General features: G+C 63.2%; 48 protein-coding genes and 1 tRNA gene (2 of these 49 running past the window's edge). 18 read left to right on the forward strand and 31 right to left on the reverse strand.

Annotation, left to right across the window (positions count from 1 at the left end):
• Window positions 1-38, reverse strand: the beginning of a protein-coding gene (locus ACQR1D_RS02575) for a hypothetical protein (protein WP_434839938.1). It extends 1,579 nt beyond the left edge of the window; only the first 38 of its 1,617 coding nucleotides appear in the window; the start codon lies at window positions 36-38; its stop codon lies beyond the left edge, outside the window.
• A gap of 429 nt (window positions 39-467) precedes the next feature.
• On the opposite strand from ACQR1D_RS02575, the gene ACQR1D_RS02580 reads away from it, so the two are divergent.
• Entirely contained in the window at window positions 468-1,175 is a 708-nt protein-coding gene (locus ACQR1D_RS02580; RefSeq protein ID WP_434839937.1) for a L,D-transpeptidase, read from the forward strand.
• Window positions 1,176-1,286: 111 nt separating this feature from the next.
• Here the strand turns inward: ACQR1D_RS02580 and avs3b are convergent, their stop codons facing one another.
• Together avs3b and avs3a are read right to left on the reverse strand one after the other, a co-directional pair.
• Window positions 1,287-2,090 carry an AVAST type 3 anti-phage proein Avs3b gene (gene avs3b / locus ACQR1D_RS02585; protein ID WP_434893644.1) on the reverse strand — a complete coding sequence of 268 codons (804 nt, stop codon included), beginning with the start codon at window positions 2,088-2,090 and terminating at the stop codon, window positions 1,287-1,289.
• Window positions 2,068-8,364 (reverse strand): AVAST type 3 anti-phage nuclease/ATPase Avs3a, encoded by a 6,297-nt coding sequence (gene avs3a, locus ACQR1D_RS02590; protein ID WP_434893643.1) that lies wholly within the window; start codon window positions 8,362-8,364, stop codon window positions 2,068-2,070. Before avs3a ends, avs3b begins: the two co-directional genes overlap by 23 nt.
• Here avs3a and ACQR1D_RS02595 point away from each other — a divergent pair.
• A complete protein-coding gene (locus tag ACQR1D_RS02595; protein ID WP_434839935.1) occupies window positions 8,330-9,709 on the forward strand; it encodes a hypothetical protein in 1,380 nt (459 codons plus the stop codon). The genes avs3a and ACQR1D_RS02595 overlap by 35 nt on opposite strands.
• Before the next feature lie 25 nt (window positions 9,710-9,734).
• Here the strand turns inward: ACQR1D_RS02595 and ACQR1D_RS02600 are convergent, their stop codons facing one another.
• From ACQR1D_RS02600 to traA, 4 genes are all read right to left on the reverse strand, one after another.
• Window positions 9,735-11,300, reverse strand: coding sequence for an LA2681 family HEPN domain-containing protein (locus ACQR1D_RS02600; RefSeq protein WP_434893642.1), 1,566 nt, complete (start codon window positions 11,298-11,300; stop codon window positions 9,735-9,737).
• Window positions 11,297-11,881: a hypothetical protein gene (locus ACQR1D_RS02605; protein ID WP_434839933.1), complete on the reverse strand. Its 585-nt coding sequence runs from the start codon at window positions 11,879-11,881 to the stop codon at window positions 11,297-11,299. Before ACQR1D_RS02605 ends, ACQR1D_RS02600 begins: the two co-directional genes overlap by 4 nt.
• Window positions 11,882-12,296: 415 nt before the next feature.
• Window positions 12,297-12,509 (reverse strand): helix-turn-helix transcriptional regulator, encoded by a 213-nt coding sequence (locus tag ACQR1D_RS02610; RefSeq protein WP_434893641.1) that lies wholly within the window; start codon window positions 12,507-12,509, stop codon window positions 12,297-12,299.
• A gap of 129 nt (window positions 12,510-12,638) precedes the next feature.
• Window positions 12,639-15,650: a Ti-type conjugative transfer relaxase TraA gene (gene traA / locus ACQR1D_RS02615; RefSeq protein WP_434893640.1), complete on the reverse strand. Its 3,012-nt coding sequence runs from the start codon at window positions 15,648-15,650 to the stop codon at window positions 12,639-12,641.
• 171 nt (window positions 15,651-15,821) lie between these two features.
• On the opposite strand from traA, the gene ACQR1D_RS02620 reads away from it, so the two are divergent.
• From ACQR1D_RS02620 to ACQR1D_RS02630, 3 genes are all read left to right on the forward strand, one after another.
• Entirely contained in the window at window positions 15,822-16,148 is a 327-nt protein-coding gene (locus ACQR1D_RS02620) for a conjugal transfer protein TraD (RefSeq protein WP_434839930.1), read from the forward strand.
• A 1-nt stretch (window position 16,149) separates the two neighbouring features.
• Entirely contained in the window at window positions 16,150-16,416 is a 267-nt protein-coding gene (locus ACQR1D_RS02625) for a conjugal transfer protein TraD (protein ID WP_434839929.1), read from the forward strand.
• 226 nt (window positions 16,417-16,642) lie between these two features.
• Window positions 16,643-18,310, forward strand: a complete 1,668-nt coding sequence (locus ACQR1D_RS02630; protein ID WP_434839928.1) for a hypothetical protein — start codon at window positions 16,643-16,645, stop codon at window positions 18,308-18,310.
• 35 nt (window positions 18,311-18,345) lie between these two features.
• On the opposite strand, the gene ACQR1D_RS02635 is transcribed toward ACQR1D_RS02630, so the two are convergent.
• From ACQR1D_RS02635 to ACQR1D_RS02690, 12 genes are all read right to left on the reverse strand, one after another.
• The gene (locus tag ACQR1D_RS02635; RefSeq protein ID WP_434839927.1) at window positions 18,346-19,863 is read right to left on the reverse strand and encodes a hypothetical protein; all 1,518 of its coding nucleotides are present in this window, start codon (window positions 19,861-19,863) and stop codon (window positions 18,346-18,348) included.
• Between the two features lie 104 nt (window positions 19,864-19,967).
• A complete protein-coding gene (locus ACQR1D_RS02640) occupies window positions 19,968-20,765 on the reverse strand; it encodes a CoiA-like domain protein (protein WP_434839926.1) in 798 nt (265 codons plus the stop codon).
• Window positions 20,766-21,265: 500 nt separating this feature from the next.
• A tRNA-Arg gene (locus tag ACQR1D_RS02645) sits at window positions 21,266-21,342 on the reverse strand.
• Window positions 21,343-21,642: 300 nt separating this feature from the next.
• A complete protein-coding gene (locus ACQR1D_RS02650; RefSeq protein WP_315803856.1) occupies window positions 21,643-22,047 on the reverse strand; it encodes a YccF domain-containing protein in 405 nt (134 codons plus the stop codon).
• Window positions 22,048-22,191: 144 nt separating this feature from the next.
• Window positions 22,192-25,290, reverse strand: coding sequence for a bifunctional diguanylate cyclase/phosphodiesterase (locus ACQR1D_RS02655; RefSeq protein WP_434893639.1), 3,099 nt, complete (start codon window positions 25,288-25,290; stop codon window positions 22,192-22,194).
• A gap of 204 nt (window positions 25,291-25,494) precedes the next feature.
• On the reverse strand, window positions 25,495-26,565 hold the full coding sequence (locus tag ACQR1D_RS02660) for a branched-chain amino acid ABC transporter permease (RefSeq protein WP_434839924.1): 1,071 nt from the start codon (window positions 26,563-26,565) through the stop codon (window positions 25,495-25,497).
• A complete protein-coding gene (locus tag ACQR1D_RS02665) occupies window positions 26,562-27,572 on the reverse strand; it encodes a branched-chain amino acid ABC transporter permease (protein WP_315803853.1) in 1,011 nt (336 codons plus the stop codon). Before ACQR1D_RS02665 ends, ACQR1D_RS02660 begins: the two co-directional genes overlap by 4 nt.
• Window positions 27,569-28,291, reverse strand: a complete 723-nt coding sequence (locus ACQR1D_RS02670; RefSeq protein ID WP_316179138.1) for an ABC transporter ATP-binding protein — start codon at window positions 28,289-28,291, stop codon at window positions 27,569-27,571. The genes ACQR1D_RS02665 and ACQR1D_RS02670 overlap by 4 nt, the downstream gene beginning before the upstream one ends.
• Window positions 28,288-29,052 carry an ABC transporter ATP-binding protein gene (locus ACQR1D_RS02675; protein WP_316179140.1) on the reverse strand — a complete coding sequence of 255 codons (765 nt, stop codon included), beginning with the start codon at window positions 29,050-29,052 and terminating at the stop codon, window positions 28,288-28,290. Before ACQR1D_RS02675 ends, ACQR1D_RS02670 begins: the two co-directional genes overlap by 4 nt.
• Window positions 29,053-29,118: 66 nt before the next feature.
• The gene (locus ACQR1D_RS02680) at window positions 29,119-30,312 is read right to left on the reverse strand and encodes a substrate-binding domain-containing protein (protein ID WP_315715117.1); all 1,194 of its coding nucleotides are present in this window, start codon (window positions 30,310-30,312) and stop codon (window positions 29,119-29,121) included.
• Between the two features lie 132 nt (window positions 30,313-30,444).
• Window positions 30,445-32,223, reverse strand: a complete 1,779-nt coding sequence (locus ACQR1D_RS02685; protein WP_434839923.1) for a putative bifunctional diguanylate cyclase/phosphodiesterase — start codon at window positions 32,221-32,223, stop codon at window positions 30,445-30,447.
• A gap of 191 nt (window positions 32,224-32,414) precedes the next feature.
• Window positions 32,415-33,383 (reverse strand): sensor histidine kinase, encoded by a 969-nt coding sequence (locus ACQR1D_RS02690; RefSeq protein ID WP_316238000.1) that lies wholly within the window; start codon window positions 33,381-33,383, stop codon window positions 32,415-32,417.
• A gap of 181 nt (window positions 33,384-33,564) precedes the next feature.
• On the opposite strand from ACQR1D_RS02690, the gene ACQR1D_RS02695 reads away from it, so the two are divergent.
• Window positions 33,565-34,407, forward strand: a complete 843-nt coding sequence (locus ACQR1D_RS02695; RefSeq protein WP_316179145.1) for an SDR family NAD(P)-dependent oxidoreductase — start codon at window positions 33,565-33,567, stop codon at window positions 34,405-34,407.
• 209 nt (window positions 34,408-34,616) lie between these two features.
• Here the strand turns inward: ACQR1D_RS02695 and ACQR1D_RS02700 are convergent, their stop codons facing one another.
• The 3 genes from ACQR1D_RS02700 to ACQR1D_RS02710 form a co-directional block, all read right to left on the reverse strand.
• Window positions 34,617-35,993, reverse strand: a complete 1,377-nt coding sequence (locus tag ACQR1D_RS02700; protein ID WP_434839922.1) for a cytochrome P450 — start codon at window positions 35,991-35,993, stop codon at window positions 34,617-34,619.
• A gap of 896 nt (window positions 35,994-36,889) precedes the next feature.
• Complete coding sequence (locus ACQR1D_RS02705) at window positions 36,890-37,048, reverse strand: hypothetical protein (protein ID WP_315803846.1); 159 nt, start codon at window positions 37,046-37,048, stop codon at window positions 36,890-36,892.
• Window positions 37,049-37,423: 375 nt separating this feature from the next.
• A complete protein-coding gene (locus ACQR1D_RS02710) occupies window positions 37,424-38,242 on the reverse strand; it encodes an outer membrane protein (RefSeq protein ID WP_434893638.1) in 819 nt (272 codons plus the stop codon).
• A 3-nt stretch (window positions 38,243-38,245) separates the two neighbouring features.
• Between ACQR1D_RS02710 and ACQR1D_RS02715 the strand changes: the two genes are divergently transcribed.
• Together ACQR1D_RS02715 and ACQR1D_RS02720 are read left to right on the forward strand one after the other, a co-directional pair.
• Window positions 38,246-38,419 (forward strand): hypothetical protein, encoded by a 174-nt coding sequence (locus ACQR1D_RS02715; protein ID WP_434839920.1) that lies wholly within the window; start codon window positions 38,246-38,248, stop codon window positions 38,417-38,419.
• A 184-nt stretch (window positions 38,420-38,603) separates the two neighbouring features.
• Window positions 38,604-39,014, forward strand: a complete 411-nt coding sequence (locus tag ACQR1D_RS02720; RefSeq protein ID WP_434839919.1) for a response regulator — start codon at window positions 38,604-38,606, stop codon at window positions 39,012-39,014.
• A 139-nt stretch (window positions 39,015-39,153) separates the two neighbouring features.
• Here the strand turns inward: ACQR1D_RS02720 and ACQR1D_RS02725 are convergent, their stop codons facing one another.
• Window positions 39,154-40,395 (reverse strand): LLM class flavin-dependent oxidoreductase, encoded by a 1,242-nt coding sequence (locus ACQR1D_RS02725; RefSeq protein ID WP_434839918.1) that lies wholly within the window; start codon window positions 40,393-40,395, stop codon window positions 39,154-39,156.
• Window positions 40,396-40,839: 444 nt separating this feature from the next.
• Between ACQR1D_RS02725 and ACQR1D_RS02730 the strand changes: the two genes are divergently transcribed.
• On the forward strand, window positions 40,840-42,342 hold the full coding sequence (locus ACQR1D_RS02730) for an extracellular catalytic domain type 1 short-chain-length polyhydroxyalkanoate depolymerase (protein ID WP_434839917.1): 1,503 nt from the start codon (window positions 40,840-40,842) through the stop codon (window positions 42,340-42,342).
• A 6-nt stretch (window positions 42,343-42,348) separates the two neighbouring features.
• Here ACQR1D_RS02730 and ACQR1D_RS02735 read toward each other — a convergent pair whose 3' ends face one another.
• Window positions 42,349-43,017: an MBL fold metallo-hydrolase gene (locus tag ACQR1D_RS02735; RefSeq protein WP_315803974.1), complete on the reverse strand. Its 669-nt coding sequence runs from the start codon at window positions 43,015-43,017 to the stop codon at window positions 42,349-42,351.
• 146 nt (window positions 43,018-43,163) lie between these two features.
• Between ACQR1D_RS02735 and ACQR1D_RS02740 the strand changes: the two genes are divergently transcribed.
• Window positions 43,164-43,646: an MmcB family DNA repair protein gene (locus ACQR1D_RS02740; protein ID WP_434839916.1), complete on the forward strand. Its 483-nt coding sequence runs from the start codon at window positions 43,164-43,166 to the stop codon at window positions 43,644-43,646.
• Window positions 43,647-43,766: 120 nt separating this feature from the next.
• Here ACQR1D_RS02740 and ACQR1D_RS02745 read toward each other — a convergent pair whose 3' ends face one another.
• From ACQR1D_RS02745 to ACQR1D_RS02760, 4 genes are all read right to left on the reverse strand, one after another.
• The gene (locus tag ACQR1D_RS02745) at window positions 43,767-44,027 is read right to left on the reverse strand and encodes a DUF1488 domain-containing protein (RefSeq protein WP_315803840.1); all 261 of its coding nucleotides are present in this window, start codon (window positions 44,025-44,027) and stop codon (window positions 43,767-43,769) included.
• Window positions 44,028-44,125: 98 nt separating this feature from the next.
• Window positions 44,126-44,368: a hypothetical protein gene (locus tag ACQR1D_RS02750; RefSeq protein ID WP_315803839.1), complete on the reverse strand. Its 243-nt coding sequence runs from the start codon at window positions 44,366-44,368 to the stop codon at window positions 44,126-44,128.
• 103 nt (window positions 44,369-44,471) lie between these two features.
• Entirely contained in the window at window positions 44,472-44,609 is a 138-nt protein-coding gene (locus tag ACQR1D_RS02755; RefSeq protein ID WP_315803838.1) for a hypothetical protein, read from the reverse strand.
• 282 nt (window positions 44,610-44,891) lie between these two features.
• Window positions 44,892-45,056, reverse strand: coding sequence for a hypothetical protein (locus tag ACQR1D_RS02760; protein ID WP_315803837.1), 165 nt, complete (start codon window positions 45,054-45,056; stop codon window positions 44,892-44,894).
• A gap of 62 nt (window positions 45,057-45,118) precedes the next feature.
• Here ACQR1D_RS02760 and ACQR1D_RS02765 point away from each other — a divergent pair, with 62 nt between their 5' ends.
• From ACQR1D_RS02765 to ACQR1D_RS02775, 3 genes are all read left to right on the forward strand, one after another.
• Window positions 45,119-45,388, forward strand: a complete 270-nt coding sequence (locus ACQR1D_RS02765; protein ID WP_316179156.1) for a hypothetical protein — start codon at window positions 45,119-45,121, stop codon at window positions 45,386-45,388.
• Window positions 45,381-45,677, forward strand: coding sequence for a hypothetical protein (locus ACQR1D_RS02770; RefSeq protein ID WP_315803835.1), 297 nt, complete (start codon window positions 45,381-45,383; stop codon window positions 45,675-45,677). The genes ACQR1D_RS02765 and ACQR1D_RS02770 overlap by 8 nt, the downstream gene beginning before the upstream one ends.
• A 209-nt stretch (window positions 45,678-45,886) precedes the next feature.
• Entirely contained in the window at window positions 45,887-46,252 is a 366-nt protein-coding gene (locus ACQR1D_RS02775; RefSeq protein ID WP_316238008.1) for a hypothetical protein, read from the forward strand.
• Window positions 46,253-46,275: 23 nt separating this feature from the next.
• Here ACQR1D_RS02775 and ACQR1D_RS02780 read toward each other — a convergent pair whose 3' ends face one another.
• Both ACQR1D_RS02780 and ACQR1D_RS02785 read right to left on the reverse strand, forming a co-directional pair.
• Entirely contained in the window at window positions 46,276-46,830 is a 555-nt protein-coding gene (locus tag ACQR1D_RS02780) for an ActR/PrrA/RegA family redox response regulator transcription factor (RefSeq protein WP_315715137.1), read from the reverse strand.
• 178 nt (window positions 46,831-47,008) lie between these two features.
• The gene (locus ACQR1D_RS02785) at window positions 47,009-48,364 is read right to left on the reverse strand and encodes an ActS/PrrB/RegB family redox-sensitive histidine kinase (RefSeq protein ID WP_316238009.1); all 1,356 of its coding nucleotides are present in this window, start codon (window positions 48,362-48,364) and stop codon (window positions 47,009-47,011) included.
• A gap of 97 nt (window positions 48,365-48,461) precedes the next feature.
• On the opposite strand from ACQR1D_RS02785, the gene ACQR1D_RS02790 reads away from it, so the two are divergent.
• The 5 genes from ACQR1D_RS02790 (at window position 48,462) to ACQR1D_RS02810 (ending at window position 55,543) form a co-directional block, all read left to right on the forward strand.
• Window positions 48,462-49,253, forward strand: a complete 792-nt coding sequence (locus tag ACQR1D_RS02790) for an ABC transporter ATP-binding protein (RefSeq protein ID WP_434839915.1) — start codon at window positions 48,462-48,464, stop codon at window positions 49,251-49,253.
• On the forward strand, window positions 49,250-50,062 hold the full coding sequence (locus ACQR1D_RS02795) for an ABC transporter permease (RefSeq protein ID WP_316238011.1): 813 nt from the start codon (window positions 49,250-49,252) through the stop codon (window positions 50,060-50,062). Before ACQR1D_RS02790 ends, ACQR1D_RS02795 begins: the two co-directional genes overlap by 4 nt.
• A gap of 124 nt (window positions 50,063-50,186) precedes the next feature.
• Entirely contained in the window at window positions 50,187-51,515 is a 1,329-nt protein-coding gene (locus tag ACQR1D_RS02800; protein WP_315803830.1) for a polyhydroxyalkanoate depolymerase, read from the forward strand.
• Between the two features lie 208 nt (window positions 51,516-51,723).
• Window positions 51,724-52,563, forward strand: coding sequence for a M48 family metallopeptidase (locus tag ACQR1D_RS02805; protein ID WP_316238080.1), 840 nt, complete (start codon window positions 51,724-51,726; stop codon window positions 52,561-52,563).
• Window positions 52,564-52,879: 316 nt separating this feature from the next.
• A complete protein-coding gene (locus tag ACQR1D_RS02810) occupies window positions 52,880-55,543 on the forward strand; it encodes an EAL domain-containing protein (RefSeq protein WP_316179166.1) in 2,664 nt (887 codons plus the stop codon).
• 208 nt (window positions 55,544-55,751) lie between these two features.
• Here the strand turns inward: ACQR1D_RS02810 and ACQR1D_RS02815 are convergent, their stop codons facing one another.
• Window positions 55,752-57,272: the 3' portion of a transglycosylase domain-containing protein gene (locus ACQR1D_RS02815; RefSeq protein ID WP_434893713.1), read on the reverse strand. It continues 684 nt past the right edge of the window; the window shows 1,521 of its 2,205 coding nt (coding positions 685-2,205); its start codon lies off the right edge, out of view; the stop codon is at window positions 55,752-55,754.

Genomic DNA, 57,272 nt, shown 5'->3' on the forward strand with positions numbered 1-57,272 from the left:
GCCGAAAATTGCGTTACCCTTATCATCGACAAATACACTCAAACTCAAAAAGTTATTCGCTAGGCTACCTCGAATGGACGCCGCGACTGCGAACTCGGTCTCGACGCGCATCCGGACAAGCATCTGCGCGGCATCGCGCTCGTTGGGTATTCGTCGATCGGAAGCTTTAGAACGGGTATGACTGGATCAAGTGACAAGCCATCGCGTGGATCGGATACGCTCGCGATCCTAGCCTCGATGGGCTGGTCAGCGCCCATGTACGGCCTGTCGGTGGCCCTCAGTGGGCCAATAAACTGAACTGGGAACCCGGAACTACCGATCCGATCAAAACCAAAGGTTGACATGGTTGCCCCCGCACCGGCTACAACTTAAGCATGAACAGCCTGCGCCCACAAGGGCAAGACTAGGGGCATCGTCCGATCGGAAGGGACGGCAGGAATTCAATTCAGAGGGTACAGGGAGGTATGATGAAAGGTACCGAAAAACGTGAGTCCGCAGGGAGCGGGATCCAACGTTTCGATGCCAAAGCGTTCGAAAGCAAGGCTATGTCGAGAGCCAAGCATTTCGAAATGATTGCTGAGGTTTTGGAGGATGGAGATCATTACGTGCTGAACCCCGATCCGTGTAGGGGAGTGCGGATGTACCGGATCAAAAAGACGGAAGTCGAGATATTGAGCGGCGCTTTCCCTATATATTGCGATGTCGGAGGGGAAAGGCCAGTACGGCGTTTGCGCATCCTTTCAAATGCCAACTGCTTTGGCTTCGAACACGGCCCAGCAGCTCTGCTGCTATTGCCAAACGCAAGTTCCGAGGCGCTCGAGCTAACCACGGCCACTCTAAGAGCCGACGTCGTTCTCGGACCGGAGGGCCCGGGGACGCTCACCTACGGCGCAAAATCTGTTCAATGTCGGGGCAGGAAGGGCTACGACTACGTCAAAGACATTACGAACAACGGGGTGGAAGATGTAGATAAATTCAAAAGGCGATGGAGCGATCAGTACAAAGTCTGGATGCCCTGGGCTGTCTTGATCGATGGTGCGCGGGGAGTGTTTATTCACGAGTTTCCGCTGGACATTCAATCCGCTGGGTGCATCCATCTCGGGACCGAGGATGCCCAGGACTTTTACAATTGGATCACTGGAAAGGTTCGCATCACGATCAGCTTTCCTTGGTAGGCGACCTACACCCGTATCATGGCATGCGCTGCTGCCGCAATTTACGGCTTGGATCTGATCTCGTGGCGGAACACGACGCCGGATCGCGGTTCTACTAGACTAGGCCAGCCGTTAGTTTGAACCCTTCTTGATCGCCTTCTTTCGACCTGTCTTGCCAGTAATGACGACGACTTGCTCCGGTCTCTTCAAACGAGAAGAAGTCGGCACCTTGCCGGACTTTCCTGCGACGCGCCGCTTTGGCTTCATGCCCTGAAGTTGACGCTCATAGTCGGCCGCAACCGTCGTGGCGAGTTCCAGAAATGCGCGGAGCTTGCCAAGACGATCTTCTAAAATCTTCCGTTGGCTATCGGTTGGGTCGTCTGTCTCGCTCAAATCGTCTTCGATCATAATGATCTTCAGGAGCGGCAGTTCAACCTGCTGGCCCCCAATCTCTTCGGCAAGAGCCACCCATGGTCGGGCTTTGTCGATAGCAGCGGCTGCCGCGTTGGAGATACAGTGGCGAATAAGAATACGTGCGGAATAGTCCAAGCCTTCGGCGAGCTCGAGCCATTCCCTCGTTTCCTCGCTCTCTTTGCCATCGCTCAGGGGCGGCCGCGCGAACGGAAAATAGCGGTTCTCGAGATTCCTAGGATCGAGAGAGTCAATGGCTCGTAAAGCCGGTTCAAGCGTTTCGAACGGACGCTTGCCGTCGGGCATTTCATGCCGGTGCCGCCAGAGCGCTAGGATCGCGTCGAAGCATTTTTCGCGATTTGCAGTGTAGTGCTTGTCGGACTTGTTCTCGGCCTGCTTGATGAGTTCAGCGAGATAATGGATCATCCAACGCGAAAGCGTGTCGTTTGTCGTGCCGAGCTTCAGCTCGCTGATGAGTTTCTTGCCGAGCGCGAGAATAGCGTCAGATGGTTCGGAAACGACCATCGGCTTTGATGAGATAGACGCGCGTGCTTGGCGGGACCGGTTTGATGTCATCGGGATGCTGGCTTTCGTATCGAGAATAGCTGCGTTGCCGCTTAACTTCTACCTCAACAATCATGTCCATTCCGAAGCGTCCGAGGAGGTCTTTGACGAATTCGGTGGAAACCTGGACCCTGTCACCGCGTTCATCCTTCACGTCGTCGTCGTCCTTGTCGCGATATGTCCCCCAGGTGTCGGCCGTCATCACGATGCGCCCCGTTTGACCATGGCGCCACGCGCGATGCTCGCGGTCGGCGACAAGATCGAACGCCTCGATGACTTCCTGAGAAGGGCTTGGGGCCGGATAGCTGATGCCTCCTGCCCATGGGTCCTTCCCATCGATTCCCGTATCGTGTGATCGGTCGACGATCCAGCCTTTCAATAGAAATGCGTCGAAGGCGATTTGGCAGTCATCTTCGGCGTCGGGTATGATGTAGTCGTGGTGGTCGTCAGCACTCTGAAGCGCCCGCAATAGCGCGTCCGACTGTTGAGGCGACACGAGAGCGCTCCGGATATTGCAGATTTCTTCCAGTCGGTGAACTGCGCTGGTCCAGTAGCCCCAAAGCGCCACCACGCCACTCGACGGGAAGAGCACGCGGTCGCAGTCCTCGTAACCTGTGGTGGGGTTTGGCTCGCCGGTTGTTTCGTGGTTCTTCCACGTATGCGTGTCGAGCGGGACCGGATCCCGTCGGTCCGCCAGCCAATAGCCGTCGCGGCGCGTGAGATCGTGCCGAGAATGGAGCCAGGTGGAAAAATCCTCCTCGATGGAATCGGGACTACGATAGATGGGCATGGCAGCTAGAAGCTGCCCTGCGACGACCATCATCGCGTGGTATGAAAGATAGAAGCGAAGGTCATCCACGCTTGGATAGGAACTGTGCCTGTAGTACGAGTCTTCGTGTTTGAAGATATTGCGGCGGCTTCGTTCGTCTTCTTCCCAATTCAGCCGGCCCGAATAGCGCCAATCGGTTTCGATTACTGTGGCAGCGCGATCCTCAACGTCCTTCTCGACCAGTCCAAAACATCGCGCCAGTGGGGCGAACCAATAAGGTCCGATGTCGAAGCCGAAATAGAACCGGTCCTCATCGACGGCTGGAAGGCCTGATCCCAGAGATGGCCTGTTGGGGGCTCGTGCCTCAATCGGCGGAAAAGGCGAAAGGTTGACGTTGGACGTGGATGGTCGCAATTCGGAAGCCAGCAGTCCAGCGTCAATGAGCGCAAGCGCAGTACGCTTGGCGAACTCGCGAATCATGACGTGTGGTTCGGAACTTCGCAGATATTTTAGCACAAAGTCTGAATGAGCAGCGACTAGGTCGGGTCGCTCCTGCGCGGCCCGCGCGAGAGCGATGAACAGCCATTGCCGTGCATGAAGATGATAAAAGAACAAGCTGCTATCGGCGAATGCGCCTCCGGTCGATCCATCGGCGAAGGAAACGAGCGCCGACAGAATCGCTTGGTGTCCAACCAGGCAGACGGCACGCGCGGCATGCGTCGCTTCCCAGCGGATCGTTCTGCTTGGTGCGGCCAAGCCTCCAAAGATATATCCGGCAATCGCACTGTCGAGGTCGGTTGGCGGCAGAAGCTTGTTAGACCAAGGCCCATCGCCATCGTTGTCCTTGAGGACCATGTCGAAGAGTTGCAGCCCGTAGCCGAGCGCCTCCAATGACTCCTTTCGGGACAGCTTGCCGGCAAGCAGCCCAACCAGCGTAAAGAGCCGACCGACGCCGACGATCTCGGTTACCTCGCCAATCCCAGACAGAACGACATCGACAATGTCGCTTTCCGGTACGCGAGCGAGTTGACATGCGGTTTTCAGGGGAAGAACCTCGTAATAGCGGCCCCGCGTTATCTCCAGGCAATAGCGTCGGCTGAATGTGCGAAGAGCATTCGCGAGGGCGGCTTTTACCGCGAGAAAGCTTTTCCATGGGGCCGGCAGGGCCTCAAGAAAGCTGCGGAAATGGTACAGGCTAAATTCTGGAACGTGATTGAGCGCGCCAATGAATTCGGCCTCCTTCCCGACTGGAACACGGGAGATTGCCTGGGCAAAGAACTGGTCCTGATAAAACGGAGGCTTGGTGTCGCGAAAGCGCTGTTGGGCAGTTGAAATATCATTCGCGACGGTCAAGTCGACGTTCTTGAAAACTGCGCCCCAATCGCGCTTGACGTCATCGTCCCGTCGCGAGCTGCGAGGTTTGGGCTCGTCGTCTTCTCTTCGCTTGGTCTCCTCGCTGCGCTCTTGCAGTTCCAGACGCGCGGCCAGATCGGGAACGGTAATGCGGTGCTTGTCGAAGAGATTCTTTAGCTCGCACCATGTGTTCGCAGATTGGTCGGTCATTTGCATGTACCGGTAACTCAATTCTGCGAGAGCCTGCTTGTCGGCCAATTCCGTACAGGCGTCGAGCGCCGGTGCGAGCACACGCACCTCATTCCAGTGCGCGCGAAAGCCCATCAACGGAACGATTTTCCGTGCATCGAGGGTTTTGCGTTCGAGGAGGTGTTCTACCGCAATCGGTAAGACGCGTTCCGTCCACCCGAAACCGCGATCGCGCCAGCGGCTCAAGATGGCGAACGATGACGACGCGCAGAGGCTCGCGATGGCCTCGACTGTTCGCTCCCAATCGAAGTGCTTATCGCGATCGACATAGTCATAAGTGACTTCAGCGCAGCGCGAGAGCCGATAGGCCATCTCCGGAGCTGGCTGCGTTTGATCGGCGGCGGCTTCGGCCAGGTCAAGCAGCGCGGCCCAACGATCAATGTTCTCGTCGCCGATTTTATTGGCGACCTCGACGGCTTGATTGAAATAGGCCTCTGCTTCCGAGCGGCTTGCCATGAGCAAGGATCTTGCCAAGCTGATATACATGCTGGACTTACTATCCGCATGCGCCCTTTCATCGTTGGTCAATTGAAAGGCCTTCGCCGCGTATTGACGCGAATGGGCCGACAGCGCCGCGATACGGGCCGTGCGGCGTGCAAGACGTGCGAGCGTCGGCGTAAACAGCGGCTTCTTGAGACTGCCGATCCAGTCATTGAAGGCTTGCATCTCGCCGGTTGCGCCGGCGTGGATCAGGATTGCCAACCATACTTCCGAGATTTCGTCGGCTGTTCGCCACTCCTCCCGATGATTTATCCGTGCAGCGGTGCCGGAGTTTTTCAAGGTTTCGCTGATCGCAGTGGAGAGCGCGATCGTATGGCGCGCTGAGACCAATCGCGTGGCCCAGAGCGTATACCAAGGCAGCAGCGCCCCGACATCCTCCTTGAATTCCGATACTTCCCGCGTTTGCGAATAGGTTTCTTCTTTTTTGAGCTGGGTCCGCAGCTCCGGATGCGCGAGGTCTATGAGGTCCAGTGTTCGACCACGAAGCGCCGCACGTAAGGCGTAGGCGCGAAGGAACAGCCTGCGCGCATCACTGTAATGGGAGGCCATGCCGCGGGGAGGGGTTTTTGGTAGGTAACGCGACAGGAGCCTCGCCAGGGTTGCGGCAGAGCCAAGGGAATGACGGCGGCACGCCTCGACGAGAGCCGTGACTGCGTTCAATGCATTGTCACGCTCGCCCCAATCCTCGCCTGTTTCAAACTTGAACCTGGGTTTAAGTAGTTGGGTGAGACAGAGTTTAACCGCCGCCTTCGGCGGCGTGCGATGAACGTCACGTAGCTCTACGATGATTGCCAGCGCAAGATGAAGGTTCGTGCCTGCGGCCGTAGCCAAGTCGTCAAGGTCGGCATATCGGCCGTGGTCGACAAAGCGATGACTGAGAATGCGGCCGACGTTGAAGGCGACGGCCGGTGGTCTCCACCCCTTGAGGCTCCCTGCGCATGCGTGCGCTCCGTGGATATTGAAATACGCGGCGGCGAGTTCACCGATATCGGCATCGGTGATCTTTTCATCGCTGCGCTCATCCTGGGGCAGTCGAGACCAGTTACTGAGCCACTCCGCAGCCATGCGCAAGCGACTGCGTGCTTCACCCATTAATTCGGCATGCCCAGACATTAGGGCAGCTTCGTAGGCGTTGTGTGAGCCGACCCAGCGGGAGCCGAAAATCCTACGCGAGACAAGCTCCTGAATTCGGTCTCCTTCCATGAAGGCCGAAGCGAGATCCGTGTTCTCCTGCAAGAGCCGCCGCTGCCGCTCGTCGCCTGCCGTTTCTCCGCCCGTCTTGAGGGCAAGTTTCGCGGCATCCAGGTATCGCTTCGCTCGCAGACTTGCTTTCAGCGCGAACTGAAGGCGCTGCAACTCAACGTCGCGACGATCAAGCGGGCTCAATTCCGGAAGCGCGTCGGAAGACAGCGCGAGCGCGACCAGATCGTCGAAATGGCCCGCCTCGAGCATAAGTTGGGGCAAAGCTGCGGCAACATACGCGCTGCCTGAAGCCAGGGGCTTGATGCTCGCAATGAACGTGCCCAGCTCCGCAGGTGTCGGCTTGAATTTCTCGCGGAACCATGTCTCGGAAGGCTCGTCGAAAAATTGGATTGTCTCGCCGGTCACGATGAGTGGGCGGCGAAGGTCGTATGCAAAGCTTTTGATCGCCGAGGCCGGCACGCCCGACATGGCAGACAAGACTGAAATCGGAACCAGCGGTCGCAGAGCCGCAAGGCCGGCGCAGATGCGGTCAATCTGTACCTTGTCGATCGTGCCGCCGGCATCGCGCATTTTGGCGATGGCAGTGGACAGCAGATCGCCGATCGCTTTCTCGACCGTGGTGGGATTGGGACCAAGCCCTCTCAGGATATCCGCGAGCGGTCCGCCTGCCGCAAGGGCAAGAGATTGAACCCGAGGATTCTGGGAACTTAAGCGGTGGAATTCATCGACATCCCGCTCGCTCGCATCTGGAAAGGCATGGCGGAGATGGGCGGCAGTTTCGGTCCTGCTGAAGGCTTTGAGCTCAAGCGAGAGCACTGTTAAGGGCGAGTCGAGCATTTCGCGGCGATGCGAGCGGCACAGTGCCACCAAACGCACGCCATCGGGTATTTGCTCCTTGAGGAGATCGCGGATGAAGGAGCGCGCTTCCCCGACTTCTTCGGCCGCCATTTGTGCGTTATCGGCGGCATCGACGATGATGCAAAGAACAGCTTGCGGGTGTTCGGCCCTCAGAAGCCTAACGGCTTGTTGGAGCCGGAAGATGAACTTTTTCAGGTAATCCGAGGCTCCCGCATTGGAGGTTGGGATTAGAAGGTGACACAGACTCTGGCCAGCAAGCTCGTTGACGATTTGAACGAGGGCATCCTTATGGCGATGCCGGAAGCCGGTCGCGCTGCGGTACTGACCATTTGCGAAGCAGTCATAGAGAACGGTCGTAGAGCCTACGGGCAATCCCAGCTTGATGCGCGTTGCGAAGATCGACTTTCCGACGCCGCCCTCGGCGTGAACGATGACAGGCGTGTTCTCGGCGGCGATGATGGCGTTGACGAGAGCGGCTTCCTGTTCGCGGGGAACGGCGTCCGCCAATTGCTCGATGCGGCATGGTGCAGGATAAAGGCGGTCCTCATCTGTTTTCAGCGCCCGAAGAACGTCGAGGCGCTCGATGACAGGGTTGGAGGCGGCATCGGATAGGGCTTTGCGGGTGACAAGTTCCTTGAGCTGCGCAGGAGCGTCGACATCTGCATCCGGCAAATACTGGCTTACATCCTGAAAAAGGATGTTCCGCTGGTCCCACAGCGCGTCATGCCTTCCTTCCAGCTTAAGCAGTTGACAGAAGCCGGAGAGCTGATCGCCCTTGAGGCCAGTATATTTTTCGAGCTTGTCGAGGTCGGCCTGCTTAACAGGCAAACGCTTCGCGACGTTGTCCACGGCAACGCAAAACGCCGAGCTGATTGGCCGGTTGGAAACGAACAAGAATTCCAGGTCGGGGCGTTTTCCGTTCTTTGCCGGTGCCGCGAGAATGGCCTTGTAGCGCTTCGCGAAACCCTCAATCGTATTTTCGAGCCCGCTCGGCGGCCAGGGCTTGTTCGGCGCTTCGGTCGAGTGCTTAAGCTGGATGTAGCGAACGAGGCTCGCGCGATCGAAATTGCTGTCACCAAAATACTCGGCGACATCGATCACCTCTTCGCCGGCGGTAATCGGGCCGCTCGCAGTCTTCTCGGACGGCGAGGCGCCCTCGATGGTGACGGCCTTGAGCTCCGATTTTGGCAGGAGAAGACTAAGACAACGCCGCGCGGCCCACAGGTAATGAAACTGGTCCCCGTCGCGACTCGGCCGGACGAGATTGGTGTCGGTGGATTTCGGCTTGGTCGGCTTGCGCAAGGGATTCCCAAATGGCGATGCCGGTGCGGGTGAAGTTCGAATGATTCTGATTCGCCATCATAGTGCGAAGCCGTGTCCCGTCACGAAATGTTTTAGCTATCCAGATGATTTCACTGTAGAAAACGTAACTTCGGGCGCGTTCGGTAAGTTGCCCTGGGGCTTGCAGTCAGAAGGCACGACGATGCCGAGTTCGGCTAACGAAATCATCCGTCCAAAACTTGTTGCGCTTGATTCCTCCCATCTCAGCGGTTTCGCGGCTGACAAGGCTACATCGGACCGGACGCGCCTTGCGCGTGCCGAGGCCTTCGAACGAGCCTTTGAGGAGAGCGGCAGTGTACTTCTGCTCTGTTGGCATCACTTTCAGGAATTGCTCGCGCATGGAAGCGAAGCTGTTGTGGCAAAGCGGGTGGAATATCTTCAATCATTGCCGACGGTCGCGTCTATCGCCTCGTTTCGAAACGAAGACGTGGTCGGGACGATCGTGGATGTGCAGTCGTTCGAGGTTGCCGCCGCGCATAACGATCCTGTGGCCGACCCGCTGACAATACGCGACGACGTGGCAAAGCGCATGTTTCGGTTCACGAGCGGAGCCGATTTGGTTCGACCCTTCCTGCAAAGTTGGCGAGACGTGCGGCGGGCGTTGGCCGAGCGCGAGCCGCGAAATGGGGAGATCGTGGCGATTTCCCGATCCAAGTTTACGAACAACGGCAACGAAAAGATCGTTGATCTGCTGAAAGGCAAGGTACGAGCTCCGGACGACATCCAACGACAGTTTCAGCGCTTACACGGAACCCTTTCTACCGACATAAGGGAGCGAGGCGACAAACGCATTATCGATGCCGAGAGCTCGTCGCGTGCGTTTCTCGATGAGGTTCGGCGCCTTGGGCTCGAAGCGATAGAGGGTGATAATCCTGTGCTTGCCATTCTTAAAAGAGCTGGCGTTGATCTCGCCGAAATCGGGCCGGAAACAACGGTCGCAGATGTTGGCAATCTCGCGGTGTTCCGCAGGAAACTTGAGGTGCTGAATAGGTCCCTCAATCTGCCGTTCGAAGAACTCAAAGCACGGGTCAAGGAGGATCGTTTGCCGTCTGGCATTATCAGCACCGCTATCGCGCGCTACCATCCCGATACGCGTGAATGGGATGGCAGTGAACTAGCCGATCGTTACCTCGCCTGTCTCGCGGCGTATGCCGACGTAACCTATGTCGATAAGAGGACTCACGAAGCGTCACGTCAGGCTCGGCAAAAATCAACGACCTTCGCTTCCATCGTCGGCTACATGGAAAAATCTGGTGGATACAGCGAGATCGCCAAGCAACTATCTGCGCTATTCGCCAAACGGTAGCCGTGAAGCCAACCGAGCCGGACCGCTAAAATTTGGGTCTCGGTTTCCAAGCAGGCAATGTCATCGGAACTGTAAAACCCTTGTCGTCCTTTGCGCGAATTTGTTCTTCCCGATGCATGGCAAGGCACAGATGGATCAGCGCAGCGCGCGCCAGCTTTAGGATGCGTAGTGCCTTTGCCTCAAGCTCATGCCGCTCGACCGAAAGAGCAAGCCGATCATCGTAAACGGGGGGAAGCGACGATGAATAAATCGGGTCGCGATCGTGGACTTTGAGATAACGGTGTTCAAGATGATTGCGGATTGACGCGAGATCGCTTGCATCTGGCTCAGTGGAAGCCTGAAAATCCTCTTCAACAAAGTCCTTTGCCAGCCAGTACAGCCCTCGTAGGGGCCAGTTTTTGGCTGTGGTAAATACCGGCCTTAGTGTTGCACTGCCTCTCTTTTCGAACCACAGCGACCTGAAGGAAACAGCGGGGAGCGGGATTCCAAGTTTGAGATAGTCGTTGAGAAAAAAGGCGACCTTGTCGAGGAGCGAATAGGCCGACCGGAACGCCAACTTCGTCTTCTCGATCGAAAGTGAATAGCCAGGATCGTCGAGAGTATCGGGGAGTTTGGTGTCCCTGTCTGAAAAATGCGGGGCATCATCGGCGATGCCCTCAAAAAGTAGCCATCTCGCTGACGCAAATTCCTGCTTCATTTGATTGAAGAAGGCAATCAGGGTCGGGCCATCGTCCAATGGCGTTCGATAGGATGGAAGTGAGAGCGCGTCCGTTGACGCGATATCGTTATTTCCCAGATCATTGAGGGGATTGAGGAATAATATGTGGTCGAGAGCCCATCGTCGATAGTCGCGTTCCTTGCGGGACCGGCCGAGCCCGTAGCCATCAAGCTTTAAATCCGTCGCGAGGCGTTTCACGTCGATCATTTTGGCGATGCGTGCGCGAAGATCGACGAAAAAATCGCGCGCGCCGTCGGGCGCGCTCCCCCAGTCTGCTTCTCTTGCGAGCGCCGCGGATAGAGTCTGATGGGCTCGGTAGAGGAAGACGCTTTGATGACCGGAATCGTAATGGGCGCGAGCGTAATTGTACCAGGCATAGCCTCGGTTCGCGAGCGCCATGGCGAACTTCGGGTGCTCGTTGATGGCGCGCGTCCAATATTCACCTGCTTCGACAAGTCGGCCAGCACTGTTAAGCTGATTGCCCAAGTTAGTGAAGATCTGCGCTCGTTCGATCGGTTGAAGTTCGGCAAGCCCTTCGGCCTGTGCAGCGCGACGCAAGCTTAGAAGTTGACTCCGCAGCTCGGGTTGTTCCCAAGCCCAGGCATAATTCTCGGCGTCGTATTTTCGTTTGCGTGCGTCGTCCCACGCATTCGCCCGATAGAACTCGAGCAAACTACGTTGACCTGGAGTTAAGAAGTCCCCTTGGATGCTGTCGCACCACCGCAATGCAAGCTCAGTGCCTTCAGGGCAATCCAATTGGCTCGAGAGGTCGACAAGGAGTGCGGTTCGTTGCAGCGCCTCTTCGATGGGAATGGCCGCGATGTCTTTGGTCGCCAGTAGTTTATTGAGATAGGCTTTGTGATCCTGCGTCATGGCTGCTTCTGGGGTAGCTCCGGCAGGGCCTCTGCAAATGCCCGCATTTCCAAGAATAATTCGTAGCCTGGCTTGTGCCAAAATATGGCCGCCGTCATGGGTTGGCCGTCCATTTGCGCGGTGATCTCGACGGTCCTCCAACGGATCGGAAGCTTGCTTCGCATTTTGCCGAGTTCGATGCGAAAGTTGTGCGAGACAGCGTTGCGGACAATGTAGGAGACGGCGTACCACGACTGCGCCTTCAACTGTGACAGCAGCGACGAGCCAGGTGCAACTTGGTCAAAGTCCTCGCAGTAATCCGATAGCAGTTCGAAAGGTGCACGTATCAGGGTGTGAAGATAGGTGAGCAGAAAATCGGAAGACAAAAGCTCTCGGTCATTCGGGTTCTGTAACCGCACCACAAGGTCGGCATTGGAAACAAGACGGTCATCCACCAGCATGTTCAAAGTTGGCGCAAGGTTTGCCGCGCTTGGAGAATATCGTTCAACATCGCGTATCCAGTGGGTACACATAATTCCGAGGCGGTATGATCTGTCCTCACGCGCAAGTGTTTGGATGATCTCGGTCTTGGAAAAGCGCATTTTTGGGTTGCTTCGGTTAAGTCGTTGCGATGAATCTCTAGTCCACTCTACCTTACTTCCTCGCGCTGCACATCGAAGCCTAACAGGGGGCAGAGTGTCCATAGATCCCCAACTTCAGCTAATCGGCTCATCGCCGCGCTTTTGGCGATCGGGGCCCGCCGCGCCCAGGACGCCGGCCTGATACTCGTTCAAATCCCGAAGTTCTGCTCTGCCGAATGCGGCTGCGCTTGATGCTATCGTCCTTCTCGTGGACCAGAACGAACTTCAAGCTGGATTAAACTCATGGGGCAACGTCTCAACTCTTTTCGGTACCAGTTGTAAGCGAACGTGATCCGTTACTTCTAATCTACTTGTCGAGGCGACATGCTAACTCCGCCTCTCATGATTCTGTTCGGATGCTGGCTTACCGGCCTCATTAGACTCCATCGGCTTCATGTTTCGGACGCCACGAGGCGGGATTGGCGATCCAGCGGTTGATGTCTGATTCGTGCCACCCAGTCCCGTTAGCACTGATTTTGAGCTGGGCCGGGAACGTGCCCTCGGCAATCTTGCGGTAGATGGTGGACCGGGACAGTCCGGTCCTTGCGAGGACGGTTTTCAACCGAATGATACGGTCTGGTTCGCGCATGGCCGCGCTGGCTCCTGCTGGCTGTTTCTGACGGCTTCTGAGATCATGCAGGACATGCCGTTCTAGGCGCGCAAGAGCATTTTAGACGTCGCCGTACCATGGCGTTCAGACGGCGGAAAATAGGATAGATCAAATTCCGATGTCTCGACCCCTGCCAAGGTCTATGCCGTGGGTGAAGGCGAGTTCAAGGCCAAGCCGGCGACCCGATTCGAACGCGATCCCAAGCTCACGCTTGCGGTTGTCGAGGAGAGATTCAAGTTGCGGATCGCGTTCGAGGCTTCTCGCCATATCGCCCATCGCCGAGCGCGTGGCCTTGTAGCCGCCGATGTCGCCCGCCTGATACTGGCGCAGGCTGGCTTGGTCGAGCTTCTGCCAGCGCTCCACGAACCGGTCGGCGCGGTGGCCCGGATCGGTGCGGAGTTCGGTTTCGAGCTGGAGCGCGCGGATGGCGCGGTTGACCTGGCCGCCAGCCGCCTCGTGGGCCAGTTCCGGGTTCTTCTTGTAGGCCGCTTCGGCGTCGTGCGAGCCATAAGGCCGGGCCTCCTCGAAGACCTGGCGGGCCTTTTGTAGTTCCTTCACCTGCTCGGGACTTGCCTTGCCGCCCATCTCCTGCGCCTTGAAGATCGCATCCACGGCGTGGGCATGGCGCACGAGCGCCCGGGTACGCACGCGACGCAATTCCTTTTCCGCCTCTTCCGCTGCCTTCCGTTCCGGCGCCTCGGTATCGCGCCGTTCGGCTCCCGTACCGCTCCTTTCCCTTCCCGGCGTTTCCCGCCCCGGCTTCCGTCCGCCATCCGGCCCGGGCACATCTCCAGGAGAGCGAAGGCCGCCGAACATGTCGCGCACCTTTTCGGGCACGACCTTGCGCACGATCTCGGCCACGCGTTCGCGGAAGGTGATCCCCCGCCGCTCGGCGTAGCTCTGGACCGGATCGGCACGCTCGTAGTCCGAGGCCATGTCCTTGGCCCGGTCGCGCGACAGGGTACGGGTGAGCTGGTCCTGATTGGCAAAATCGTCGCGGCCATAGTGCAGCTCCACGCCGTCGCGGTGCCGCGACAGGGCGACGTAGCTGCTATGGGTATCCATCCCCGGCGTTGCCAGCACATGGGCGCGGTCTACCGTCAGGCCCTGCGCCTTGTGGATGGTCGCGGCATAGCCATGGTCGATCCGGTTATAATCCTTGAGGTCGAAGCGAACGGATCGGTCATCGTCGGTCCGCACGGTGATGGACCGTGCGCTGACCTGCTCGACGGTGCCGAGCGTGCCGTTCTTCACGCCAAGGCCACGCTCGTTCTGCAGGAACATGACGCGATCCCCGCTGGCGAAGTTTCTTGCGCCGCGCTCGACGGTCAGTCGGATGTCATCCCCCAGATCACCGGCGGCCCGCATCCGCCCGCGCGCCGCCTCGTTAAGCGCCCGGACTTCGTCATTGGTGTGGGTGAGAATGATCCGGCTCTTGTCGGGTGACGCCTGCCGGTCGCGGTCCCAGCGCTCGACCAGATTACCGCGCGCCTGCTCGCGTGTCTGCGACTCATGCACCATGCCGTGGGAGCGGTAGGCTGCAAGCGCATTGGCGGCTCTGCCATTGGCGAGATCGCGCGTGGCGTCCCGCTGCCAGTCCTCCCGCTGGCGGCGTACCTCGCCGATTTCCGCCCCGCCGTGGCGCTCATGAACCGACCGGAACGCTGCGCCCGCTTCTATTGCCTGCAACTGCTTGATATCGCCGACCAGCACCACTTTCGCGCCGGCCTCTGCCGCTTGGGATAGGACGCGCTCCAACTGACGCGTGCCGACCATGCCCGCCTCGTCAATGACAAGCACATCGCGGACCGTGAGCAGATCGCGGCCCTGTTGCCAGCCGTGCTCCATGCTGGCGATGGTGCGGGACGATATGCCCGATCCGCTTTCGAGATTCTCCGCCGCGATGCCGGACAGCGCCACGCCCCGGACCTCGTAGCCCGCCGCTTCCCAGGCCTCCCGCGCCAGGCCCAGCATGGCGCCTTTTCCCGTTCCGGCGTGGCCAACCACGACGCTCAAGTCGGGCCCATCCGTGACGCGCGCCATCGCGTCAGCCTGCTCGCCCGAAAGGACAAGCCCGCGCGCTTCCGCTCGCGTCAAAGCGGCTGCGCGATCCGCGTCACGCACCCCATGGCGTTCCCGTTCCGCCATGAGTTCAGCCGCGCGATGGAGACGCTGTTCGGCCTCAATCATCTCGCGGGTCGTGAAGCGATCTTCGCCGCGAGCGTCCTTGCCGAGTTCGACCAGATTGGGCGCGCGACGCATCGCGCCCATGACTTGGTTGAACTGGTCGATTCCGTCGCTGTGGCGATGCGCGAACTTCGCCAGGTCGCGCTGCGTGAAGGTTGATTGCTGCTGGGTGATCGCGTCCAGTGCCGCGGAGGGATTGGCGATGATCCGCACGCCGTTATTGCGCGCGATTTCGCGGTGCATCTCGGCGCGGTCGGCTTCGAGCCCTTCGCCGTCGATTGCCCGAACCTCGATACGTTTGGCGGGAGCACCGATCTGGCTTTGTGGCTCCAGCGCGATGCCCTGTGCTTCAAGGCTGCGGTGGTCGATGCGCGCGTCGATGTCGAGTTCGGCGAGTCGCTCGTTGGCGAGCTCCGCCCACCGTTCACGCCAGCGCTCCATCATCTCCGTGCGGTTCCAGTCCCGCACCTTTTGGCCAAACCCGTTCTTGTCCACCGAGCGCATGGTGAGCATGACATGGGCATGCGGTTTGGGCATGCCGTCCTCGGCCATGTCCCAATGCAGGTTAAGATCGGCGATCATGCCCCGGTCAACGAATTCGCCCCGAACGAAGTCGCGGGCAAGCTCAATCCCCTGAGCCTGCGTCATCTCGCGTGGAATGGCGAACTCCACCTCGCGGGCAAGCTGGGCGTCCTTGCGGACCTCGAAGGCCTCGACATCGTTCCACAGCCGCTCGCGGTCGCTCCATCCCTCGGGCGCCTTCTCCGGCAGCATCACCTCGGAATGGACCACGCCGCGCTTTCCGGAAAAGTCGTGGCTGCGGTCCAGCCGCTTGTCGCGCAGCCGCGAGCCCGACCGGTAGGCGGCTGCCGCCACCGCGCTGGAGCCAGACTTGCGGCCAATGACCTTGACGTGAAGATGATAGATCGCCATCGCGACCAGACCATCTACACGGCGAAGCGCACGTCGGCACGACGTATAAGCGCGCCCTCCCTCGAAAAAATCTCGGGAGGGACCATCCCGTCTCAAACCGTCCTGACGACCTTACAGCATTGTGCCCGGTGCTCGACTATCATTTCTCCATCAACACTCATGGAGAGACGGATGCGCAAGCCACGGGACTTCGATGCCGAACTGAAGGCACTTGGGGACAAAGCGCGCGACCTCAAGAGCCGCAAAGTGCAGCAGCTCGGCGAACTGGTTATCGCCACCGGGGCAGACGCGCTTAACGCCAACGAACTTGCCGGCGCGCTGGTCGTGCTAGCCGAGACAAAAGAGGCCGGAAAGAGGGAGGCATGGGCCAAACGCGGGGCCGTGTTTTTTCAAGGCCCGGCGCGCCGAAATGCTCCGAAAACTGACGGCAACCCGGACGGCCCTGCTGCACAATCTAGCGGCGCGCAACCGGTATCAAGCCGCAAGGGCACGACATGACATGCGCACATGGCAAGTCGAGCGCCGCAAGCGCACGCGTCATCTCATCGAACTCGGCGGCCTCGTCGTGAAAGCTGGGATTGTGAATCTGACAGGAGACGACCGCGCCACGATTTTTGGCGCGCTGCTATGGTGCGCCGATAAGCTCCAAAGCGAACAAGGCGAACAGGCACGAGCACTGTGGGTGGAAAATGGGAAGCAAGCGTTTGAGGCGGCTTCGGCGACTCGCAGCAAGACGGACCCAACTAGTCCGGCGGTTCGTCGTTAATATTTTGCAACAGCATCTCAACAGAGCGACGCCATGGCCGGGCGGCAGCACAAACGCTAAGTTTTGGCGCGGGCGCGGTCGATGCGCAGTTGCCGGGACAGGGCCCGCTGCGAAGGCTGCGATCGCCGACACCCGGGGCTGCGCTCGGCCGAGACACCCCGGGTGGCTCGGTTCACGAGCGCCGTTTTCGCGAAGCGAACGCGCCCGGAAAGCTCTCCGACCCTGAATGCTGGAACCGAAGGCCATGCGCCGCTATAGTCCGGCATACATGGATTCGCCCACCTTGCCCCCAGCGGTCATCGAACCGAAACCGCAAACCGTTGTGATTGTCACCGCCCTCGACGTCGAGACGAAGGCGGTGCTTCGCCATTTGGGCAACGACTGGACCGACGAAACCGTCCAGGGGACCGTCTTCTATCGCGGCACATTTGAAGGCTGGAATGTCGCCGTCGTCGAGGCTGGGCCCGGCAATACGAGCACGGCCATACTCGCCAATCGCGGTTTCACACACTACGGCCCGGACATGGCGCTGTTCGTCGGTGTTGGGGGCGGCGTCAAGGACGTCTCACTTGGCGACGTTGTCGTCGGCTCGAAGGTCTACGGCTATGAGTCAGGCAAGGATACGGCCGCCGGCTTCAGAACGCGCCCGGATCTCTCGCGTGGCGCGCACGCGCTTGAGCAGCGCGCTCGCGCGATGTCCAAACGCAATCAGTGGCGTCAGCGGCTCAATCCAGCGCTCAAGCACGGGGAAGACCCGGAGCTAAAGGTTGGACCGATCGCGGCTGGCGAAAAAGTCGTCGCGTCGCAACGCGCGGCGACTGCGAAATTCCTCAAGAAGGCATATGGCGACACGATCGCGGTTGAGATGGAAGGGCGTGGATTTCTGGAGGCTGCCCATGTCAGCGTGACGGTCGCCATCGTCATTCGCGGGATCTCGGACCGTCTCAGCGGCAAAGCAGTTTCCGACAAGGATGGCTGGCAGCCTCTGGCGGCCGATGCCGCAAGCGCAGTGGCCTTCGAACTTCTCTCAAAGCTGAATAGCGCATCGGAGGCAGCACCGGCCCAGCCCCGGAGCGCCCTGAATCCGCCGCCGACGGCAAAGCCTCCCGCGTACGGCGGCACGGAGGCGGATGCGCCGAAGCCGGACGCGCCGTTCCTGGAAGCAAAGCCGACGCTGAACGCCGCGAGTTTTTTCGACAAGGATGAAGTGCTGGCGCGCGTCGGCGTTCCCGATGTCGACGAGGTGCAATTCCATTTCGAGGAGCCGCCCGACGGTGTCATTCGCGTGATCCCCCATGTCAGGCATCCTCGACCAATTCCGCTGGCCGAGCTTCGCGAGAAGGCGGCGCACGCTCCTCTCTTGAAGACCAGGCAATATGGTGCACTGGCCGGCCTGAATGCACATGGCGCGATGGCCTACGATCCGGGCGCTTCACGCCGCGGTGGGCCTGCGCCCCTCGCGTGGGCAACGCAACTGTTCCCCAGCGGCGAGCTTTGGCTCGCCAGCAACACGGTGGTTGTCCGGAAACGGGGCGAGCGGCCGGCTTGGGTCCCCATTCCCTTCATTCCGGCGCTGCTGACCGAACAGCTATTCCATGAGAAGGCGCACGCCGCGATCGAGTTTGCGGCGAGCCAGCTCAGAGGCATGTTTCCCTGTGATATCGAACTCGGAATTTTGGGACTGAAGGGCGCCAAACTCGCCATCGACCAAGACGAGATGCGCGGCCCTATTCAGCGAGATGCGATCATCATGCGGCGTACTGTCGACAGCGGCGAACCATACGAAATTGACGAAATCCTCCTCGAATTTTTCGAGGAGCTGCACGATGCCACGGGTTACGCCAGACCGAAGAATCTTTTCCATTTTCCGCCCGACGCGCCGCGCGGGGGATAGCTCAGCGCATTGGCGTTTATCGGCTCATCGCCAGACTAGTCGTCGTTTTTTCGCTTGCGTGCTTTGACGGTCTTGGCCTTGGACTTCTTTGCAGACGATCCGCGCGATCGTTTTGCTGCTGTGGCTCGCGGCTTGGGTGTTACTCGCGGCCCCTTTGGAGATGTTTTCCCGCTTTTGGCTGGAGCTTTTGTTTTGGCTGGCGCTGCGGGACTGGCTGGCAGTGCCGGCGAGGTGGCGCTCGTCGTCTCCGCGGTTTTGAGCGGCTCGGGAGGATACGCCCGCTCGGGAAAGCCGTGCTCCGCGTAATTGGTGCAAGGACCTTTGTACCCAATCAGCGCGAAGACGATGTGATACATCAGCGCGGTCACCTGATGGACCTGATCGACAAGTTTTTGATGGTCGATTTGCGAGGGATCGACGCCGCTCTTTGTCGGATGGACGCCGCGATTGCGCAACGCGGTCCAATCCTTCACGAGCGCCGGCAACGTGCCTCCGTTCGCGGCGAGCGCGTTCATGCGATCGACGGCGCGAATGGTCGTCAGGCCATTCATCATTCCGCCGATACGAGATGCGAACTCGCTGTGGTCCTCGTTGCCTGTGACCTGAGCGTTGACGAAGTCTCTGAGCGCTTCCAGCTTTGTTTTCAACGTTGGATCGAGTTCTTTGGGTAGGAGACCGGCAAGTCCCTCGACGGCGACACCAAGACCAATCGCCCAGGCATCGAGCGCGTTGGCGCTGGCTTCGCACGCGTTGTGCAGATGGTTGGAGCAGGTGTGCCAATAGGCACTGGCGTCGGGAAGCACAAATGCAAGGTACGCTTCGAACAGCTGCCACGAATGGCGATTGAACGCGGGAACCCCGCGCGAAATCGGCGGCGGCAGATAGGTACGATGGGATGACGGGTAACGCGAGTAAAGTTGAAGGTGTCGATTTGGACCTTCGATCACACGGACGCTGACGGTTTTGGCAAGTAGGAAGCGGATACTCTCCTCGATCTTGACTTCGATATGGTCGGGCAGCGGGACCTTCGACTTCACCTGAATCGTGAAACTGTTCTCTGCTTTCTTGATCTCGAAATCGAAACCGCAGGCTACGAAGTTCGCCTGATTGACCAAACAGGGAATGTCGGCCTTATCGAAATAATGCAGGCGCATGCCTGAAGCGGTGTTGCTGCGTTCACCGCGCTCACAATGCCCGATCGACGCATGGACAATCGGATTCGGGTGATCCGCATGCCAATTGCCGTGCGGCAAAATATTCTTCGCCGTCCAAACGGATCCGTCTAGTGTTCTGCCCGTGAGCGTGAAATAGTCCGCGTCCTTGTAGAGCGTGCCCGACACAACGCGAGAGACGCTGTTTAAGTCCCTCATGAAATCGTTGTTCTTGGTCTCAACCGAATAGAGCTGGAGGGTGAGTCCCTCGGTTTCGGTTTGTCGGATGTAGCCCGTGCCGCGGTACTCGATGGGATCGGTCGCCCTGTTCTGGACCAGCACGAGTTCAATGAAGTCGATCTGCAGCGAGCCGCCCTGAAAAGCCTCGATGATCTTGTCCATGCAGGCGGGTTCCCCCCGAGTCGGCGGATACGTTCGCCGTTCTCCCGATGGTATCGCACAAGGCAGGGTTTCGCGAGGCAGTTGTGTCGGCCATTCGAGTCCGATTAAGCGCCGGTTTCTGGTCGTGTTGCTCGCGCGCGGGCCTGTTCTTCTGCCTCGCGCTTGGTGACGGCGTAACGCAGAACAGATCTGGCGTCGGTTTCCTCCATCGCGCTGGCGACGAAATCTCGTTTCATCACCACACGAACGCAGGGCAGGCCCGAGTCGTCATAAGTCTCCATTTTCAGGAGATAGTCCTCACCGAGATCGATGTAGACCGGGCTGGCTGCCTCAAGCCAAGTCTGGCGAGGCCTCACCCAATCGAATTGGTGGTGCCCGCGATAGGCGAAGAGGACTTCGTCCCTGATTTCATGCATTCCGTGATAGATGCCGCCGCGAATGGTGGCTTTCGTCACGTCCGGATATTCGAGCCGACACTCGGATAAGCGAAAAAAGAGCCCGGCGTTTGCTCCGTTCATGTGACGGCGCGCCTTAACCCACACCAGGTCCCGCGCGATCTCGGACCGGGGATCGGGCAGCTCGTGATAAATGTCGAAGTTCGATTTGAACGGCTCGCCGTCGAGGACCCAGATCAAATTCCCGTAGAACGCCTCCCGCGACAGCCGCTCTGCGTCGGACATGGCCGAGTGCTGAACCTCGATGTAGATGCCTGTGGGCGTCCGGATGTCGGACCGGTGGATTTCACCGTCCGGCGCGGTGTGACAAATCTCGCGACACTCGGGCGGGAACAAACTCTTCCACGTGCGGTGCCAGTCTGTTTCGTTTTCCCACCACGGATCGCAGTTCCGTCGCCCGGCATGAGCCCAGTGATGAATGACACGAGGACCACACTTGGCGACCATGGCGGCGCCACAGGTCGGGCATAGGCCTCTCGCACCCGGCGACGCCTCTTGTCGCGCACCCTCCACAAGCGCGTACTGCATAACCATGCCTTTCTAGGCGCCTACTACAAGGCTTTTCGCAGCTGTGAATTCTGCCATCGCGGCTGCGGGTTTGATAGAAGTGCACTCACTCTCGCCGTTGGGTGGCCAGCAGCCGTAACGCTTCACCCTGCTTCCCTTGCTGCGTTAGTATACGCGCTAGAATTGCTGAAGCCCAAATACACGACTCCAGGATCTGGGATTCATTATCCAATTCCAGCGCATGCTTTGCGGCATCCTCGGCTGATTGCCACCGTAGCTCTCGCAAGGGGTTGTTTAAGGGCTTGCCCAATCGACGTGTTGCTGTAGACGCGCGGTCCCAACCTGAACGGTCTTTATCGTGGAGATAAAGCGACGCTGGAGAAGGCGCGATTGCGGGCCGCGTTGTGGCATCCGGCGGTGTTCGCAGATGTCTACCGAAGTGGCGCACCCGACACGATTCGAACGTGTGGCCTTCGCCTTCGGAGGGCGACGCTCTATCCAGCTGAGCTACGGGTGCTTACTGCTTACGCAGTGCTTACGCGGGTTTTGTGCAGGAGTTTAGTCCTCACACGCGCCCTCGCAAGTCTTTGTGGTCCAATACTCTTTCTTCGTCACTTTCCACACCAGCCGGCTTGACACATGCCTTCGGAGGGCAACGCTCTATCCAGCTGAGCTACGGGTGCGTACGGCCAATCGTTTAGCCGATTGCCTGGGCGACGGCAACGGCCTTGGAGGCTCCCGGACCGGGCGGACGGCCGCTCGCGCCGCGAGGCAATTCCGCGGGGTCGCGCGGCCCAGCCGCTCCTGCCGCCCCGCCTTACGCCGGCACGATGGTCTTGCCGATCGGCCACAGTGCCAGCCCGGCGAGCTTCAGATGGGCCCAGGCGAAGGGCAGGCCGATGATGCTCACCGCGAGCACGATTGCGGTCAGGAGGTGGCCGAGCGCCAGCCACCAGCCGGCCAGCACGAACCAGATGATGTTGCCGAGCAGGCCGAGAACGCCGGTTCCGACGTCCTCCATGCCCGTCACCTCGTCACGGCGAACCGCGCGCGAGCCGAACGGCAGCAGCGTGTAGGCGGCGATGTTGAAGGCGGCGCGGGACCAGGGCAGGCCGACGATCGTGATCGCCATCACGACCGCGGCGACCAGCCAGCCGAACGCCATGTAGGCGCCGCCGCACAGGATCCAGAGGATGTTCAGAAGCATGGAAACCGGCTGCATGACGACCTGCCAACTCCGTTGTTGCCGCTCCGGATATAGGAACGCGACGCCAAGGCCGGTAGCGGGCGGTCGTCGAAATCTGCGTGGCCTCCCGCCGCAGCCGCGGCCGGGGCGGCCAGGCGTTGAGGACGCCGGAAAGCCGGCTCAGCCGGCGGCCTGCAGGCTCCCTGCCGCCGTTGGAGCGAACAGCTTGCGCAGCTCGGCGGCCGGCTTCGGCGCGCTGAACAGATAGCCCTGCATCTCGGTGCAGCCAAGCTGCCGCAGCGCCGTCTGCTGCGCGCCGGTCTCGACGCCTTCGGCCGTAGTCGTCATGTTGCTGGCGGCGGCGATGCTCACCACCGCCTGGACGATCGCCGACGAGCTGCCGGCGCCGATGTCGCTGACGAAGCAGCGGTCGATCTTGATCTTGTCGAACGGAAACCGCTTCAGGTAACTTAGCGACGAATAGCCGGTGCCGAAATCGTCGAGCGCGATGCGCACGCCCATGTCGTGCAGCTGGTGCAGGATGCCGAGCGCGACGTCGTCGTCGCTGATCAGCACCGCCTCGGTGATCTCGACCTCGAGTCGTTCGGGCGCAAGGCCGGCCGCCGACAGCGCACCTGCGATCCGCAGCGCCAGGGTTGGCGATTTGAGCTGCACGGGCGAGACGTTCACGGCGATGCGGATGCCGGCGGGCCAATGCGCGGCCTCGGCGCAGGCGGTGCGCAACACCCAGTCGCCGATCTCGTTGATGAGCCCGGTGTCCTCGGCGAGCGGAATGAAGTCGAGCGGTGGCACCATCCCTCGCTCCGGATGACGCCAGCGCAGCAGCGCCTCGCAGCCGGTCATGACGTTCTCGCTGAAGCCGAGCAGCGGCTGGTAGTGCAGCTCGAACTGGCCTTCCGTGATCGCCCGGCGCAGGTCCTGCTGCAACTGCAGCCGCGCGCGCGCGTTTTCGTCCATCGACGGCTCGAAGAACCGGAAGGTGCGGCGGCCGCCGGCCTTGGCGGCATACATGGCGAGATCGGCATTCTTGGTCAGCTGGTCGCGCTCGACGCCGTCCTGCGGCGCCAGCGCGATGCCGATGCTGGCATCGGTCGACAATTGGTGGCCCAGGCAGCGATAGGGCTTGCGGATGGCCTCGAGGATCTCCTTCACGGCCACGATGACCGCGTCCCGGTCCGCAACGGTGGTCAGCAGCACCGCGAATTCGTCGCCGCCGAGCCGGGCGACCATATCCTCCGGCGCGAGGCAGCCCTCGATGCGGCGCGCGATCGTCTTCAACAGCTCGTCCCCGACATGATGGCCGAGCGAATCGTTGATGCCCTTGAATTCGTCGACATCGATGTAGAGCAGCGCGAAGAAGGTGCCGTGACGCGCGCGCTCCAGCTCTTCGTCGATGCGCTCCCGGAACAGCACGCGGTTCGGCAGCTCGGTCAATGCGTCGAAATGTGCGAGATGGGCGATCTTCTCGTCGGCCAGCCGCCGCTCCGTGGTGTCCTCGATCACATTGATCAGATAGCGCGGCTCGCGCGCATCGTCGGCGACGGCGATGCGCCGCGACGTGATGTAACGCAATCCCAGCCCCGGACTCTGCCAGGGATGTTCGGCGAGAAACAGCCCGTCCGACTGCTCCAGAGCCCGGTCGTCGTCCGCGGTCACCTTTTCCGCGACCGATCGCGGCAGCAGGTCGAACGCCGTCTTGCCGACGATCTCCTCGCGCGGCACGCCGAAGCGTTGCTCGGTCGACTGGTTGACCAGCACATAGCGGCGGTCGCGGACGTCCTTGACCATGATGTGCGACGGGATGTGGTCGATGATCTCGCGCAGGAATGCGTAGTTGCGGTCGCGCTCCTGCTCGAGCCTGCGATGTTCGCTGATGTCCTCGATCGTCGTGACCCATCCGCCCGAGGCCAGCGGCTTGTCGATGATGTTGAAGAAGCGGCCGGCTCCGCCCGCCGCGATCATCTGCGACGTGCCGCCTGCCGCGGCTCTGTCGATGATGTCGGCGCAGAAGTCGGTCACGTCGCCGTTGAAGGATCCGCGCGCCTTGCAGTGCGCGATGACTTCGCTGAGATGGGCGCCGGGCCTGATCACGTCCGTGGACAGGCCGAGCAGGTCGATGAAGCGCTGATTGAACATCACGACGCATGCGGTCGCGTCGAACGAGATCAGCCCCTGCGTCATGTTGTCCAGCGCAGTCTCGACCCTTTGCTTCTCGGTCTCCAGCTGACGCGTTGCCGCACGCCCCTGCCGCACGATCTGCCGGATCATCAGGCTGAACGTCACGGCGATGACCGCGATCGCAAGCACCGCCGCACCCACGAGCAGCACCATCTGCGATCGCCAGTCCGCGAGCGCAGCGTCGACCGGCCTGTTGGCCGAGATGACGAGCGGGAAGCGCCCGATCCTGGAAGCCGACGCGATCGTCTCCAGGTTGTCGACGGAGCTCGTGAGCAGGGTCGTGCGCAGGCCGCTCTCGGCGACGCCCTTCAGCAACTCGTCGTTCCCGATCCTGGCGCCCATCAGGGATTCGGCGTGGGGGTAGCGCGCCAGCACGGCGCCGTCGGAATGGACCAGCATGATCGACGAGCCCTTCCCGAGGGCCATCGATTCCAGGAACGTCTCGTAGGTGTGCGGATCGACCCGGCGGGTCAGCAAGCCGAGGAATTCCCCGTTCGCGCCGTTCAGGCGATGCGCGACGATGGTCGCCCAGCCGCCGGTGACGCGACTCATGACCGGCAGGATCACGAAGCTGTCCGGCCGCGATGTCGATTGCAGGTCCTTGAAGTAGGAGCGGTCCGCGACGTTGATGGCCGGCAGCGGGTCGTTGGACGACCAGTTCACGAAATTGCCGTCGGCGTCGACGATCGTGAGGTCTCCCATATAGGACAGGCCATTGACCTGAGAGCGCAGCATCTCGCTGATCTCGGGCTTTGCCATCTCGGCCCGGAACGCCTCCGGCGAAGCGATCGACGCGAGCGGCATGCGGCGGATCGCGTGCGATACCGCGGTCTCCGCATCTTCGAACTGCTGCGCGAAATGCCGGCTCAACAGCAGCACGGTGTTCTCGAGTTCGCGCTCGTTGTTGGCGATCGCACGCGCCCGAAAGCCGCTGGCCATGACGATCGTCCCGATGACGATGGCTGCGATGAGAAGCGCTCCGCACGCGATCAGCCATGGCACCGGGCCGCGCCAGAGGGACGTGCCAATCCGTTCCGGCTCGCTACCGCCGGTCCCTGACGTATCTGCTGCGCCTTGCATGCCTTGATCGACCCGGGAGGAAATGACTTGTTGCAAGCCAGCTTGATAGCAAGGCACTGGTGCCGGACCGGTTAGGAAATGCGGTTAGCCGTCGCTTAAGGCGCGCGCCGAAACTGCGCGGCAAACGATAATTTCCGCATGCGAATACCGTGCGGCAGAGGCTGCGGCGGCGCCGTTGCGCAGAATTTTAAGGGTACTTGCAGCTCAGCGCGCCGCACCCGGTTTGTTGCGAAGGCGGCCGACGACGCCGGTCGGAAAGAAATAGACGCTGGCGATGAACAAGAGGCCGAGCCACAGCAGCCAGCGGTCGGGGTGCAGCAGGCCGGGCAGCAGCGGCAGTCCGGCGTCCGCCGCCGCGGTCGAAGCGATCCCCATCAGGGCCTGCAGATAATTCTGCGCCAGGATGAAGATCGCAGCCCCGATGATGGCGCCGTAGATGGTGCCCATGCCGCCGATCACGACCATCAGCAGGATGTCGAGCATGATCGAGAACGCCAGCGACGTGTCGGGCCCGGCATAGCGCAGCCAGAGCGCGTTCAACATGCCGGCGCAGGCGGCGATCACCGCGGCGATGCAGTTGGCGTAGGTGAGATGGAAGACGGTACGATAGCCGAGCGCCTCGGCGCGGAAACGGTTCTCGCGGATCGCCTGCAGCACGCGGCCGAATGGCGAGTTGACGACGCGCAGCAGCGCCAGGATCATCAGCGCGCAGGCCGACAGCACCAGGTAATAGGTCAGGATGCGGCCATTGATCGGAAAGCCGAACCAGTCCTTGCCGATGAACACGGTGCCCGGGCGCAGCAGCTCGGGCAGCTGGAAGCTGCGGCCGTCCTCTCCGCCCGTCAGCCACGACAATTGCGACGCCAGCACCAGGAACGCGGAAGCGATGGCGAGCGTGATCATCGCAAAGAAGATCGCCTCGACGCGCAGCGAGAACAGCCCGATCGCGAGCGCCAGCAGCAAAGCGAGCGGCAACCCGGCGGCGACGGCGACCGCCACCGAGGTCCAGTTGGGGCCGAGCCCGTAGAGCGCGATGGCGATCGCATAGGAGCCGATGCCGTAGAACATCGTATGCGCGAACGAGACCGAGCCTGTATAGCCGAGCAGGAGATCGTAGGACGCGACCAGCGCCGCGAAGATGCAGATCTTGGCGGCGACGTTGAGCGCCTTGGCGCCGGGGAAGATGAAGGGCGTCGCCAGGAGCGCCAGAATGATGACGACGAGCAGGATCGACAGCGCACGGCTGCGGGGCGGATCGCCGGACAGGATCATCATCGGCTGGTCACCGCATAGAGACCGCGCGGCCGCCACATCAGCACAGCGACCATCAGCAGGATGTTGGAGACGAGGGCGAGCTTGGGCACCAGGAAGCCGCCATAGTTGGCGACCATCGCGACCAGGATCGCGCCGATGAAGCAGCCGGTGATCGAGCCGAGCCCGCCGATGATGACGACGATGAACACCAGCACGGTGAGCTCGTCGCCGAGCGAGGCGTGCACCTGCTCGCGATACAGCCCCCACATCACGCCGCCGAGCCCTGCCAGCGCCGATCCCGTCATGAAGACGCCGAGGAACAGGCGACGGATGCGATAGCCGAGCGCCTCGACCATCTCGCGGTTCTCGACGCCGGCGCGGATCAGCAGACCGAGCTTGGTGCGGTTCAGCACCAGCTCGATGGCGACGAAGATCGCCAGGCCGACCAGCATGGCCAGCAGCCGGTATTTCGAGATCGCGACGTCGCCGATGATGAAGGAGCCACGGAATGCGTTGGGTAGCGGCAGCGGAATGATCTGCGGACCGAACAGCGCATACAGCGTCTGCTCGGCGACGATGAGCCCGCCGGTGGTCATCAGGATCTGCTTGAGGTGCTGGCCGTAGACCGGCAGCACCAGCACGCGCTCGACGACGAGGCCGAGTGCGCCGGTGACGCCCATCGACAGCAGCGCCGCAGGGACGAGGACGGCAAGGTTGGTCAGCAGTGAGTCGGACTGGGCCCAGCTCGCCAGCGGCAGCAGCACCAGCGTCGCGACATAGGCGCCGACGGCGATGAAGGCGCCATGGCCGAAATTGAGCACGTCCATCAGCCCGAAGACGAGCGTCAGGCCGGACGCCATGATGAAGATCATCATGCCCATCGCCAGGCTGGCGACCGTCAGGGTCACCCAGGAACTCGTCGATCCCACCAGCGGGATCATCAGCAGCGCCAGCACCACCGGCAGCAGCAGGGGCGCAATGTCGCGCTTCGGTTTCGGCAGTGCCTCGGTCGCCGCGATCTCGCTCATTGATGCGCCTCCAGGCTGAGGCCGAGTAGGCGCTCCTGCAGCGGTACGTCGGCCGCGAGCGCGGCCATCTCGCCGCGATGGACGATGGTGCCGTTGTCCATCACCAGTACCTGGTCGCCGAGTTCGCGCGCGGCGTGGAAATTCTGCTCGACCAGCAGGATCGTGGCGCCACGGCGCTTGATCTCCTTGAGGCATTCGATCAGCGACACCACGATCGCCGGCGCCAGGCCCTTGGTCGGCTCGTCGATCAGCAGCAGCTTGCGCGGCTCGACGATCGCACGCGCAATCGACAGCATCTGCTTCTGTCCGCCGGACAGGCTGCCTGCACGCGACAGCCAGAACTTCTTCAGGGCAGGGAAGAAGCCGAAGATCCAGGCGAGCTGGGCATCGTCGAGTGGGCCGTTGCGCGCCGCGAGCACCAGGTTCTCCTTGACGGTGAGGTCCGAGAACACCGCCATGCTCTCGGGCACGTAGCCGACGCCGCGCTGGGCGATGTCGGGCGTCGCCAGTTTTTCGATCGGTTCGCCGGCTAGCGCGATCGTTCCATTCCTGGCCTGCCACAGCCCCATGATGGTGCGCAGCGTCGTGGTCTTGCCCGCGCCATTGCGGCCGAGCAGCATCGTGGTCTGCCCCTCCGGCACTTCGAAATCCACGCCCTGCAGGATGTGATAACGCCCGATATAGGTCTCGACGGCAGACAGCGTCAGTAGCTTGCTCATGCCGCGCTCCGCGGGGCGACGCCCAGATAGGCTTCCTGCACGATCGGCGAGGCGATCACCTCCGCGGGCTTTCCGTCGGCCACCAGCTGGCCGTTATGCAGCACGATGATGCGGTCGGCGAGCGAGCGCACGACGTCCATCTTGTGCTCGACGAGCAGGATGATCTTGCTCTTGTCCTGCTTGAGCCTGCCGATCAGGTCGAGCACGACCGGCACCTCGTCGATGCTCATGCCCGCCGTCGGCTCGTCGAACATGAAAACCTTCGGCTCCAGCGCCATCATCAGCGCGACTTCGAGCTTGCGCTGGTCGCCATGCGACAGCGTCGTTGCGGTGACGCTGCGGCGGCCGCCGAGCGCGACCTGGTCGAGGATCGCGTCCGCTCGCGCAATCAGGTCGCGTCGTGCCATCCAGGGGCGGAGCAGGTCATAGTGCACGCCGCTCTGTGCCTGCACAGCGAGCCGCACGTTCTCCTCGACGCTGAGATTGGGAAAGAGGTTGGTGAGCTGGAACGCGCGTCCCAAGCCGGCGCGGGTGCGCAGGGGTGCCGAGAGACTGGTGATGTCGCGGCCGTCGAACAGGATGGAGCCCGAGGAGGCCGTCAGCTGGCCGGAGATCAGGTTGAAATAGGTGGTCTTGCCGGCCCCGTTGGGGCCGACGATGGCGGTCAGCTCGCCCGGCCTGAAGCTGCAGCTGACGCTGTTGACCGCGACATGACCGCCGAAACGGATGGTGAGGTCGCGGGTTTCGAGGGTAAGGGCCATGTCGCCAGCTTGTCAGTGCCAGTAAGAACGTGCCCGGCGCGAGGGCCGGGCACGCAATTCATCATCTCAGCGCTTGTTGCGGATTGGCACCGCCATCTCGTCGATCTTGATCTCTCGCACCGGCTCGTTGACGGCCCAGGCGAGGTTCGGATCGACCTTGACGCGGAAGTGATACATGCTTTGCAGCGCCTGGTGATCTTCTTTCCGGAAGATCATCTTGCCCTTCGGCGTATCGAACTCCATGCCCTCCATCGCCGCGATCAGCTTCTCGGTGTCGGTCGACTTGGCCTTGGTGACGGCGGTGACGACGGCCATCGCGGCCGAGAAGCCGCCAGCGGTGAAGAAGTCCGGCGGCGCGTTGAAGCGCTTCTGGTGCTCGGCCACCAGCCAGTCGTTCACGGGGTTCTTGGGAATGTCATAATAGTAATAGGTGGCGCCTTCCATGCCCGGCAGCCGCTTGTAGGCGGCAAGCGCCGGCAGGATGTTGCCGCCGGTCGACAGCTCGATGCCGTAGCGCTTCGGATCCATGTCCTGCAGCTTTGTCAGTGGATCGCCAGCGCCGGCCCAGATCACCCAGATGATCTTCTTGCCGGGCTTGTCCTTCAGCGCATCGAACAGGCGCTGGCCGACGGCAGTGAAGTCGGTGGTGCTGGTCGGCACATATTCCTCGGCCCCCAGCGTCGCGCCGGTCTTGGCCAGCGCCTCCTTGAAGGCGGCGACGCCGTCGCGTCCGAAGGCATAGTCCTGCGCCAGCGTGGCGACCGTGACGCCCGGCTTGCCGATCGCGACCGCGTTGGAGATCGCATCCTGCGACGAGTTGCGGCCGGTGCGGAAGATGTAGCGGTTCCACTTCTCTCCCGTGATCTGGTCGGCGACCGCCGGCTCGACGATCAGGATCTTCTTGTTCTCCTCGGCGACCGGCAAGTCCGCGAGCGCCGCGGCGGAGGAGGTCGTGCCGATCGCGATGTCGGCGCCGTCATCCTGATAGGCTTCGGACAGTGCGGCCTTCGACAAATCGGGCTTGCCCTGGTCGTCCTTGGTGATGATGACGATCTTGCGACCGTCGATCATGTTGGTGCCCTTGGTGGCATATTCGAAGCCGAGGCGGAGACCCGCTTCGGTCTGCTTGGCGTAGGCCTCGAGCGGGCCGGTCTTGCCGTAGATGAGAGCGATTTTCAGATCGTCGGCCTGGGCGGCGGTGGCCAGCAGGGCGGCAGTCAATGATGAAACAATACCTTTGAGAATATGTGACGTCTTCACGAGCCTTCCTCCCAGCTACCGGCGGCTGTTGCCTGCAACTGATAGTGTGCAGGCTCAGCCTGGGTCAAGGCGCTTTCAGCGGCAGCCGGTGACGCTCATATTTTGTGCTGAAGGGCTCCGTCCTCCGAGAGGTCAACGCCGATAGCGGCTGCTGCGCGCATAGGCCTGGCGATTTTCCTGCACAGGGCGACTGGCGAGACTGATGCGCGCTTCGCTTGCAAGCGGGGCCGCCGGCTTCAGCTCTTCCAGGAAGATCGGACGCGAGAAGTAGTAGCCCTGCGCATAGCGGATCTTGGTCGCGGCCTGCAGATAGGCGAGCTCCTCGAACGACTCGATGCCTTCCGCGATCACCGTCATGCCCAGCGCCTCGCTCAGGGATTCGATCGCGCGCAGGATGCCCTGGCTGCGCGGCCGCTTATGAATGTCGGTGATGAAGGAGCGGTCGATCTTGATCTCGTCCGCCGTGATGTCGGCGAGCGCCGATAGCGACGAATAGCCGATGCCGAAATCGTCGATCGAGATGCCGACGCCGATCCCGCGCAGCAGCGGCACGATCTCATCCTGGAAATGGCTGCGGGTCACGAACGCGTCCTCGGTGACCTCGATCATGAACCGCTTGGGAAAGCCGGTCGCCGCGATCGCCAGCGCGAAGGGCTGCATGAATTCCGGATTCGACGCCTGTTTCGCCGCGACGTTGATGCTGATCGTCGCGTCCGGTCCAAACGCGTCGTTGATCAGATCGATCGATTTGACGATCTCGTCCAGCACGAGATGGGCGAGCTCGTCGATCAGGCCGAGCTCGACAGCGAGATTGATGAAAGAGCCTGGCGCCTGGATCACGCCTTCATTGTCGCGCAGCCGTACCAGCGCCTCGATGCCCTTGATCTCCTCGGTGCGGATGTCGACCTTGGCCTGGAACGCGCAGCAGAAGCGCTTTTCCAGGATCGCGAGCCGCAGCGACTGCTCGACCTTCATGCGCGCCAGCGCCTCGTGCTCCATCGCGCTGGAGAAGAAGGCAAGCGTGCCCTTGCCGCTGTTCTTGACGCGGTACATCGCCAGATCCGCGTTCTGGCGCAGCACGTCGTAGCTTGCGCCATGCTCGGGAAACAGGCTGACTCCGACGGACGCGGAGGCGAACACCTCCGCGCCGTCGATGAAGAAGGGCGCGTTCAGGCGGTCCAGCATGTCGTGCAGGAATTCGGCGACCTCCTCGGCACGCTCGATCGGATGCAGCAGCAGCAGGAACTCGTCGCCGCTGATGCGCGACAGCAGGTCCGACTCGCGCAGGTCGCGGCTGATGCGCTTGGCGAGCTCGACCAGCAGCGCATCGCCGGTGGCGTGGCCGTAATAGTCGTTGATGTACTTGAAATTATCGAGGTCGAGAAAGGCGAGCGCGAAGCGTCCGTCGACGCGGCCGCGCCGGACCAGGAGGTCGGCGCGATGCTCGACCACGCGGCGCATCGGCAGGCCGGTCAACTCGTCATAATAGGCGGCGCGAAACAGCTGGTCCTCGAACTCCTTCTGCTCGCTGATGTTGGCCGAGCTGGAGATGAGGACGCTCTGGTCGCCGATGCGAACCGGCCGATGCGCTGTCAGCAGGGTCTGCCCGCCGCGCTCGCCTGCCACCTTTTCCTCGCCGATCACCGTTCGTCCCCGGCCAAGGATCTCGCGGCAGGCCGTGCGCCTGTTGTGGAGATGCGGCGCCGAGAGGCCGTCGATGCTGTTGGCGGCGGCGCCGAGCTGGACGGCGGCCGTATCGTTGACCAGCAGAAAGCGACCGTGCTCGTCCTGGACCGTGACGCCCGAGGGAAGCTGGCTGAGGACGGTGCGCAGGAAGCGCAACTCGGCCTCGGTCGAGCCCAGCCCCTCGTTCGGTCCGGGAGAAAAGTTGAATCGGTCGCTGCTGTACATGCGCCGATTGTGCAAAGTTCCCGCTTCATTTTAGTTAAGCGCTACGTAGAAACCCGGAACGCGCGCGCCAAGTCTTGGAAAGAACGGAGCTTTGTGCCGCGGCGTCATTAACCGTTCCTGAATCGGATGAACGACGCGACCGGACCCATGCGGCGAAAGTCGCAGGCAGGAATGGCCGCCCGGCGGCCAATTCAATTCGGTGGCACGCGACACTGCAAGGTGCAGTGAAGGCCGGATTCGAGAAAGCTGGTCTCGGTCCTGCCGTCGAACGACGACAACGCGGCCTTGAGCAATTTGCTCCCGAAACCGGGCATGCCGACCGGACCGATCGGCGGACCCGCGGCCTCGTCCCAGGTCAGATGGAGCCGGTCCTCCTGCATCGTCCATGACACCTGAAGGAAGCCGCGCGGCGAGGCGAAGGCGCCGTATTTGCCGGCATTGGTCGCCAACTCGTGGAAGATCAAAGCGAGGCTGACGGCCAGCTTGGCGGGCAGGAACAGCGGCGGGCCGTGGAGCTCGAAGCGGACTTGGCCATAAGGCCCGAGCTCCGACACCAGCAGGTCCTTGAGGTCGCAGCCCTGTCCTTCGGCGCGCGCGACCAAATCGTCGGCGGTCGCGAGCGCGCGGATGCGCTGGTCGATGCGGCTCCACACCTGCGGTTGGTCGTACAGCACCTGATGCAGCACGGCGTGAATGGTCGAGGTCTTGTTCTTGAGGCGGTGATGCAGCTCGTCGACCAGGAGCTTGCGATACTGCTCCTCCTCGGTGAGCCGCCGGGCGATCTCGCGCTGCTTGCCGGCCAGCCGCCGGTAGTGATCGACGCCCCAGATCACCAGCAGCGCCACGACCATATACATCGCCATCAGCGCGAGCCGGGCGCCATCCGCCGGACCGCCGCCAAAATCGAGCGTCAGGCCGAGCGCTGCGCCTGCGATCGCCGTTGCCAGGCCGACGCCCGATCCGCCCATCGCGGTGGCGAAGAAGACGGCCGGCATGTAGGGCGTGAAGAACACGTCGGGCCGCAGATGCGCCATGCCGTAGCGGATCGCCGTGGCTGCGAGCAGGCACATCGCGGCAAACATGCAGCTCCATGTCAGGGAAGGCTGCTGCTCGCCGCGCCAGATCCGCTTGATGTCGTCGATGAGTCGCGTCATGGACATCCATGAGCCTCAACTGCGCAACCAAATTAAGGCCGACGTGGCGGTAATTTGTCCGGTTGATGGAAGCCGTCTTGCGTGTGTTGCCGTTTGGCGCGCACGATGACGGTTCCGCGGCGGAACTCGGGCGCTTATTATTCCGCCGCCAAGAACGAGCACGTAGCAGCAACGCAAGGAGTAGGGAATGGGACGGTTGGAGGGCAAGGTCGCCGTGATCACGGGCGCGACCAGCGGCATCGGTCTGCGCACGGCGGAGATCTTCGTGGCCGAGGGTGCGAAGGTCGTCGTTGCGGGCCGGCGCAGCGCGGAGGGCGAGGCGCTGGCGAGCCGGCTCGGAGCGAGCTGTGTGTTCCGGCAGACCGACGTCACGGTCGACGCGCAGATGCGGGCATTGATCGATGGCGCGGTCGAGCGCTTCGGCCGGCTCGATTGCGTATTCAACAATGCCGGCGGTCCGGCGCAGACCGGCGGCATCGAAGGCCTCGACGCCGATCGCTTCGACCAGGCCATGGCGGTACTGGTGCGCAGCGTCATGCTGGGCATGAAATACGCCGCGCCCCACATGAAGCGGCAGGGTGCCGGCAGCATCATCAACAACGGCTCGATCGCCGGCCGGCTCGCCGGCTTCTCCACCTCGGTGGTCTACAGCACGGCGAAGGCGGCGGTGATCCATCTGACGAAATGCGTGGCGATGGAGCTTGGCGAATCCGGCGTGCGCGTCAACTCGATCTCGCCCGGACTGATCGCGACCGGCATCTTCGGCAAGGCGCTCGGACTGTCGACCGAGGCGGCCGAGAAGACGCCGGAGACGATCCGCAACGCCTATGCCACGGCGCAGCCGATCCCGCGCGCTGGCCTGCCCGACGACATCGCGCATGCCGCGGTGTTCCTCGCCAGCGACGAATCCAGCTTCATCAACGGCCATGATCTCGTCATCGACGGCGCCATCACCGGCGGCCGCAACTGGAGCCAGCAGCAGCAAGGCTATCAGGCGATGCGCAAGCTGCTCGGGGACGCAGTGGAGTAGGGGATGGTGAAGTATACACTTCGTCATGCCCGGGCCTGGCCCGCCTGCGCGGCCGAAGCCGCTTCGGCGCGGCGAAGGCCCGGGCATCCACGTCTCTCCGTCCGCGGATTGCAGGATGGATGGCCGGGTCAAGCCCGGCCATGACGAGGAGGAAAGAGTCCGCAACAAACCGAGATCCTTGGCGCGTTTGCTGCATCTATGCGGACCGATCACACCGCCTTCAACATCACCTTCAGACCGTCGCGCGGCTTCGGGATCGGCCAGACCTGCCAGTTCGGCTGATAGCCGGGGGCGAACGAGACCTCGAGGTTGGCGAGGAAGTGCCGCGCGAAGCACTTCACCTGCATGTAGGCGAAGTGCAGGCCGAGGCACATGTGCGCGCCGCCGCCGAACGGCACCCAGGCGAAGCGGTGGCGGCCGCGCTGGGCCTCGTCGGTGAAGCGCATCGGGTCGAACCGCTCCGGCTCCGGCCAGATCTCCGGCATGTGATGGGTGTACATCGGGTTGATGCCGACGCCGGTGCCGGCGGGAATTGCGTAGCCCTTGAAGGTGAAATCCCGGATCGGCCGGCGCGGCAGCGACGGCACCGGCGGCATCAGCCGCAAGGTCTCCTGGAACGCCATCTCGGTCAGCTTCATCTTCTCCAGATGCTCCGAGGTCATCGGTTCGTCCTTGGCGAGGCCGAGGCTCGTCACCTCGTCGCGCAGCCTCTGCTGCCACTGCGGATGCGCGGCGAGCTGGGCGATGAAGGAGGTCAGCGACGAGGTCAGCGTGTCGTGCGCCGCCATCATCAGGAAGCTCATATGGTCGACGATGTCCTGTGTCGACAGCAGGGCGCCGTGGTCGTCGGTGGCGCGGCACAGATGCGAGAACAGGTCGTCGCCATCGCCTTTCGCGCGGCGCAGTGGGATCTGCTCGGAGAAATAGGCGACGATGCGCTGGCGACCCTTGACGCCGCGCGCCATCTGCGTGCCCGGCAGCGGCCGCCGGATCGGCGCCACCGAGGCTGCGACCATGTCGACGAAGGCGCGGTTGATGGCGTCGACCTCCGGTCCGATCTCGGTGCCGAGGAAGGACGTCGCGGCGAGGTCGAGCGTGAGCTGCTTGATCGCCGGATAGAACAGCATCTCGCCCGGATTTGCCTTCCACTGCGCGATGCGCGCGGCGATGCCGCGGTCGAGGCCGGCGAGATAGGACTTCATCGGCCCGGCCTTGAAGGCGACCGACAGCGCCTTGCGGTGCATGCGGTGCTCGTCGAAATCGAGCAGCATCAGGCCGCGCGGAAACAGCAAATTGAGGATGTGGCCCCAGCCATGCGCCGAGGAGAACAGCTTGGCCTGGTCGAACAGCACCAGCTCGTTGGCTTCGGGGCCGAGCAGCACGACGTTGACGTCGCCGAACATGTGGGTGCGGTAGACGGGGCCATACTTCCTGGCGTTACGCTCGACGTGACCCTTGGGGTCGGCGAGGGTCTCGAACGTCTTGCCGATGATCGGCCAGCCTTCGTCGCCCGGAATATGGGTCAGCGAGTTGCGCCGCGGCGAGGTCAGGCGGAACGATGGCGTGGCCACACTTTGCATCGACATCAAGGAGGCTCCGTTTTCGGATCGGCGGGGCGCGGCGATGCGCCGGCACTTCATTGAAGGGCGGTTGCAGCCATCATGCAATACGCTGCGTTATTTCGTCTCGGTGTAGTTGTGCTGCATCGCACGCGTTCGCGATCTCGCGACGCGCTTCATGCGTCCGAGTCCTGCTGGACTTGCTGCCCTCCTTGGGAAGAGGGCACGGGGAATGCCGGGCGCTGGCCGCACCCATGGCCCGCCTGCAGAAAAAAATGCAGGCGGCAGGTACCACAGGTTCAGCCGAGGCATCCCGGCATTCCCCGCGCGATGGTTTTGACGGCTGCTTCGCGATCTCCGCGGTGCGCCGGGCTTGTTGGCCACCGTGCGCGCAACGCGCTTGCGCGCGTTACGCGGGACACCAGCATCGGGGTGCCAGGACCACGCGACTTGACCGTGCGCATCTCTGCTGTTCGTCGGCGCGGGATCACCCTACGCTGCAACATCGACGCGCCCACCGCATCCCGCCTCAACGTTCGTGACGACCGCGAAGCGCCCCTCTGATCGAGACGGGACGACGTGACGATATGCGAGATTCGGAAAAAGGAAAGCAGAATATTTTTGCGCGCGGGACTGGACAGGGGTGATGTGATTGAGCTGGTTCGTGAAATGAGTTTTTCGGCGCGCATCGCCTTATGGTGATGAGCCTGCGACCGGCAGGCCGTCGCGGTGCGGCTTCGCGTTCTCAAAGGCGCTTTGCTGGAAGCGATTTGCCCGTCGGCCCGGACGGGCGCCATTATTTCCTGCTGTCGCTCGCGAGTGATGCCGCGATATCGGCGGTCTATCGACGCAGGATCAGCGGATCATCTTTCGAGGCGAGCAAGCAGAAGCCGCCACGCGTTCCGATCTGGACGTCGAGACCGTCAGCCGCCCGATTTGTTGATCTTCTTCACCTTGGCGTCGGTTGCCTCGATCGAGGCGGCCAGCTCCAGGATCGCCTTTGCCAGGAGGTCGGCGGCCTCCTTGGGATCCTGCGACCGTTCGGCGCGCAGCGCGTAGTTCCTGGCTGAAGAGAGTGACATTGGCGACCTTTCCTACGGAAAAGCCCGCCGGGTCGAGACGGCGGGCAGTGAGGTGTCCTACTCGCGAGAGGTAGCAGGTCCGGGTTAAGAAAATTTTGGAGACGCTCCCCTGCGCCGGTGTCCGCCATGCGGTCGCTGGCGCCTCATCTCGGGGAGATCAGACTGTGTGACCAAAAGCTGGCAAGTCATAGGTTGATATCGCCGCGGATGACGCCGCCCTGGGGGGCAAAGGCGATCCGTCGATCGCTCCACGGGCCCGCTTGCAGTGGTGCCGCGCCCACCATCTTGCTGAGGAGCTCTTAGATCAATAATGGGCACGCAGCCGCCTGCGGGGGCTGCTTTGGCCACCCTGCAGTCTTCACCCCCGACCGCGCCTCAGAACTTGTAGGCGACTCCCACTGTCGCGGTGTGGGTGCGCGTCGCGACGTGCGCCGTGAAGCGGTCGTCGAAGCCGATCCCGACGCCGCCCGCGACGAAGAAGGGCTGAGTCCAGGTGCCGAAATCGGCGTAGCGGTAGTCAGCGCGCACCAGCCAGTGGCCGCCGATCATGTGCTCGACGCCGCCGCCGACGGTCCAGCCAACCCGGGTCGATGCCTGGGTTTCGTTGTGCGGATTGCCGAAGCAGAAGGCGTTGCCCGGAACGACGGTACAGTTGGCGTTCAGCTCGAGGCGCTGCCACGCCACGCCGCCGCTGCCATAGACCAGCGTGTCCGGGGCAACCAGATAGCCGAGCCGGGCGCGCACGCTGCCGTCCCACGTCTCCTTCACGGAGCCTGCGGGAAGGCCGACCAGCGGAGCACCGAAGAACAGCCCGGTGGTTCCCGGCAGGGGATTTGCTGTCGTCTTGTTGTCGGCCCATCCCGAGTCGGCTTCGAGTCCTGCGACCCATGACGGGGCGAACTGCCAGTTGACGCCGAGATAGCCCCCGATCCTGGCTGCTACGCTGTCCATGGCCCCGCCGGTGCCGGCCGTCGGCACGAACACGCCGGCACCGAAGTTCGGCGAGATGTCGCTGGTCCGCCAATCATTGTCGGCCCAGCGGGCGCCGATCGACACGCCGGCATAGACGCCGGTCCACGACGGCGCGGCCACAACCGGCGATGCCTTCACGGGCAGGTCGGCCGCCAGCGCTGACCCCGCCAGGACAATGCTCGCCAACGCGGCCGCAATCCCGGCCACTCCAGATTTCGTCATGCTTTGCCCCAGCGCGCGACGTCGATTCGACATGGTTGCGGCACCATCGCCGGTTGCATCGAACGCGGCAATTGCATCGCCATCGACTGGATCAAAAAGGTCGCGGTGTTGCTGGCGGGATACGTCGACCGGGGTGAGGCGGCGCTCGACGAGATGGCGACGAGTCGGCATCCATGACCACACGATCGCCGCGAGCCTGCTCGGGCTGGCCGCACGTCATCAGGCCCGCCTCGCTCCAGGCGGCCCCCGCGTCCCGTTCACCCGTAGATCCACGGAGCCAAATGTTTACCACCCGGCCACTGGCGGCATCTAGCAACGGCCTGACCTGACGTCTGGTCAACAGGCAACGAGGACAAGGGAAATGAGCAACCAGTTGCTGGTGATCGAGGATGCCGAGGTGCATCTGTCGATCCTGCGCAAGATCGCCGCGCAGTGCGGCTACGAGGCGACCTGCGTAACCTCGGTCGAGGCGGCGGCGGATCTGCTGCGCCGGCGGACCTTCGACTGCATCACGCTGGATCTGTCGCTCGGCGACCGCTGCGGCGCCGACATCCTGCTGCTGCTCAACGAGCTGAAATCGCGCACGCCGGTGATCTTCATCAGCGGCGCGGAGGACGCCACGCGCGACGAGCACGTCCGGCTCGCGACCGTGCTCGGGCTCGTCGTCTATCCGCAATTCCAGAAGCCCGTCGACCTGCCGGCGCTGCGCGAGACGCTGAAGCAGATCGCGACGCTTGCTGACTGCGAGAAGCTGGTGGCCGCGGTCAGGTAGCAACCCCGCATATGGCGGATTGGCGCCGCGTCATCCGCCGACAGATTGCGGGCCTTCTCGATTGTGCGTCTCGGCGGCTTGATGAATCCGGCTGCGCCGGATGTGGCGGATGACGCTGCGCCGCTCCGCCCCACGCTTCTCATCCCCTCTGCTTCCCCGCCGCCTCCTGCAGGTCCGGTGCATTCACCGCAGGAATCGCGACGCGGCCAGGTCCGGTCTGCGACAGCGCCGCGGCGGCCTTGTCGTTGTCCATGATCTTGGCCATCACGGCCTGTCCCGCGCGCTCGAAGATGGCGCGGTTCTCGATGACGAATTTCTGCGACCGGCGCAGGCCGTCGATGTAGCCGTTGATCTCCGGAACCACGTAGCGCGCGACCATGTCCCAGCTGCGGCGCGTGTTCTCCGGATTGGCCCAGTCGTGCACGAAGCCGATGATGTGGCCGACACCGCCCGACACCTGCATCAGGTTCTTGATCGTCTTGACGAGATCGTCCGGCGTGCCGATCGTCGATGCCGCGCCCTCGACGAAGGCGGTCTTGTCGACGGCCTCATCGGGCGAGGAGAACGGCTTCAGGCCGGGACGCATCAGGGTGCCCACCGTATATTCGTTGTGCCAGCGCATCAGTCCGGCGCCGGCCTCGCGGCGCCCCTGCTCGCGCGTCTCGGCGATGTGCCACGACAGCAGCACGCGCCAGTTCGCGCGGCTCACATTGGTGCCGTGCTTCTTCGCCGCGTCCTCGGCGAACTCCCATTGCTGCGGCAGCGCCATTAGGCCCTGGGTCGACATCGAGCCGAGCGAGATGATGCCGATGCCGTATTTGCCGGCGAGCGTCATGCCGGACGGCGAGATCTGCGACGCCACGACGAACGGCATCTCCTCCTGCAAGGGCAGGATCTGCAAGGCCGCGTCGTTCATCGTGAACCAGTCGCTCTTCGCCGTGACGCGCTCGCCGTTGAACAGGCGGCGGATGATCGCGATCGCCTCGTCCTGACGGTCGCGCTGCGTCATCGGATCGATGCCGAGCGTGTGGGCATCGGAGGCGAGCGCGCCCGGGCCCGAGCCGAAGATGGCGCGGCCGCCGGTCATGTGATCGAGCTGCACCATCCGCTGCGCGACGTTGTAGGGATGATGATAGGGCAGCGAGATGACGCCGGTGCCGAGCCTGATGCGCTTGGTGCGCTCGCCGGCGGCGGCGAGAAACATCTCGGGCGAAGCGATCATCTCCCAGCCGCTGGAATGATGCTCGCCGCACCAGAACTCGTCATAGCCGAGCTCGTCGAGCTGCGAGACCAGATCGAGGTCGCGGCGGAATTGCAGCATCGGATGCTCGCCGATCGGATGATGCGGAGCGAGGAACGCGCCGAATTTGAGCCGCGCCATGTGTTTTCTCCCAAGCGGAATTCGTTGTTGCTTACCGATCAGGCTAATTGGCGCCTCGGTGCGAGGCAATCATCTTGCCGCGCGGGACGACCGGTGCATGGCTGCCATTTGTTTGTTTACTGATCACCGATCGGTGCTCACACTCGGCGCGGGGTTGTCGATTCGTTGACCTGTGGCTGCAATGGCGACATGCCGAACGCGGTCACTGCCTTTCCGGGTTGCGTTGCGTGTCGCTTTCACGCTCGCGGCGATCGAACGCCTCGTCGGTTCGCTTTTCGGTGATTGCTGCGTGAAGAACCGCGTCGGCGTGGCATTTAGATCGCAGCAAGAGCGAAATTCGCAATCAAATTGCCGAGCTCCGCAATCTCGCGGGCTTTTTCTTTTGCGCTGCAGCAACCATCTGGGTGATGGTGGGTTTGATCCGTGACTGCCAAGGAGCTGCCGTTGTCCCTCGCTGAAAATGTTGAGTATTTGCGACGGCTGCGCGAGCTGAATGGCATCACCGGATTCGCAGATTTCCACCGACAGTCCGGTCCCGCTCCGGAATGTCCGCTGGTCGAGGTCGAAAGCTTCGGCAGCAATCCCGGCCGTCTGAAGATGTTCGCCCATGTGCCGGCACAGCGTCAGCCGCTGCTGCCGCTCGTCGTCGTGCTGCACGGCTGCGGGCAGGGCGCCGCCGACTACGATCTCGGCGCCGGCTGGTCGACGCTCGCGAAGCATTTCGGCTTCGCGCTGCTGATGCCGGAGCAGCAGCGCATCAACAATCCGCAGCGCTGCTTCAACTGGTTTCAGTCCGAGGACATCACGCGCGGCCAGGGCGAGGTCGCCTCGATCCGCGAGATGATCGCCCGCATGGTGGCCGACTACGCCATCGATGCGAACCGCATCTTCGTCACCGGCCTGTCGGCGGGCGGCGCCATGACCATGGCGATGCTGGCGGCGCATCCGGAGGTGTTCGCGGCCGGCGCCGTGATCGCCGGGTTGCCGTTCGGCACCGCGCGCAACATGCGCGACGCCATCCTGCAGATGCGGATGCCGCCGGCGCGGCCGGCCGGCGAGCTCGGCGATCTCGTGCGCCGCGCCTCCAGCCATCGCGGCAAATGGCCGAAGCTGTCGGTGTGGCACGGCACCGCCGACTACACGGTGCATCCGGACAATGCCGGCGAGATCGTCAAGCAATGGCTCGACCTGCATCATCTGCCGCTGGCGCCGATGGCCGCAGGCGAGGTCAACGGCTATCCGCACGAGCAGTGGTGGAACGCCGATGGCGAGACCATGGTCGAATCCTTCACCATCTCCAACATGGCGCATGGCACGCCGATCGGCGTCGCCGCCAACGACAAGCGCTATGGCAAGGCCGGGCCGTTCCTGCTCGAAGCCGGCATCTCCTCGTCCTATCTGATCGCGAAGTTCTTCGGCGTGACCGACTGGATCCGTCAGCCGAAGCCGGCCGCGACCTCGCCGAGCACGAAGCTCATTCCCGAGGTGTCGCCGATCTCGGCGCTGCCGGCCCTGACGAAAATGCTGCGGCGGCCGGATGCGCCGGCCGCGGTCGAGCCGACCGAGGCCAAGCCCGTGCCGGAGACACCGGTCAAGGCGGCGCCGGTCAAGCCGACACCGGCGCGTCCGCCGGCGCGGGCGAAGGGGACGCGGTCTGCTTCCGGCAAGGCCGCGAAGCCGAAAACCGAGTTGCCGGGATCCAGGCCATCGGCGCCGGTGGTCGCGCAAGCGGTGGCCGCGAAGCCGGCCGTTACGCCGGTCGAAATCAAGCCTTCAGCTCCAAGGCCTTCAGGCGCGAAGGCGGTCGACATGACGCCGGCCGACGCGCCGCCGGTTCTCAAGCCCGCGACCGCCGTCCCGACGCAGGCGCCGCCGCAGAAGCGGCGCCGTGTGATCGACGTGGCCGCGGTGATCGAGCGCGCGCTGCAGGCGGCCGGCCTGAAGTAGTTCGTCTCAGGCCATCCCCGTCAGGAACGGGTTCGTCATCCGCTCCTGGCCGAAGCTCGAGCCGGCGCCGTGGCCGCAGATGAAGCCGACGTCGTCGCCGAGCGGCAGCAGCTTGTCCTTGATCGAGCGGATCAGCGTGTCGTGGCTGCCGCCGGGCAGGTCGGTGCGGCCGACCGAGCCGTTGAACAGGACGTCGCCGACATGGGCGAAGCGCATGTCCTTGTTGAAGAACACGATGCTGCCCGGCGAATGGCCGGGGCAGTGCAGGATGTCGAAGACGAGCTCGCCGATCTCGACCGTATCGCCTTCCTCGAGCCAGCGGTCGGGCGTCACGTCGCGCACGCCTGTGATGCCGAAGCGCGCACCGCTGGCGACGACGTTGTCGAGCAGGAATTTGTCGGCGACATGCGGTCCCTCGATCGGCACCTTCAGCTGATCGCGCAGATCGGCCGCGCCGCCGACGTGATCGATATGGCCATGCGTCAGCCAGATCTTCTCGACGGTGACTTTGGCCTGCGCGATCGCCGCCTGGATGTTCGGCACGTCGCCGCCGGGATCGATCACGATCGCCTTCTTCGTCGCCTCGCACCACAGGATGGTGCAGTTCTGCTCGAACGGCGTCACGGGCACGATCATCGCGCCGGCCTTCGCCCTGGTCTGGTTCTGCTCGGTCATGGGCGCCAGCATGCCGATTTTTCGCAATGCGCCAAGTGAAAAGGCGGCTGTCGGTGCGGAGCTCCGCCGCGGCTCCGCGCTGCAGCGGCCCGCATCGGGGCGTCAACAGGGCTTGGGAGACGCCTGGAATCGGCTATGCTGCAGCGATGGACTCGTCAGCCGCCAGAATCAGCCTCGTCCCCGTCGACCGCCGCCAGTCGGAAACGGCGCTTTCGATCGCGCGCGGCACCTCGCGGCTGCTGCGCTCGCTCGGCTTTGCCACCATCAGCGAGCTGCCGCTGCCGTCGGGCCGCCGCGCCGACCTGGTGGCGCTGAACGAGCGCGGCGAGATCTGGATCGTCGAGATCAAGTCGTCGCTGGAGGATCTGCGCGCCGATCACAAATGGGAGGACTATCGGCTGCATTGCGACCGGCTGTTCTTCGCCTTCACGCAGGATCTGCCGTGCGAGATCTTTCCGCAGGACACCGGCCTGATCGTGGCCGATGCCTATGGCGCCCACCTGCATTGCGAGGCGCCTGAGCACAGATTGCCGGCGCCGACGCGCAAGCTGATGACGGTGCGCTTCGGGCTCGCGGCGGCGCAGCGGATCAACCGGCTGATCGACCCGCAGGGCCACGCGGACCTCTAGAGAATCCTTAAGCGCGCTCCGGGGTTCCCTTGCCTAGGTAGGTGACGCAGGCTCCGTCAGGTCACGACTCTCGAGATGAGAGACATCGCATCGCTGAGAGCCGATCCGCAGGCAGCGCCGTCAAAAATTTGCAGCGACGAGATCGTAGGATCCCCGGCTTCCTCGGACATAGACCTTGGCAGCGGCGGCGCAGATGCGCTCACGGTTGGAATCGAACGCAGTCAGAAAGCCCGACTCGTCCGGACAGGTGTCGGGTTGAAGGCGTCTCAACGCGCCCTCGTCGACGAAGAACGACGCTTCGATCGCGCTGTCGTAGCCCCAGAACCGTACGGCACGTCGCGTGCGATCATAGGAGCGGCTGTGATTTGGAAACTCAATCATGTGTGTGTCCGATCAGGTTCGGAGGGCGCCGCAGATGGGCGGACGTCATCCAAGGGGGCGCTCGGCGGTGGTTGCCGGCGGCAAAGCGGGTGCGCATCTCAATCGAAAGCCGACGGCAACTCGCCGTGGCGGAAGAAAACCGTCGGCTCATCGTCATAGTCGCCCATGTCGGGATCGCCCGATGACGAGAAGGCGACGACGCCTGCCTTGCTCGACACCAGTCGTTCCGCAGTTCGGAGCGCGCTCGATTCCGTCTTGCAGGCGATCGGCGTCTCGGCTTTCGGGCGTCCGCCCCGGCCGGTGCTGAACGCCTGGACGAAATAGATCGTTTCGCGCGCCATGCTCTGTCCTTTGCGCTGCCAGTACGGTCAGCCGCATCGTCACCGCATTGCGCGCGGCCTTGCGTGCGGGAGAACCATCCAGACTGATGAGACCGGAAAGCCCCTAGCGCTTCTTTTTGTCGCTGGAAAAATCCGGCTGCCATGCTCCGGCCTTCTGGCTCGGCGCTGCGGCAATGCTCTTGGGCTTCTCCCTCTTGGGCTTCTTGGCTTCCCGATTGCTTTTTTGCTGACCTTTGGCCATGTCGGTCTCCTCGACTCGGGTTGGAGCTGGTTCAGCGCATCGAACGAAGGCGCTGTCTCGATCCTGCGTGCGCGGCGCCACTGCCTTGTCGGCGGGTGGCCATCGTCCACCGACGCCGACGGGGCGCACGGCGGTGTGATCTACGAATGCAGCGCGGCAGTTGCGAGCGCGAGAAGGATCAGCAGCAGCGGCACGATGATGGGTGGAACGATCCACTCGCTCAGACGAAACTGCGGCATTGGCTATCCCTCGCGTGGTTTGCGGCGGGAGCGCTCGTGACCCTCAGTCACCGGTGAATGCCGTCGGAATGGCGGTGATCACCATTGATACACCCTGGCTCCTGTAATAGCGAGCACCAAAGCGCAGCGACACGGTGCGATGACGGCCCAGCCGCTCATCCGTCGTGCTGACGAGAAAGCGGTGGCTATTGCCGGCCGCAAGGCGCATGCTTCGTAGAAGCCTTGAGGTTGCGACAGCGACAGCGGGCCTGTTGCGAAAGGTAGGCGCAGATGAGCATTCGCTCGCGGCGCGAATTCGTCACCTTCAGACATCCGTTCCGGATCAGAAGCATCGAGCGTCTCCTGCCGGAAGGCACCTATGAGGTGGTCACGGACGAAGAGATGATCGAGGGGCTGTCCTTTGCTGCCTACCGCCGGGTTGCGACGATGATGATGCTGCCCGCCGACCGTCCGCACTCTGGTGCCGTCGAGATGGTATCCATCAGCTCGGCCGATCTTGCAGACGCGCAGCGTATCGACGCGAGTGCATCGGATGACTGACGAACCGCTCGATCTCGACAGCCACCGCGGGATGAGCGCGCAGAAGGCCGTGGACCTGCGTCGCGCGTTGGCGGAGGCCGAAACTCACGCACGGGACCTGCGCGAGCGCCAGGCGGTTCTCGAGCAGCACCTGCTCGCCCACGCGGCTGCGTCGTGGCCGGAAGCTGCCGCGAAGGCGCGCTATCTGCTAAACCTCTACGCCGCGAGTCTTGCGGAACAGGATACCAGGCACCGAGAGCTGATCGCCGCCGTGCTGGCCGATTTCTCCCGGCTGGCCGGGGAGAGCTGACGCGAGCCGGCGAATCGTGGCGCCTATCAGCCTATCGTGCACCCGCGCCCGATTCAGGACTGTTGCCAAGGGCGACAGCATCGACCCGTCTGGCCTCCCGGCAATTTCCCCGACTTCGCCCGACAATTGCCCCGCATAGGGCGCAACATGCCGGAACAATTTTAAGGTTCGAGCAGTATCCAGCCCAGGGGTGCGGACAGGGACGACAGATGCGACGGGTGGTCTTGGCGTTGGCACTGCTCTTCGCGACTGGAGTCCGCGCGGAGGAAAAGGCGTTCTACGTCCTCGGCGTGGGCGCCGATTCCTGCGAGCGCTTCATCGCCGCCGCCGAGGAGCAGCCGCCCGGCACCTACAAGGCGATCAGCAATGGCGACGAACCCTACGTCAACGCCATATCAAAATATCAGCAGTGGATGATGGGCTACGTCTCCGCGATCAATGCGGACCGCGGCGACGAGGGCCGGCAGATCAAGCTCGATCTGACCGAGGTCGACAGCTGGATGCGCAACTGGTGCAGCCGCAACCCGCGGCGCACGGTCTTCCACGCGCTACAGGCGTTCGTGAAGACGCACTGACGCCGGAGCGAGCAAGCGCTCGCTTACTTCGGTGCGCGCTTGGCGAGGATGCGCTGCAGAGTGCGGCGGTGCATGTTGAGGCGGCGCGCCGTTTCCGAGACGTTGCGATTGCACATCTCGTAGATGCGCTGGATGTGCTCCCAGCGCACGCGGTCGGCCGACATCGGATTCTGCGGCAGCTCGGACTTTTCGCTGGTGGTCGACAGCAGCGCGGCGACCACGTCGTCGGCATCGGCCGGCTTGGCGAGATAGTCGACCGCGCCCATCTTCACCGCGGTCACCGCGGTGGCGATGTTGCCGTAGCCGGTCAGCACGATGGCGCGGGCTTCGGGACGCTTGCGCTTCAGCGCCGACACCACGTCGAGGCCGTTGCCGTCGCCGAGCCGGAGGTCGACCACGGCAAAGGCCGGCGCCGCCTTGCCGATCTGTGAAATACCTTCGGCGACGCTTTCGCAGGAGGTGACGGTGAAGCCGCGAGTCTCCATGGCGCGCGACAGGCGCTCCAGGAACGGCTTGTCGTCCTCCACGATGAGGAGAGAGCGGTCCGGGTGGTTCGTCAGTTCGGCGATGGCGCCCACGGTCATATATCCTTGAGAAGAAGGCTCGATGGTTGCGAGACGATCTGGTCCATCCTCATATGGTCTGCCGAGTCGCCGCTGCCAAGATCGCGGGTTGCCGCAGTCTGCGGCGTGACGCCGCGCAGGGGCGGGTGCGCTGTATGCCAGGAGCACGCCAGGGGCGGCTGCCCCGCGGGTTTCATTCCGGCTCCGCCTCGCCATCGTCGTCCTCGCTGGCCTCGAAGCGCCGCCGCGGCCAGACGATCTGGACCACGGCGCCGTGGTCGGGGAAGGTGCGATTGCTGAACGAGACCTTGGCCCCGGTCCGCTCCAGCAGGGTGCGGGCGATGAACACGCCGAGCCCGAGTCCGCCGCCCTGGTTACCTCCCGGGCCGTCCTCGACGCTCGGCCGCCGCGACAGATAGGGCTCGCCGATCCGCTTCAGGATATCAGGTGCGAAGCCGGGGCCGTCGTCGGACACCACGATCTCGACCGTCTCGTTGTTCCACCAGGCGTTCACCTCGACGGCGTTGCGCGCGAAATCGACGGCATTCTCCAGGATGTTGCCGACGCCATAGAGGATCGCAGGATTCCGTGAGCCGACCGGTTCCTTGGCTGCGGCCACCGCGACGCGCACCTTGATGTCGACGCCGAAGTCGCGATGCGGTGCGACCGTCTCCTCGATCAAGGTCGACAGTTTCATCCGGTCGTACATCGACCCGATCGAGGACAGCTGGGTGATCTTGCCGAGAATGTCGCGGCAGCGCTGCGCCTGCTCGCGCAGGGTCTTGATGTCGGACGTGACCTGGCTGTTGTCGTGCAGGGCGCGCTCCAACTCGCGCGAGATCAGCACGATGGTCGCGAGCGGGGTGCCGAGCTCGTGCGCGGCGGCCGCCGCGAGACCGTCGAGCTGGGTGAGGTGCTGCTCGCGCGCCAGCACCAGCTCGGTGGCCGCCAGCGCGTCCGACAGCTTCCGTGCCTCCTCGGTCACCTGGAACGCATAGAGGCTGGTGACGCCGATCGCGAGCGCGATCGAAAGCCAGACGCCGAACAGATAGATCGGCGGGAAGATCAGCGGCTCCTCGCCTTCCCACGGCAGCGGCAGGTGCATGAAGAACAAGGCGGTGGCGCAGGCCACGGCGAGCAGGCCGAGCATGATCGTCAGGCGGACCGGCAGCGCGGTCGCCGAGATCAGCACCGGCGCCAGGAACATGTAGGAAAACGGATTCTCGAGCCCTCCCGTGAGATAGAGCAGCACCGTCAGCTCGATGATGTTGAGCGCGAGCAGGCCACCGGCGTGGGCCGGCTCCAGCAACTGCATCGGATTGAAGGCGATCTGCAGGCCGAGATTGAGCAGCGCCGAGATGCTGATCACGGCCAGACAGGGCACCACCGGCAGGTCGAACTCCAGCCCCTGCACCACGATGAAGATCGCGCTCAACTGACCGAGCGCCGCCAGCCAGCGCAGCCGCAGGATGGTGTCGAGCCGGACGCGCTGGCGCGGATGGCGATAGTCGGTGTCGGGCGTGTCGATGATCAGGGCGTCGTCGGTCATGACGGGAACCTAATGCCGCGCAGGCGCGGCGACAAATCTGGGCGGCCGTTGGTGGCCTGTTGCGGTTTGCGGCACAATGCCTCAATGAACCCCTCCCATGACGCAAGATGACGCAGTGCCGACCCTCTCATCCGATTCCGGCTCGGTTTCGCCCGCGATTGCCGTGTCGCGGCTGACCAAGGTCTACAAGACGACGACGGCCGTCGACGGCATCTCCTTTGCGATCCGCCGGGGCAGCATCACCGGGCTGCTCGGCGGCAACGGTGCCGGCAAGACCACGACGATTGCGATGATCATGGGGCTGGTGCAGCCGACCTCGGGCGAGGTCGCCGTGCTCGGCCACAGCATGCCGGACGAGGCGGCGGCCGTGCTGGGGCGGATGAACTTCGAGAGCCCCTATGTCGACATGCCGATGCGTCTCACGGTGCGGCAGAACCTCACCATCTTCGGCCGGCTCTATGCGGTGGACCACCTCAAGGAGCGGATCGCCGAACTCGCGTCGCAGCTCGACCTGACCGACTTCATCGATCGCGCCAATGGCAAGCTCTCGGCCGGGCAGAAGACACGCGTCGCGCTGGCGAAGGCGCTGATCAACGATCCCGAGCTGCTGCTCCTGGACGAGCCGACCGCCTCGCTCGATCCCGACACCGCCGACTGGGTGCGCGGCCATCTCGAGCGCTATCGCGCGCGCCGCGGCGCCACCATCCTGCTCGCCTCCCACAACATGCTGGAGGTCGAGCGTCTGTGCGACCGCGTCATCATCATGAAGCGCGGTCGCATCGAGGACGACGACAGCCCGGCGCAGATCATGGCGCGCTACAACCGCTCGACGCTCGAGGAGGTGTTTCTCGACGTCGCCCGCGGCCGCGACCGGGAGGCGGCGCAATGAACGATCTTTCCCTCCACATCTCGCCGCACCGGATCGGCGCGATGATCCTGCGCTACTGGTACCTGCTGCTGTCGTCCTGGCCGCGGTTGCTGGAGCTGATGTACTGGCCGACCCTGCAGATCATCACCTGGGGGTTCCTGCAGACCTACATCACCGCCAATGCCGGCTTCTTCGCCAAAGCTGGCGGCACGCTGATCGGCGCAGTGATCCTGTGGGACATCCTGTTCCGCGGCCAGCTCGGCTTCTCGATCTCCTTCCTGGAGGAGATGTGGGCGCGCAACATCGGCAACCTGATGATGAGCCCGCTGACGCCGATCGAATTCCTGCTGGCGCTGATGACGATGAGCCTGATCCGGCTGGCCATCGGCATCATCCCGATGACCCTGATCGCGGTCTGGTTCTTCGACTTCAACTTCTACAGCCTCGGGCTGCCGCTGATCGCGTTCTTCTGCAATCTGATCTTCACCTCCTGGGCGGTCGGAATCTTCGTGTCGGGTCTGGTGCTGCGCAACGGGCTTGGCGCTGAGAGCATCGTCTGGACCCTGATGTTCGCGCTGATGCCGCTGGCCTGCGTGTACTATCCCGTCCAGGTGCTGCCGCATTGGCTGCAGCTCGTCGCCTGGTCGCTGCCGCCGACCTACGTGTTCGAGGGCATGCGCGCGCTGCTGGCCGATCACGTCTTCCGGTCCGACCTGATGCTGACCGCGCTCGGGCTCAATGCCGCCCTGCTGCTGGCGTCGTTTGCGGCATTCATTGCTCTTTTGCGCAGCGCGCGCCGCGCCGGCTCGCTGCTGGCGGCAGGGGAATAATTGCGCTTTTCCCGTGGATTTCCGGGCTCATTTCGTCGCTTTGCGGCGTTGACACGTACAACACCGCATTGACGCTTAATTACGCATTCGGCAGTATGCTGCGTTGCAGAGAGGTTGAACGAGAATGCCGATAGGTGAGTTTGGCGGTGCACCGCCCCTGGCGTCGGAAGGCAGTCCGGTCCTGACGACACCGATGTACTGGATGTACGAAATGGCGCATGCATCGCTCAATCCGGCGCGCGCTGTCACCGATGCCACCAAGATCCTGTTTCAGAACCCGCTCAATCCCTGGGCGCATACCGAGATGGGCAAGTCGGTCGCAGCGGCTTGCGAGCTGTTCGAGCGCACCACGCGCCGCTACGGCAAGCCCGAATGGGGTCTCGACGAGACCGAGGTCAACGGCATCCGGACCCCGGTCGAGGTCCGCGCGATCTGGGAAAAGCCGTTCTGCCGGCTGCTCTATTTCGACCGCAAGCTGACCCGCCCTCTGCGCGCGCCCCAGCCCCGGCTCTTGATCGTGGCGCCGATGTCCGGCCATTACGCGACGCTGTTGCGCGGTACCGTCGAGGCGTTCCTGCCGACCCACGAGGTCTACATCACCGACTGGTCCGACGCGCGGATGGTTCCGCTGGCCGAGGGCCGTTTCGACCTCGACGACTACATCGACTACGTCATCGAGATGCTGCGCTTCCTCGGCACCAACATGCACGTCATGGCGGTGTGCCAGCCGGCGGTGCCGGTGCTGGCCGCGGTGTCGGTCATGGAGGCCGAGCGCGATCCGTTCGCACCGATCTCGATGACCCTGATGGGCGGCCCGATCGACACCAGGCGCAATCCGACCGGCGTGAACAATCTCGCCCAGGAGCGCGGCATCGACTGGTTCCGCAACCACGTCATCACCAAGGTGCCGTTCCCGCATCCCGGCGTGATGCGCGACGTCTATCCGGGCTTCCTGCAGCTGAACGGCTTCATCAGCATGAACCTCGACCGCCATGTCGACGCCCACAAGGCGCTGTTCGCCAACCTCGTGAAGGGTGACGGCGACCAGGTCGACAAGCACCGCGACTTCTACGACGAGTATCTCGCCGTCATGGACCTGGCTGCGGAATATTATTTGCAGACGGTTGAGACGGTGTTCATCCGACACGCGCTGCCGAAGGGCGAGATGACCCACCGCGGCACGCTGGTCGACCCGTCGAAGGTCACGCGTGTGGCGTTGATGACCGTCGAAGGCGAGAAGGACGACATCTCCGGTCTCGGTCAGACCGAAGCGACGCATGGACTCTGCTCGTCGATCCCGGATCATCGCCGGGTTCACTACGTGCAACCGGGTGTCGGTCATTACGGCGTGTTCAACGGCTCGCGATTCAAGTCGGAGATCGTGCCGCGCATCAACGATTTCATGTTGTCGGCGGCCGATCCCAAGTCGCTGCTCGCCATTGCGGCTGAATGAGCGACAATCACATTCACCGCGCATCCGAATCCGGCTGCGCGGTAACTCTTTGAAGGGACGGTAGAAACCGGAATTCAGGAGTGACTCAAGCAGTGAATGTGGCGTCGCTCCTTGAGCGATGCTTTTGAACCTGAATTCATATCTTCGGGAGCCTGAGAGGCCCAACTGCTGGGGTGCGGAACCTTCGGAACCCCTGTATGTTGGGCAAATGATTTGTTTTTGCGCCGAGCGCTTTCCCTGGCGGTGGATGTGGCAAAATCCGGGCGAGTTCTTACCCCCCGGACTGACAGAAATGGCCACTCGCGCGCTACTTTATCGGCGGCCCGCCGAACCCTCGCGTCTTCTCGTCAAGCACGGCTCGCAAATCTACTCGATTAGATTGCGGCGTCACCGTCGTGCGCGACGTTATACCCTGAGAATTCATCCGTCGGATCGCGAAGCGATCCTGACGATGCCTCCGCGCGGCACCATCATCGAAGCGAAAGACTTCGCGCAGCGTCACGGCGCGTGGATCGCGGCGCGTCTCGGCCGGCTGCCGAAGGCGGCGCCATTCCTGCCGGGCACGTTGGTGCCGCTGCGCGGCGTGCCGCACAAGATCGTGCATCGCGCCGGCGAGCGCGGCACGGTGTGGACCGAGACGCGCGACAGTGGCGAGAAGATCCTGTGCGTGGCCGGCGGGATCGAGCACACCGAACGCCGCGTGCTCGACTTCCTCAAGCGCGAGGCGCGCCGTGACCTGCAGAAGGCCGCCGACGGCTATGCCGAGCAGCTCGGCGTCAAGGTCAAGCGGCTGTCGATCCGCGACCAGTCGAGCCGCTGGGGCTCGTGCACCTCGGCCGGCTCGCTGTCGTTCTCGTGGCGTCTCATCCTGGCGCCGCCCTTCGTGCTCGACTATCTCGCCGCGCACGAGGTCGCGCATCTGATCGAGATGAACCACTCGCCGCGGTTCTGGAAGGTGTGCGGCAGAATCTGCGCCTCGGTCGAGCGCGCCAAGAAGTGGCTCGACACCTGCGGCAACGATCTGCATCGCTATGGCATCGACGACTGAGGTCTCGACGACAGACCTCTCGACGATGTGAGTCCCAATGGCCCGGCCTTCTGGTCCGGGCCATTTCTTCGTCGGGTTCCAATCTGCATCGATGAACTCAGAACCCGCCTGCGGACTATCGAATTCTTAAGCCTTCTCGCCTGCAGTCGCAGGATATTGCCCAAATCGGCGGCGCCTTAACGTGGCTGTAACGCTGCGCTCGCCAGATTTACCGCAATCAACCCAAGGTGACGTCCCAGCGAGCTGCCGGGCCGTTCGCTGCAACCAAAGCGCCGATCGTTTCTCTCGAAACGTGCAGCGCGCCTCGAATCGAACGATGTTTGCAAGCGAGTTTCAACCGGCCGCATCCACACAATTGCTCTCTGCCGCGCTCGACGGTGCCTCCGAGGCGATTCTCTTTCTCGACGCGCAGGGCCACGTCCAGCACGCCAATCAGGCGGCGTCGGTGCTGCTGCGGCGTGAGCCGGCCGCTCTGGTCGGCGCCGACCTCGAAAGCCTGGGTCTCCCCGCGGATCTGATCGCGGCGACCCCGTGCGCCGAGGCGACCGACGCGCAGCAGGAGCCGGACCAGTCCGACGCCCGCGAAATGACGATGCGCCATGCCGACGGCGGGCGGACCCGCCTCCGCCTGTCGTTGTGCGCGCTCCCGCCGGGCCGGGAGGATGAGCCGGTCCGTTCGTTGCTGTTCATTCGTGACGTGACCACCGAAGTCGACATGCGCGAGCGCAATGCGCTGCTGACGTCGGTCGCCGATCGGACCAACCGGGCCGTCATCGTCACCGATCGCCATCTCAACGTCCTGTACACCAACGCCGCCTTTGCCAGCCTGTTCGGCTACACGCCTGAACAGGCGATCGGGCGCCGCGCCGAGGAACTGCTGACCGGCCCCTGCACCGATCCCGCCATCGTCAACCGGCTGAGGCAATGCCTCGAGGACGACCGCGGCATCGAGGAGGACGTGCTGGTCTACGACAAGGACGGCCGCGAGATCTGGACGACCGCCTATGTCAAGGCGCACCGGACCAGGCGGGGCAAGGTCAGATATCTGTTCGGGCTGCTCACGGACATCCGGGAGACCAAGCAGCTGCGCTCGCTGCAGCAGCTGATCATGGCGTCGCTGGCGTCCGACGTTTCGATCACGACCATCGCCGATCAACTGTGCCGCCGGGTCGAAGAGCTCGCCCCTGACGTCGTCTGCTCAATCCTGCACGTCGATTCCGATGGGCACGTGCATCCGCTCGGCGGCCCGAGCCTGCCGGCCGATTTTTCCGCCAGCCTCGACGGGATCCCGATCGGGCCGGACGTCGGCTCCTGCGGCACCGCCGCCTATCTCTGCGAGCCGGTGCTGTCGCGCGACATCGACAATGATCCGCGCTGGCAGCCCTACAAGGCCGGCCCGCTCGCCGCCGGCCTGCGCGCCTGCTGGTCGTCGCCCATCAAGGGCAAGGACGGCCGCGTCATCGGCACCTTTGCCTTCTACTTCCGTGAATGCCGCGGCCCCAGCCCCTGGCACGAGCAGATCGTCGCCGCTTGCGTTCAGCTCGGTGCGCTCGCCATCGAGCGCCAGGAGGTCCGCTCGACGATCTCGCAGGTCGCCTATCACGACATGCTGACGGGCCTGCCCAACCGTGCCCGCATCCCGTCGCTGATCGCCGAGGCCATCAAGGCCTGTCCGGAAGGCGGACACGTCGCCGTCGCTTTCCTCGACGCCGACAATTTCAAGGACGTCAACGATACGCTGGGCCATGCCGCCGGCGACGAGTTCCTGGTCGGCTTCGCCAACCGCCTGCGGGCGCAGATTCGCGCCGGCGACATGCTGGGCCGGCTCGGCGGCGACGAGTTCGTGATCGTGCTGCAGAACCGCGATCCGCTCGAGGCCTCGCTGGCGGCGGCGCGGATCACCGCGGCGCTCGCCATGCCGCTGACGATCGGCAAGCGGCAGGTGCCGATGTCGGCGAGCATGGGGCTCAGCCTCTATCCCGATAATGCCAAGGACATCGAGACCCTGATCAAGCAGGCCGATGCGGCGATGTACAAGGCCAAGCGCGGGGGACGGGCGACCTACCGCTTCTTCAGCGCCGACATCGACAAGCTCGCCGAAGAGCGGCTGATGCATTCGACCGCGCTGCGCGAGGCGATCGCCAGCGAGGCCCTGACCCTGCACTATCAGCCGCAGATCCGCACCCGCGACGGCGCGATCCACGGCGTCGAAGCGCTGGCGCGCTGGCACGATCCGGTGCTCGGCGAGGTCTCGCCCGCCAAGTTCATTCCGCTTGCCGAGGAATGTGGTCTGATCGAGCAGATCGGTGTGTGGTCGATCAAGCTGGCCTGTCAGCAGATGGCGTCGTGGCGGCGTGCCGGTCTCGATATCCCCTGCATCTCGGTGAACCTGTCGCCGATCAACTTCCAGAACGTCAACCTGGCGGCGATGGTGGCGCAGATCCTGGCCGCCAACGACCTGCCGGCGAAGATGCTGATGCTGGAGATCACCGAAGGGGTGATCCTCAACGAGCGCGCCACCGTGATCGCGACCATGAACGAGCTGCGCAACATGGGCGTCGGCCTGTCGCTGGACGATTTCGGCACCGGCTATTCCAGCCTGAGCCGGCTGGCCCAGCTGCCGATCGACGAGCTGAAGATCGATCGCAGCTTCATGCGCGATTTCGAGAACGACAGCGGCACGCGGGCGATCGTGACCGCGGTCGTGCGCGTCGGCCAGAGCCTCGACGTGGCCGTGGTCGCCGAAGGGGTCGAGACCGAGCCGCAGCGCAAGCTGCTGGCCGAGCTCGGCTGCGATGCGATGCAGGGCTTCCTGTTCGCGCGGCCGATGGCCGCCAGTGCCTTTAGCCGCTGGCTGCTGGACTATAGCGCCCACCGCGCGAGCCTGATGCTGCGGCAGATCGGACGCGTTTTGGCGCAGACGGCTGGTTCTGGGGCGGTTGATCCGGCTCCGCTTCCGATCGCCAAGGCGGCTGGCTGAGCCAGCCGGGTTGCATCCATCCTCAGCCGAGCCATCGTCATTCCGGGGCAATCGTGAACGCGCGCAGGCGCGTTGACGATTGAACCCGGAAGCCGAGCTTGTTGAACGAACGCCAGCCAAGCCACATCGAGATTCCGCGTTCAAGGCCTGCGGCCTTGCCCCGGAATGACGGTGGGCGTGGCGCAAGTCGTCACGCGATGAGCTCAGCTCAGCGCCGACCACCGAACAACCGGTCGACCAGCCAGCCATCGAGGCCGGCGGCGGGCTCCGGCCGCACATTGTTGCGGCTTGGCGGCGGCGCCGAGCGCGCGGAGTAGGCGGCATTGGGGGCAGGGGCCGTCGGCGCCGTGATCTGTGAGGCGATCTGCGCCAGTGTCGGGACCACGCCGGGGCTCTGTGCATTCGGCAGCGCCGCCACCGGCACGCCCTGATGCGCTGATCGCATGAAGCGCGTCCAGACCTCGACCGGCAGGCCGCCGCCGGTCGCCTTCTTGGTCGGCGAGTTGTCGTCATTGCCGAGCCAGACGCCGGTGACGAGATGCGCGGTGTAGCCGATGAACCAGGCGTCGCGGAAATCCTGGCTGGTGCCGGTCTTGCCGGCAGCGGTCCAGCCCGGGATCTCGGCCTTCTTCGCGGTGCCGGAGATCAGCGTCTCCTGCATCATCTGATTCATCATCGCCGCGTTGCGCGGCTCGATCACCTGCACCGGCTGCTCGGTCTGGCGCATGTAGAGCAGCTTGCCGTCGAGCGTCCTGATCCGCGTCACCACATGCGGCGAGACGGCGAGGCCGCCATTCGAGAACGGCGCATAGGCGCCGACCAGCTCGATCATCGACACCTCGGAGGTGCCGAGCGCGATCGACGGGTTGGGATCGAGCCTGGAGGCGATGCCGAGCCGGTGCGCGGTCCGCACCACGTTCTTCGGCCCGACCTCGAGGCCGACGCGCACCGCGACCGTGTTGAGCGACATCGCCAGCGCCTGGGTCAAGGTCACCGGGCCGAAATATTCGCGGCTGTAGTTCTCCGGCTTCCAGCCCTTCAGATCGAGCGGCGCGTCCTGGCGGACCGTGTCCGGCGTCAGGCCCTGCTCGATCGCGGTGAGATAGACGAACGGCTTGAACGCCGAGCCGGGCTGGCGCTTGGCGGTGACGGCGCGGTTGAACTGGCTGTCGGAATAGTTGCGGCCGCCGACCATGGCGCGCACGGCGCCATCCGGCGTCATCGCCACCAGCGCGCCCTGGCTGACGTTGAACTTGACGCTCTTCGCCGCGAGCTCGTCGATGATCGCGGCCTCGGCGACGCTCTGCAGCTTCGGATCGATCGTGGTCTCCACCACGATCGATTCCTCGACCTGGCCGACGAGATCGTCGAGCACCTCGCCGATCCAGTCGGCGACGTAGTTGATGGTGCCGGCGCCGGCCGGCTTCACCGCGACGGAAGGGTGCGCGATCTGGGCCTGCGCCTGGGCGTCGGTGATGAACTTGGCGTCGGCCATCGCCGCGAGCACGGTCTGCGCGCGCTTGGCGGCGCCCTCCGGGTTGCGGTTCGGCGCCAGCCGCGACGGCGACTTGACGAGGCCGGCGAGCATCGCGGCCTCGCCGATCGTCACCTGCCGCGCCGACTTGCCGAAATAGCGCTGCGCCGCCGCCTCGACCCCATAGGCGCCGGAGCCGAAATAGACCCGGTTGAGATACAGCTCCAGGATCTCGCGCTTGGAATATTTGCGCTC

The organism is Bradyrhizobium sp. HKCCYLRH2047, from assembly GCF_051168175.1.
Lineage (GTDB): Bacteria > Pseudomonadota > Alphaproteobacteria > Rhizobiales > Xanthobacteraceae > Bradyrhizobium.

What these genes read in the sequence shown, in the direction of transcription:
- ACQR1D_RS02580 (WP_434839937.1), top strand. Translation starts at nt 468, where the DNA reads ATGAAAGGTACCGAAAAACGTGAGTCCGCAGGGAGCGGGATCCAACGT.
- avs3b (WP_434893644.1), bottom strand. Translation starts at nt 2,090, where the DNA reads ATGGTCGTTTCCGAACCATCTGACGCTATTCTCGCGCTCGGCAAGAAA.
- ACQR1D_RS02600 (WP_434893642.1), bottom strand. Translation starts at nt 11,300, where the DNA reads ATGACGCAGGATCACAAAGCCTATCTCAATAAACTACTGGCGACCAAA.
- ACQR1D_RS02605 (WP_434839933.1), bottom strand. Translation starts at nt 11,881, where the DNA reads ATGCGCTTTTCCAAGACCGAGATCATCCAAACACTTGCGCGTGAGGAC.
- ACQR1D_RS02610 (WP_434893641.1), bottom strand. Translation starts at nt 12,509, where the DNA reads ATGCGCGAACCAGACCGTATCATTCGGTTGAAAACCGTCCTCGCAAGG.
- traA (WP_434893640.1), bottom strand. Translation starts at nt 15,650, where the DNA reads ATGGCGATCTATCATCTTCACGTCAAGGTCATTGGCCGCAAGTCTGGC.
- ACQR1D_RS02620 (WP_434839930.1), top strand. Translation starts at nt 15,822, where the DNA reads ATGCGCAAGCCACGGGACTTCGATGCCGAACTGAAGGCACTTGGGGAC.
- ACQR1D_RS02625 (WP_434839929.1), top strand. Translation starts at nt 16,150, where the DNA reads ATGCGCACATGGCAAGTCGAGCGCCGCAAGCGCACGCGTCATCTCATC.
- ACQR1D_RS02630 (WP_434839928.1), top strand. Translation starts at nt 16,643, where the DNA reads ATGCTGGAACCGAAGGCCATGCGCCGCTATAGTCCGGCATACATGGAT.
- ACQR1D_RS02635 (WP_434839927.1), bottom strand. Translation starts at nt 19,863, where the DNA reads ATGGACAAGATCATCGAGGCTTTTCAGGGCGGCTCGCTGCAGATCGAC.
- ACQR1D_RS02640 (WP_434839926.1), bottom strand. Translation starts at nt 20,765, where the DNA reads ATGGTCGCCAAGTGTGGTCCTCGTGTCATTCATCACTGGGCTCATGCC.
- ACQR1D_RS02650 (WP_315803856.1), bottom strand. Translation starts at nt 22,047, where the DNA reads ATGCAGCCGGTTTCCATGCTTCTGAACATCCTCTGGATCCTGTGCGGC.
- ACQR1D_RS02655 (WP_434893639.1), bottom strand. Translation starts at nt 25,290, where the DNA reads ATGCAAGGCGCAGCAGATACGTCAGGGACCGGCGGTAGCGAGCCGGAA.
- ACQR1D_RS02660 (WP_434839924.1), bottom strand. Translation starts at nt 26,565, where the DNA reads ATGATGATCCTGTCCGGCGATCCGCCCCGCAGCCGTGCGCTGTCGATC.
- ACQR1D_RS02665 (WP_315803853.1), bottom strand. Translation starts at nt 27,572, where the DNA reads ATGAGCGAGATCGCGGCGACCGAGGCACTGCCGAAACCGAAGCGCGAC.
- ACQR1D_RS02670 (WP_316179138.1), bottom strand. Translation starts at nt 28,291, where the DNA reads ATGAGCAAGCTACTGACGCTGTCTGCCGTCGAGACCTATATCGGGCGT.
- ACQR1D_RS02675 (WP_316179140.1), bottom strand. Translation starts at nt 29,052, where the DNA reads ATGGCCCTTACCCTCGAAACCCGCGACCTCACCATCCGTTTCGGCGGT.
- ACQR1D_RS02685 (WP_434839923.1), bottom strand. Translation starts at nt 32,223, where the DNA reads ATGTACAGCAGCGACCGATTCAACTTTTCTCCCGGACCGAACGAGGGG.
- ACQR1D_RS02690 (WP_316238000.1), bottom strand. Translation starts at nt 33,383, where the DNA reads ATGTCCATGACGCGACTCATCGACGACATCAAGCGGATCTGGCGCGGC.
- ACQR1D_RS02695 (WP_316179145.1), top strand. Translation starts at nt 33,565, where the DNA reads ATGGGACGGTTGGAGGGCAAGGTCGCCGTGATCACGGGCGCGACCAGC.
- ACQR1D_RS02700 (WP_434839922.1), bottom strand. Translation starts at nt 35,993, where the DNA reads ATGTCGATGCAAAGTGTGGCCACGCCATCGTTCCGCCTGACCTCGCCG.
- ACQR1D_RS02705 (WP_315803846.1), bottom strand. Translation starts at nt 37,048, where the DNA reads ATGTCACTCTCTTCAGCCAGGAACTACGCGCTGCGCGCCGAACGGTCG.
- ACQR1D_RS02710 (WP_434893638.1), bottom strand. Translation starts at nt 38,242, where the DNA reads ATGACGAAATCTGGAGTGGCCGGGATTGCGGCCGCGTTGGCGAGCATT.
- ACQR1D_RS02720 (WP_434839919.1), top strand. Translation starts at nt 38,604, where the DNA reads ATGAGCAACCAGTTGCTGGTGATCGAGGATGCCGAGGTGCATCTGTCG.
- ACQR1D_RS02725 (WP_434839918.1), bottom strand. Translation starts at nt 40,395, where the DNA reads ATGGCGCGGCTCAAATTCGGCGCGTTCCTCGCTCCGCATCATCCGATC.
- ACQR1D_RS02735 (WP_315803974.1), bottom strand. Translation starts at nt 43,017, where the DNA reads ATGACCGAGCAGAACCAGACCAGGGCGAAGGCCGGCGCGATGATCGTG.
- ACQR1D_RS02740 (WP_434839916.1), top strand. Translation starts at nt 43,164, where the DNA reads ATGGACTCGTCAGCCGCCAGAATCAGCCTCGTCCCCGTCGACCGCCGC.
- ACQR1D_RS02745 (WP_315803840.1), bottom strand. Translation starts at nt 44,027, where the DNA reads ATGATTGAGTTTCCAAATCACAGCCGCTCCTATGATCGCACGCGACGT.
- ACQR1D_RS02750 (WP_315803839.1), bottom strand. Translation starts at nt 44,368, where the DNA reads ATGGCGCGCGAAACGATCTATTTCGTCCAGGCGTTCAGCACCGGCCGG.
- ACQR1D_RS02755 (WP_315803838.1), bottom strand. Translation starts at nt 44,609, where the DNA reads ATGGCCAAAGGTCAGCAAAAAAGCAATCGGGAAGCCAAGAAGCCCAAG.
- ACQR1D_RS02760 (WP_315803837.1), bottom strand. Translation starts at nt 45,056, where the DNA reads ATGCGCCTTGCGGCCGGCAATAGCCACCGCTTTCTCGTCAGCACGACG.
- ACQR1D_RS02765 (WP_316179156.1), top strand. Translation starts at nt 45,119, where the DNA reads ATGAGCATTCGCTCGCGGCGCGAATTCGTCACCTTCAGACATCCGTTC.
- ACQR1D_RS02770 (WP_315803835.1), top strand. Translation starts at nt 45,381, where the DNA reads ATGACTGACGAACCGCTCGATCTCGACAGCCACCGCGGGATGAGCGCG.
- ACQR1D_RS02775 (WP_316238008.1), top strand. Translation starts at nt 45,887, where the DNA reads ATGCGACGGGTGGTCTTGGCGTTGGCACTGCTCTTCGCGACTGGAGTC.
- ACQR1D_RS02785 (WP_316238009.1), bottom strand. Translation starts at nt 48,364, where the DNA reads ATGACCGACGACGCCCTGATCATCGACACGCCCGACACCGACTATCGC.
- ACQR1D_RS02790 (WP_434839915.1), top strand. Translation starts at nt 48,462, where the DNA reads ATGACGCAAGATGACGCAGTGCCGACCCTCTCATCCGATTCCGGCTCG.
- ACQR1D_RS02795 (WP_316238011.1), top strand. Translation starts at nt 49,250, where the DNA reads ATGAACGATCTTTCCCTCCACATCTCGCCGCACCGGATCGGCGCGATG.
- ACQR1D_RS02800 (WP_315803830.1), top strand. Translation starts at nt 50,187, where the DNA reads ATGCCGATAGGTGAGTTTGGCGGTGCACCGCCCCTGGCGTCGGAAGGC.
- ACQR1D_RS02805 (WP_316238080.1), top strand. Translation starts at nt 51,724, where the DNA reads ATGATTTGTTTTTGCGCCGAGCGCTTTCCCTGGCGGTGGATGTGGCAA.
- ACQR1D_RS02810 (WP_316179166.1), top strand. Translation starts at nt 52,880, where the DNA reads ATGTTTGCAAGCGAGTTTCAACCGGCCGCATCCACACAATTGCTCTCT.